General features: G+C 64.9%; 54 protein-coding genes (2 of these 54 only partly in view). 24 read left to right on the top strand and 30 right to left on the bottom strand.

Annotation, left to right across the window (positions count from 1 at the left end; genetic code table 11):
* The 9 genes in view from ACNFCI_RS01535 to ACNFCI_RS01575 are tightly spaced (at most 4 nt apart) and all read left to right on the top strand, a layout consistent with a single transcriptional unit that may run on beyond the window.
* Positions 1-401 carry the final stretch of an HAL/PAL/TAL family ammonia-lyase gene (locus ACNFCI_RS01535; protein WP_416767270.1) on the top strand. The gene continues 1,144 nt to the left of window position 1, outside the view, so the window shows 401 of its 1,545 coding nt (coding positions 1,145-1,545); its start codon lies beyond the left edge, outside the window; the stop codon is at positions 399-401.
* Complete coding sequence (locus tag ACNFCI_RS01540) at positions 394-819, top strand: acyl-CoA thioesterase (RefSeq protein ID WP_416767272.1); 426 nt, start codon at positions 394-396, stop codon at positions 817-819. The genes ACNFCI_RS01535 and ACNFCI_RS01540 overlap by 8 nt, the downstream gene beginning before the upstream one ends.
* On the top strand, positions 816-1,418 hold the full coding sequence (locus tag ACNFCI_RS01545) for an outer membrane lipoprotein carrier protein LolA (protein ID WP_416767274.1): 603 nt from the start codon (positions 816-818) through the stop codon (positions 1,416-1,418). Before ACNFCI_RS01540 ends, ACNFCI_RS01545 begins: the two co-directional genes overlap by 4 nt.
* Complete coding sequence (locus ACNFCI_RS01550) at positions 1,408-3,720, top strand: MMPL family transporter (RefSeq protein ID WP_416767356.1); 2,313 nt, start codon at positions 1,408-1,410, stop codon at positions 3,718-3,720. Before ACNFCI_RS01545 ends, ACNFCI_RS01550 begins: the two co-directional genes overlap by 11 nt.
* Before the next feature lie 4 nt (positions 3,721-3,724).
* Positions 3,725-4,210, top strand: a complete 486-nt coding sequence (locus tag ACNFCI_RS01555) for a hypothetical protein (protein ID WP_416767276.1) — start codon at positions 3,725-3,727, stop codon at positions 4,208-4,210.
* Positions 4,207-5,400 carry a beta-ketoacyl-[acyl-carrier-protein] synthase family protein gene (locus ACNFCI_RS01560; RefSeq protein ID WP_416767278.1) on the top strand — a complete coding sequence of 398 codons (1,194 nt, stop codon included), beginning with the start codon at positions 4,207-4,209 and terminating at the stop codon, positions 5,398-5,400. The genes ACNFCI_RS01555 and ACNFCI_RS01560 overlap by 4 nt, the downstream gene beginning before the upstream one ends.
* A complete protein-coding gene (locus tag ACNFCI_RS01565; RefSeq protein ID WP_324817096.1) occupies positions 5,397-5,867 on the top strand; it encodes a hotdog family protein in 471 nt (156 codons plus the stop codon). The genes ACNFCI_RS01560 and ACNFCI_RS01565 overlap by 4 nt, the downstream gene beginning before the upstream one ends.
* A complete protein-coding gene (fabG, locus tag ACNFCI_RS01570; RefSeq protein WP_416767280.1) occupies positions 5,860-6,588 on the top strand; it encodes a 3-oxoacyl-ACP reductase FabG in 729 nt (242 codons plus the stop codon). Before ACNFCI_RS01565 ends, fabG begins: the two co-directional genes overlap by 8 nt.
* Positions 6,588-7,823 carry a beta-ketoacyl-ACP synthase gene (locus tag ACNFCI_RS01575; protein WP_416767282.1) on the top strand — a complete coding sequence of 412 codons (1,236 nt, stop codon included), beginning with the start codon at positions 6,588-6,590 and terminating at the stop codon, positions 7,821-7,823. Before fabG ends, ACNFCI_RS01575 begins: the two co-directional genes overlap by 1 nt.
* Positions 7,824-7,861: 38 nt before the next feature.
* Here the strand turns inward: ACNFCI_RS01575 and ACNFCI_RS01580 are convergent, their stop codons facing one another.
* The gene (locus tag ACNFCI_RS01580) at positions 7,862-8,743 is read right to left on the bottom strand and encodes a LysR substrate-binding domain-containing protein (RefSeq protein WP_368828830.1); all 882 of its coding nucleotides are present in this window, start codon (positions 8,741-8,743) and stop codon (positions 7,862-7,864) included.
* A gap of 121 nt (positions 8,744-8,864) precedes the next feature.
* Between ACNFCI_RS01580 and ACNFCI_RS01585 the strand changes: the two genes are divergently transcribed.
* Positions 8,865-10,127, top strand: coding sequence for an MFS transporter (locus ACNFCI_RS01585; RefSeq protein ID WP_416767284.1), 1,263 nt, complete (start codon positions 8,865-8,867; stop codon positions 10,125-10,127).
* Between the two features lie 125 nt (positions 10,128-10,252).
* Here ACNFCI_RS01585 and ACNFCI_RS01590 read toward each other — a convergent pair whose 3' ends face one another.
* The 24 genes from ACNFCI_RS01590 to pilM form a co-directional block, all read right to left on the bottom strand.
* The gene (locus tag ACNFCI_RS01590; RefSeq protein WP_324817429.1) at positions 10,253-10,600 is read right to left on the bottom strand and encodes a NirD/YgiW/YdeI family stress tolerance protein; all 348 of its coding nucleotides are present in this window, start codon (positions 10,598-10,600) and stop codon (positions 10,253-10,255) included.
* Positions 10,601-10,671: 71 nt separating this feature from the next.
* The gene (gspM, locus tag ACNFCI_RS01595; RefSeq protein ID WP_416767287.1) at positions 10,672-11,142 is read right to left on the bottom strand and encodes a type II secretion system protein GspM; all 471 of its coding nucleotides are present in this window, start codon (positions 11,140-11,142) and stop codon (positions 10,672-10,674) included.
* Positions 11,139-12,248 (bottom strand): type II secretion system protein GspL, encoded by a 1,110-nt coding sequence (gene gspL / locus ACNFCI_RS01600; RefSeq protein ID WP_416767289.1) that lies wholly within the window; start codon positions 12,246-12,248, stop codon positions 11,139-11,141. Before gspL ends, gspM begins: the two co-directional genes overlap by 4 nt.
* Entirely contained in the window at positions 12,241-13,098 is an 858-nt protein-coding gene (locus ACNFCI_RS01605) for a general secretion pathway protein GspK (RefSeq protein WP_084853866.1), read from the bottom strand. Before ACNFCI_RS01605 ends, gspL begins: the two co-directional genes overlap by 8 nt.
* Entirely contained in the window at positions 13,095-13,688 is a 594-nt protein-coding gene (gspJ, locus tag ACNFCI_RS01610; protein ID WP_084853865.1) for a type II secretion system minor pseudopilin GspJ, read from the bottom strand. Before gspJ ends, ACNFCI_RS01605 begins: the two co-directional genes overlap by 4 nt.
* Positions 13,675-14,058 carry a type II secretion system minor pseudopilin GspI gene (gene gspI / locus ACNFCI_RS01615; RefSeq protein ID WP_084853863.1) on the bottom strand — a complete coding sequence of 128 codons (384 nt, stop codon included), beginning with the start codon at positions 14,056-14,058 and terminating at the stop codon, positions 13,675-13,677. The genes gspJ and gspI overlap by 14 nt, the downstream gene beginning before the upstream one ends.
* Positions 14,036-14,500 carry a type II secretion system minor pseudopilin GspH gene (gspH, locus tag ACNFCI_RS01620; RefSeq protein ID WP_324817442.1) on the bottom strand — a complete coding sequence of 155 codons (465 nt, stop codon included), beginning with the start codon at positions 14,498-14,500 and terminating at the stop codon, positions 14,036-14,038. Before gspH ends, gspI begins: the two co-directional genes overlap by 23 nt.
* Complete coding sequence (gspG, locus tag ACNFCI_RS01625; protein WP_416767292.1) at positions 14,497-14,943, bottom strand: type II secretion system major pseudopilin GspG; 447 nt, start codon at positions 14,941-14,943, stop codon at positions 14,497-14,499. Before gspG ends, gspH begins: the two co-directional genes overlap by 4 nt.
* Before the next feature lies 1 nt (position 14,944).
* Positions 14,945-16,150 carry a type II secretion system inner membrane protein GspF gene (gene gspF, locus ACNFCI_RS01630; RefSeq protein ID WP_416767294.1) on the bottom strand — a complete coding sequence of 402 codons (1,206 nt, stop codon included), beginning with the start codon at positions 16,148-16,150 and terminating at the stop codon, positions 14,945-14,947.
* Position 16,151: 1 nt separating this feature from the next.
* Positions 16,152-17,615 carry a type II secretion system ATPase GspE gene (gspE, locus tag ACNFCI_RS01635; protein ID WP_084853857.1) on the bottom strand — a complete coding sequence of 488 codons (1,464 nt, stop codon included), beginning with the start codon at positions 17,613-17,615 and terminating at the stop codon, positions 16,152-16,154.
* Positions 17,612-19,453, bottom strand: a complete 1,842-nt coding sequence (gspD, locus tag ACNFCI_RS01640; RefSeq protein WP_084853855.1) for a type II secretion system secretin GspD — start codon at positions 19,451-19,453, stop codon at positions 17,612-17,614. The genes gspE and gspD overlap by 4 nt, the downstream gene beginning before the upstream one ends.
* Entirely contained in the window at positions 19,450-19,935 is a 486-nt protein-coding gene (locus tag ACNFCI_RS01645; RefSeq protein WP_324817454.1) for a type II secretion system protein N, read from the bottom strand. The genes gspD and ACNFCI_RS01645 overlap by 4 nt, the downstream gene beginning before the upstream one ends.
* Positions 19,936-19,952: 17 nt before the next feature.
* Positions 19,953-20,465, bottom strand: coding sequence for a cytochrome b (locus ACNFCI_RS01650; protein ID WP_416767296.1), 513 nt, complete (start codon positions 20,463-20,465; stop codon positions 19,953-19,955).
* A 53-nt stretch (positions 20,466-20,518) separates the two neighbouring features.
* Entirely contained in the window at positions 20,519-21,940 is a 1,422-nt protein-coding gene (gene gbpA / locus ACNFCI_RS01655) for an N-acetylglucosamine-binding protein GbpA (protein WP_416767297.1), read from the bottom strand.
* A 348-nt stretch (positions 21,941-22,288) separates the two neighbouring features.
* Positions 22,289-23,353 carry a uroporphyrinogen decarboxylase gene (hemE, locus tag ACNFCI_RS01660; RefSeq protein WP_416767298.1) on the bottom strand — a complete coding sequence of 355 codons (1,065 nt, stop codon included), beginning with the start codon at positions 23,351-23,353 and terminating at the stop codon, positions 22,289-22,291.
* A 230-nt stretch (positions 23,354-23,583) separates the two neighbouring features.
* Positions 23,584-25,002, bottom strand: coding sequence for an FAD-dependent oxidoreductase (locus ACNFCI_RS01665; RefSeq protein ID WP_084853848.1), 1,419 nt, complete (start codon positions 25,000-25,002; stop codon positions 23,584-23,586).
* A 106-nt stretch (positions 25,003-25,108) separates the two neighbouring features.
* Positions 25,109-29,554, bottom strand: coding sequence for a glutamate synthase large subunit (gltB, locus tag ACNFCI_RS01670; RefSeq protein WP_416767300.1), 4,446 nt, complete (start codon positions 29,552-29,554; stop codon positions 25,109-25,111).
* A gap of 372 nt (positions 29,555-29,926) precedes the next feature.
* Positions 29,927-31,531, bottom strand: coding sequence for an AAA family ATPase (locus ACNFCI_RS01675; protein WP_084853845.1), 1,605 nt, complete (start codon positions 31,529-31,531; stop codon positions 29,927-29,929).
* Positions 31,532-31,546: 15 nt separating this feature from the next.
* A complete protein-coding gene (gene aroB, locus ACNFCI_RS01680) occupies positions 31,547-32,644 on the bottom strand; it encodes a 3-dehydroquinate synthase (protein ID WP_084853844.1) in 1,098 nt (365 codons plus the stop codon).
* A 97-nt stretch (positions 32,645-32,741) separates the two neighbouring features.
* Positions 32,742-33,260 carry a shikimate kinase AroK gene (aroK, locus tag ACNFCI_RS01685; RefSeq protein ID WP_084853842.1) on the bottom strand — a complete coding sequence of 173 codons (519 nt, stop codon included), beginning with the start codon at positions 33,258-33,260 and terminating at the stop codon, positions 32,742-32,744.
* A gap of 4 nt (positions 33,261-33,264) precedes the next feature.
* On the bottom strand, positions 33,265-34,551 hold the full coding sequence (locus ACNFCI_RS01690) for a type IV pilus secretin PilQ (RefSeq protein WP_084853840.1): 1,287 nt from the start codon (positions 34,549-34,551) through the stop codon (positions 33,265-33,267).
* Positions 34,457-35,473 carry a pilus assembly protein PilP gene (locus ACNFCI_RS01695; protein ID WP_368828821.1) on the bottom strand — a complete coding sequence of 339 codons (1,017 nt, stop codon included), beginning with the start codon at positions 35,471-35,473 and terminating at the stop codon, positions 34,457-34,459. The genes ACNFCI_RS01690 and ACNFCI_RS01695 overlap by 95 nt, the downstream gene beginning before the upstream one ends.
* Positions 35,470-36,009, bottom strand: a complete 540-nt coding sequence (locus ACNFCI_RS01700; RefSeq protein WP_368828820.1) for a PilN domain-containing protein — start codon at positions 36,007-36,009, stop codon at positions 35,470-35,472. Before ACNFCI_RS01700 ends, ACNFCI_RS01695 begins: the two co-directional genes overlap by 4 nt.
* The gene (pilM, locus tag ACNFCI_RS01705; RefSeq protein WP_368828819.1) at positions 36,006-36,866 is read right to left on the bottom strand and encodes a type IV pilus biogenesis protein PilM; all 861 of its coding nucleotides are present in this window, start codon (positions 36,864-36,866) and stop codon (positions 36,006-36,008) included. Before pilM ends, ACNFCI_RS01700 begins: the two co-directional genes overlap by 4 nt.
* 163 nt (positions 36,867-37,029) lie before the next feature.
* Here pilM and ACNFCI_RS01710 point away from each other — a divergent pair, with 163 nt between their 5' ends.
* Positions 37,030-39,480, top strand: coding sequence for a penicillin-binding protein 1A (locus tag ACNFCI_RS01710; protein ID WP_416767358.1), 2,451 nt, complete (start codon positions 37,030-37,032; stop codon positions 39,478-39,480).
* A gap of 199 nt (positions 39,481-39,679) precedes the next feature.
* Here the strand turns inward: ACNFCI_RS01710 and ACNFCI_RS01715 are convergent, their stop codons facing one another.
* The 3 genes from ACNFCI_RS01715 to rpmE form a co-directional block, all read right to left on the bottom strand.
* Positions 39,680-40,948 carry a malic enzyme-like NAD(P)-binding protein gene (locus tag ACNFCI_RS01715; RefSeq protein WP_084853834.1) on the bottom strand — a complete coding sequence of 423 codons (1,269 nt, stop codon included), beginning with the start codon at positions 40,946-40,948 and terminating at the stop codon, positions 39,680-39,682.
* Between the two features lie 179 nt (positions 40,949-41,127).
* Positions 41,128-41,949 carry a thermonuclease family protein gene (locus ACNFCI_RS01720; protein ID WP_368828817.1) on the bottom strand — a complete coding sequence of 274 codons (822 nt, stop codon included), beginning with the start codon at positions 41,947-41,949 and terminating at the stop codon, positions 41,128-41,130.
* A 2-nt stretch (positions 41,950-41,951) separates the two neighbouring features.
* Positions 41,952-42,167 carry a 50S ribosomal protein L31 gene (gene rpmE, locus ACNFCI_RS01725; protein ID WP_084853831.1) on the bottom strand — a complete coding sequence of 72 codons (216 nt, stop codon included), beginning with the start codon at positions 42,165-42,167 and terminating at the stop codon, positions 41,952-41,954.
* A 168-nt stretch (positions 42,168-42,335) separates the two neighbouring features.
* On the opposite strand from rpmE, the gene ACNFCI_RS01730 reads away from it, so the two are divergent.
* From ACNFCI_RS01730 to ACNFCI_RS01740, 3 genes are all read left to right on the top strand, one after another.
* Positions 42,336-44,555, top strand: a complete 2,220-nt coding sequence (locus ACNFCI_RS01730; protein WP_368828816.1) for a primosomal protein N' — start codon at positions 42,336-42,338, stop codon at positions 44,553-44,555.
* Between the two features lie 200 nt (positions 44,556-44,755).
* Positions 44,756-46,492, top strand: coding sequence for an arginine--tRNA ligase (gene argS / locus ACNFCI_RS01735; protein WP_368828815.1), 1,737 nt, complete (start codon positions 44,756-44,758; stop codon positions 46,490-46,492).
* 1 nt (position 46,493) lies between these two features.
* A complete protein-coding gene (locus ACNFCI_RS01740) occupies positions 46,494-47,192 on the top strand; it encodes an SPOR domain-containing protein (protein ID WP_368828814.1) in 699 nt (232 codons plus the stop codon).
* A gap of 45 nt (positions 47,193-47,237) precedes the next feature.
* Here ACNFCI_RS01740 and ACNFCI_RS01745 read toward each other — a convergent pair whose 3' ends face one another.
* The gene (locus ACNFCI_RS01745; RefSeq protein ID WP_084853824.1) at positions 47,238-47,657 is read right to left on the bottom strand and encodes an NINE protein; all 420 of its coding nucleotides are present in this window, start codon (positions 47,655-47,657) and stop codon (positions 47,238-47,240) included.
* 168 nt (positions 47,658-47,825) lie between these two features.
* Between ACNFCI_RS01745 and ACNFCI_RS01750 the strand changes: the two genes are divergently transcribed.
* Positions 47,826-48,458: a C40 family peptidase gene (locus tag ACNFCI_RS01750; RefSeq protein WP_368828813.1), complete on the top strand. Its 633-nt coding sequence runs from the start codon at positions 47,826-47,828 to the stop codon at positions 48,456-48,458.
* A gap of 120 nt (positions 48,459-48,578) precedes the next feature.
* On the opposite strand, the gene ACNFCI_RS01755 is transcribed toward ACNFCI_RS01750, so the two are convergent.
* Positions 48,579-49,574: a type IV pilus twitching motility protein PilT gene (locus tag ACNFCI_RS01755; protein WP_368828812.1), complete on the bottom strand. Its 996-nt coding sequence runs from the start codon at positions 49,572-49,574 to the stop codon at positions 48,579-48,581.
* Positions 49,575-49,640: 66 nt separating this feature from the next.
* Between ACNFCI_RS01755 and ACNFCI_RS01760 the strand changes: the two genes are divergently transcribed.
* The 9 genes from ACNFCI_RS01760 to ACNFCI_RS01800 all read left to right on the top strand — a co-directional run.
* Positions 49,641-50,327: a YggS family pyridoxal phosphate-dependent enzyme gene (locus ACNFCI_RS01760; RefSeq protein ID WP_368828811.1), complete on the top strand. Its 687-nt coding sequence runs from the start codon at positions 49,641-49,643 to the stop codon at positions 50,325-50,327.
* A gap of 38 nt (positions 50,328-50,365) precedes the next feature.
* The gene (proC, locus tag ACNFCI_RS01765; RefSeq protein WP_368828810.1) at positions 50,366-51,184 is read left to right on the top strand and encodes a pyrroline-5-carboxylate reductase; all 819 of its coding nucleotides are present in this window, start codon (positions 50,366-50,368) and stop codon (positions 51,182-51,184) included.
* 10 nt (positions 51,185-51,194) lie between these two features.
* Positions 51,195-51,785 (top strand): YggT family protein, encoded by a 591-nt coding sequence (locus ACNFCI_RS01770; protein WP_084853815.1) that lies wholly within the window; start codon positions 51,195-51,197, stop codon positions 51,783-51,785.
* A gap of 87 nt (positions 51,786-51,872) precedes the next feature.
* On the top strand, positions 51,873-53,012 hold the full coding sequence (gene metX, locus ACNFCI_RS01775) for a homoserine O-succinyltransferase MetX (RefSeq protein WP_368828809.1): 1,140 nt from the start codon (positions 51,873-51,875) through the stop codon (positions 53,010-53,012).
* 7 nt (positions 53,013-53,019) lie between these two features.
* Positions 53,020-53,640, top strand: a complete 621-nt coding sequence (gene metW / locus ACNFCI_RS01780; RefSeq protein ID WP_084853812.1) for a methionine biosynthesis protein MetW — start codon at positions 53,020-53,022, stop codon at positions 53,638-53,640.
* Positions 53,641-53,672: 32 nt separating this feature from the next.
* Positions 53,673-54,107 carry a DUF4426 domain-containing protein gene (locus tag ACNFCI_RS01785; RefSeq protein ID WP_084853810.1) on the top strand — a complete coding sequence of 145 codons (435 nt, stop codon included), beginning with the start codon at positions 53,673-53,675 and terminating at the stop codon, positions 54,105-54,107.
* Complete coding sequence (rdgB, locus tag ACNFCI_RS01790) at positions 54,104-54,700, top strand: RdgB/HAM1 family non-canonical purine NTP pyrophosphatase (protein ID WP_084853808.1); 597 nt, start codon at positions 54,104-54,106, stop codon at positions 54,698-54,700. Before ACNFCI_RS01785 ends, rdgB begins: the two co-directional genes overlap by 4 nt.
* Entirely contained in the window at positions 54,697-55,884 is a 1,188-nt protein-coding gene (gene hemW / locus ACNFCI_RS01795; protein WP_324813662.1) for a radical SAM family heme chaperone HemW, read from the top strand. Before rdgB ends, hemW begins: the two co-directional genes overlap by 4 nt.
* Positions 55,885-55,893: 9 nt before the next feature.
* Positions 55,894-56,208 carry the 5' portion of a DUF3392 domain-containing protein gene (locus ACNFCI_RS01800; protein ID WP_084853804.1) on the top strand. Its footprint extends 12 nt past the window's final position, so 315 of the gene's 327 nt are visible here — the first part of the coding sequence; the start codon lies at positions 55,894-55,896; its stop codon lies off the right edge, out of view.

A 56,208-nucleotide genomic window follows, 5' to 3' on the forward strand; every position in this document is an offset into this window, starting at 1 on the left:
AGCGCGCGATGCTCAACCATGGCTTCAAGGCCGTGCAGATCGGTGCCAGTGCCTGGACCGCCGAGGCCCTCAAGCTGACCCTGCCGGCCAGCGTGTTCTCGCGCTCCACCGAGTGCCACAACCAGGACAAGGTGAGCATGGGCACCATCGCCGCCCGGGATGCCTTGCGCGTGCTGGAGCTGAGCGAACAGGTGGCCGCAGCGACCCTGTTGGCCGCCAACCAGGGGGTGTGGCTGCGCGGCCGTGCGGCCGGTGCCAACCCGCTGCCGCCGGCACTGGCAAGCATGCATGCTGCCCTGCTGCAGGACTTCGCCCCCGTCATCGAGGACCGCGCCCTGGAGCGCGAACTGCGCCTGTGCCTGACGCGTATCGGCGAACGCCACTGGAGGCTGCATGCGTAAGCCTGGGGTATTCCATGTGGACACGGAGATCCTCGTGCCCTTCTTCGATGTCGACAGCATGCACATCGTCTGGCACGGCCACTACGTCAAGTATCTGGAGCTGGCCCGTTGCGCCCTGCTCGAACGCCTGGGCCACGACTACCCGCGCATGCAGGCCAGCGGCTACATGTGGCCGGTGATCGACCTGCAACTGCGCTACATCCGCGGCGCCACCTTCGGCCAGCGCCTGAAGGTACGTGCCAGCCTGGTGGAATGGGAGCATCGCCTGAAGATCAACTACCTGATCAGCGATGCACTCAGCGGCGAGCGCATGACCCGCGCCAGCACGGTGCAGGTCGCGGTGCACATCGACAGCGGCGAAATGCAGCTGGTCTCCCCCCAGGCCATGCTCGACGCCGTCGGCAAGGTGCTGGCATGAGGCGCCTGGCGGGTTACCTACTGATGGCCGTCTTGCTGCTGGCCGGCCCGCAGGCCATGGCGTTCAGCCTGGATGATCTGCAAAAACAGCTCGGTGCTTCGGCAGTGGTGAAGGGCCCCTTCGTCCAGGAGAAGCACTTGCGCGCCCTGCCCCAACCACTGCTGAGCCAGGGCCGCTTCGTCCTGGCCCGCGACCACGGGCTGCTCTGGCTGCTGCAGACACCGCTGCGCCAGGATTACCGCATCACCGCCGACGGCATAGCCCGGCGCGACGCCAGTGGTTGGCAGAAGCTACCCAGCCAGAGTGCCGGGGCGCAACAGAACCGCCTGTTCTTCGCCGTGCTGCAAGGCGACAGCAGTGGCCTGCAGCGCGACTTCGAGCTGAGCCTTACCGGCAATGCCGAACACTGGCAATTGCACCTGGTGCCTCGTTCGTTGCTGCTCAAGCAGGTGTTCACCCACATCGATATTGCCGGCGGGCGTTTCGTGGAGCGTATCGTGCTGGCCGAAACCCAGGGCGACAGCACCGTGCTGCGTATGCCTGGCAGCACCGGCGCCACGGCCTTGAGCGATTCGGAGCGCAGTGACTTTGCCGACTGAACGACTGCTGCCCAGGCTGTTCCTGGCCCTGTTGCTGGCCGTGCTCGCCCTGGCAAGTTGGCAATGGCATCGCGGCGCCCCCGTTTCCGCTGACCTGATGACCCTGGTGCCAGGGGCTGCGCAGGACGAACTGGTCGCGCGCGCCGAGCAGCGCATGCAGGCGCCGCTCAACCGCCAACTGCTGGTACTGGTCGGTCATGCCGACCGCCAGCAGGCGCTGGACCTGGCCGAGCGCCTGGCGGGCCAGTGGCAGGCCAGCGGCCTGTTCGAGCAGGTGCAATGGAACCTGCAGACCGACCTGCAGGCCATGCGCGCCCAGGTGCTGCAAGGCCGCCTGGCGATGCTCGGCGCCACCGACCGCCAACAGCTGCTGACACAGCCCGACACCTTCATCGAACAACGCGTGCAGGCGCTGTTCGACCCTTTCGCAGGCTTCAGCCTGCTGGCCAACCAGGACGACTGGCTGGGCCTGGGTGCGCGCGTCCAGGCCAGCCAACCCAAACCCGCCAATGTCGAGCTGGACACGGCCAGCGGCGCCCTGGTCGCCGAGGCAGGCGGCAGGCACTGGGTGATGCTGCGCGCCAGCACCCGCGACGACGCCTTCGACCTGCAGCTGCCGTTGCAGATCGCCGACCTGCTCACCATCGGCCGCCAACAGGCCGAACAGCAAGGCGCCCAACTGCTGGCCGCCAGCGGGCTGCTGCATGCGGCCAGCGGACAACGCCAGGCCAGCCGGGAAATCACCTGGGTCGGGGGCGGCGCCACCCTGGGCATCCTTCTGTTGTTGCTGCTGGCGTTCCGGCGCTGGCGGGTGCTGTTGGCCTTCGTGCCGGTGCTGGTAGGCATGCTGTTCGGCACGGTGATCTGCACGGCCCTGTTCGGCCGCGTGCATGTCATGACCCTGGTGCTGGGCTCGAGCCTGATCGGCGTGGCGGTGGACTACCCGCTGCACTACCTGTCCAAGAGCTGGAGCCTGCGCCCCTGGCACAGCTGGACAGCCGTGCGCCTGACCTTGCCCGGGCTGAGCCTGAGCCTGGCGACCACCTGCATCGGCTACCTGGCCTTGGCCTTCACACCCTTCCCGGCACTGACCCAGATCGCGGCGTTTTCCGCCGCTGGCCTGGTCGGCGCCTACCTGAGCGCGGTGTGCCTGCTGCCGGCCTTGTTCGGCGGCACGCAGCTGCGCCCGGCGCGCTTGCCGCTGCGTATCGCCCAGAGGCTGACCGACCTGCGCGAACGCGTGTTGGCCAAGGTACCGAGCGCCGTCCTGCTTGCCCTGCTGCTGGCGTTCTGCGCTGCAGGTTTGTGGCAGCTGCAGACACGAAACGACATCCGCCAGTGGGTCGGCGCACCGCCACAGCTGCTCGAAGAAGCCCAGGCCGTGGCGCGGATCACGGGCTACCAGCCGACCAGCCAGTTCTACCTGGTGCGCGCCAGCGATGAAACCCAATTGCTCGAGCGCCTGCAGACGCTGGCCGGCAAACTCGATGAACTGGTCGACCTGGGCAAGCTCAAGGGCTACATGACGCTCAGCCAGCGGGTGGCCAACCCGGCGCAGCAACAGCAGTTGCAGCAGGCCTTGGTGCAGTTGCCCGACCATTGGCAACCCCTGCTGGCCCTGGGGGTACCTGAAACAGCCTTGCGCGGCGAGCTGCAGCAACTGCAAGCCTTGCCCCTGCTGACGATCGACCAGGTACTCGCCGGGCCGCTGGGCGAAGCCTGGCGGCCGCTGTGGCTGGGCAGCACCGACGATGGCGTGGCCGCCGTCGTCAGCCTGCAAGGCCAGGGCGATGTCGCCCTGCTTCGCCTGCAGGCTCAGGATTTGCCGGGCGTGCAGTTGGTCGACCGCTTGGGCGAACTCAACCAGCTGTTCGCCGCCACCCAGGTCAGCGCCGCCGAACTCAAGCTGTTGTCCTGTGGGCTGATCCTGGTACTGCTGGTGCTGCCCTTCGGGCTGGGGGCGGCCTTGCGCATCGTCGCCCTGCCGCTGCTGGCGGCGCTGTGCAGCCTGGCCTGCCTCGGCTGGCTGGGGCAGCCACTGACCCTGTTCAGCCTGTTCGGCCTGCTGCTGGTGACCGCCATCGGCGTGGACTATGCCATCCTGATGCATGAGCGCATCGGCGGTACCGCAGTCAGTCTGCTGGGCACCTTGCTGGCGGCGGCCACCACTTGGTTGTCGTTCGGCCTGCTGGCGCTGTCCAGCACGCCAGCAGTGAGCAACTTCGGCCTGGCCGTAAGCCTGGGGCTGGTGTTCAGCTTCCTGCTGGCGCCTTGGGCGGCGAGCCGTGAGCAAGGGACATAGCGCCATGAAACACCTGTTGACCGTGATGATGCTGTTGCTGCTCGGTGCCTGCGCCTGGCAGCCACCCCTGCCCGAGCAACTGCCCCCGCTCGATCTGCCGCGCCAGTTCCATGTGCAGCAGGAACAAGGCGGCCAACGCCAGGACTGGTTGCTGGTGATCCAGCGTGAAGACGGCCATCTGCGCTGGTCGCTGCTGGACCTGCTGGGCGTTCCCCAGGCACGCCAGTTGCTCGAAGGCCAGCAGTGGCAAGCCGACGGCCTGCTGCCGCCGAACCCTGCCGCCCGCGAGCTGTTCGCCGCCATGCTGTTCGCCCTGACCCCAGAGACCCAACTGTCCCGGCTTTATCCCCGGGCCATCGGCCACGACCAGCAACGTCGCCTGCCAGGCCGCTGGCGCGTCACCTATCGCACTGCCGACGACTTCACCCTGGCCCTCGATCAAGGCCTGCGCTACTACATTTCCCCCTTGCCCAGCGAGAACGCACCATGACCGCCTTCCTCGACGCCCTGGGCCTGGTCTGTGCCCTCGGGCACGGCCAGGCCGACGTGGCCCGCCGGCTCTTTGCCGGCGACTGCTCCGGCATGCAGCTGCAGGACGGCTGGGTGCCCGGGCGCGGCCTGCCGGTAGGTGCCGTGACCGGGCCACTGCCCGAGCTGCCGCTGCCCGACCACCAGAGCCGCAACAACCGGCTGCTGCTGGCCGCCGCCTTGCAGATCGAACCGGCTATCCGGCAAGCCCTCGAGCGCCACGGCCCGCAACGGGTCGGCGTAGTGCTGGGCACCAGCACCTCGGGGATCGCCGAAGCCACCACCGGCATCGCCCATTACCTCCAGGCGGGCCGCTTCCCAGCCGACTACCGCTACGACCAGCAGGAACTCAGCGCGCCGGCGAACTTCCTGGCAGCCTGGCTGGGCCTGCAAGGGCCTGCCTACGTGTTGTCCACCGCTTGCACCTCCAGCGGCCGCGCGCTGCTCAGCGCACGGCGCCTGCTCGACCTGGGCCTGTGCGATGCCGTGCTGTGCGGTGGCGTGGACAGCCTCTGCAGCCTGACGCTCAATGGCTTCACCGCCCTGGAGGCCGTCAGTGAGCAGCGCTGCAACCCGCTCTCGGCCAACCGCGACGGTATCAACATCGGCGAAGGGGCTGCCCTGTTCCTGATGACCCGCCAAGCGACACCCGACGGGCACGGCATCGCCCTGCTCGGCGCCGGCGCCAGTTCCGATGCGTTCCATATCTCGGCACCGGACCCCAGCGGCAAGGGCGCCTTGCAGGCCATGCGCAAAGCACTGGACAATGCATGCCTGACGCCAGGGCAGGTCGATTACCTGAACTTGCATGGCACCGCCACCGTGCACAACGACGCCATGGAATGCCTGGCCGTGCACAGCCTGTTCGGCGGCCAGTTGCCCTGCTCGTCCAGCAAGCCCATGACCGGCCATACCCTGGGGGCTGCCGGCGCGCTGGAAGCCGCGTTCTGCTGGCTGAGCCTGAGCCGGCACAACCCGCAGGGCCTGTTGCCACCCCATTGCTGGGATGGCCAGCCCGACCCGGGCTTGCCGGGCCTGAACCTGGTCGATGGCCGCCAGCGCCTGCCAGCGCACGGGCCACGCCGGCTGATGAGCAATTCGTTCGCCTTCGGTGGCAACAATGTCAGCCTGATTCTCGGAGATGCCCCATGATCACTTGGCCCTTGGCCGAACTGCTGCCCCACGCCGGGGACATGATCCTCATCGAGCGCATCGACAGCTGCGACGACGAGCAGATCCACACCTGCACGACGGTTCGCCCCGATGGCCAGTTCAACCGGGCCGACGGCAGCCTGCCCGCCTGGCTTGGCCTGGAACTGATGGCCCAGAGCGTGGCAGCCTATGCCGGCTGCCAGGCGCGTCGCCAGGGGCGCCCTGTGGAAATGGGCTTTTTGCTCGGCACGCGCAAGTTCGAATGCAATGTCGAGGCGTTTCCCGCCGGTGCGCAGTTGCACATCCATGCCCTGCGTTCGCTCGAGGACGAAAACGGCATGGGCGTGTTCGAATGCCACCTGCGCGGCGAAGGCATAGATGCCAGCGCCCGCCTGAATGTCTACCGCCCGCCGCAAGCCGCCAGCTATCTGGCCGAGGCGGGCCCGGAGGAGTCGCAGCATGACTGACACCATCCTGGTCACCGGTTCCAGCCGAGGGATCGGGCGCGCCATCGCCCTGCGCCTGGCCCGCGCCGGCTTCGACCTGGCCCTGCATTGCCGCAGCGCGCGAGACGAGGCCGAAGCGGTCGCCGGCGAAGTCCGTGCCCTGGGCCGCCAGGCGCGGGTCCTGCAGTTCGATGTGGCCGACCGAGGCGGCTGTGCCGCGGCGCTCGAGGCCGATGTCGAAGCCCATGGTGCCTATTACGGCGTGGTGTGCAACGCCGGGCTGACCCGTGACGGCGCCTTCCCGGCGCTGACCGAGGACGACTGGGATACCGTCATGCGCACCAACCTCGACGGCTTCTACAACGTGCTGCACCCGCTGATCATGCCGATGATCCGCCGCCGTGCCCCTGGCCGGATCGTCTGCATCACCTCGGTGTCCGGCCTGATCGGCAACCGTGGCCAGGTCAACTACAGCGCTTCCAAGGCCGGCCTGATCGGTGCGGCGAAGGCGCTGGCCATCGAGCTGGGCAAGCGCCGCATCACGGTCAACTGCGTGGCGCCGGGCCTGATCGATACCGCCATGCTCGACGAACAGGTGCCGGTGGAGGAGCTGCTGAAGATGATCCCGGCGCAACGCATGGGCACGCCCGAGGAAGTGGCGGGCGCGGTGAACTTCCTGATGTCGGACGAGGCCGCCTACATCACCCGCCAGGTCCTGGCGGTCAACGGAGGGCTGTGCTGATGCGCCGTGTCGTGGTCACCGGCATGGCCGGCATCACTGCCCTGGGCAACGACTGGACGAGCATCGCTGCGCAGTTCGCCGCCAACCGCAGCGGGATCCGACGCATGGACGAATGGGACCGCTTCGAGGAGCTCAATACCCGCCTGGCCGGGCCCGTGGACGGCTTCCAGGTGCCCGCGCACTGGACCCGCAAGCAGCTGCGCAGCATGGGCCGGGTGAGCCGCCTGGCAGTGGCGGCTGCCGAACAGGCATTGCTCGACGCCGGGCTGCTCGACGACCCGAGCATCCGTGACGGCCGCATGGGGGTCGCCTGCGGCTCGTCGATCGGCAGCACCGAAGAGATCAAGGCCTTCGGCAACATGCTGCTCAATTCCAAGGCCGATGGCCTGAACGCCAACTCCTACGTACGCATGATGCCGCACACCACCGCGGCCAACATCAGCATTTTCTTCGGCCTTACCGGGCGCCTGATCCCTACCTCCAGTGCCTGCACCAGCGGCAGCCAGGGTATCGGCTATGCGTACGAGGCGATCAAGTACGGGCGCCTGCCGCTGATGCTCGCCGGCGGCGCCGAGGAACTGTGCCCCAGCGAGGCCATGGTCTTCGACGCGCTGTACGCCACCAGCCTGAAGAACGACACCCCGTCCCTGACCCCACGGCCCTACGACAGCGCACGGGATGGCCTGGTGGTGGGCGAAGGCGCCGGCATGCTGGTGCTCGAGGAGTTGCAGCACGCCCTGGCTCGGGGCGCTCGTATCCATGCCGAGATCGTCGGTTTCGGCAGCAACGCCGACGGCCAGCACATCACCCGCCCCGAACAGGCCACCATGCGCCGGGCCATGGAGTTGGCGCTGGAAGACGCCGACCTTGGGCCCGAGGCCATCGGCTACGTCAATGGCCATGGCACCGCCACCGAGCAAGGCGACATCGCCGAGACGCTGGCCACCCACGAGCTGTTCGGCCCGCGTATGCCGATCAGTTCGCAGAAGAGCTTCCTCGGCCATACCCTGGGGGCCTGCGGGGCGCTGGAGTCCTGGTTCAGCATCGAGATGATGAACCGCGACCAATACGTGCATACCCTGAACCTCGACCACATCGACCCCCGTTGCGGCGAGCTGGACTACCTGCGTGGCGGGTTCCGGGCCATGCAGCATGAGCATGTGATGAACAACAACTTCGCCTTTGGCGGGGTGAACACCTCGTTGGTGTTCCGACGCTGGCCGGTCGCAGGCTAGTACTGTTCACTTGAAGCGCAGCGGCGAACACCAGTGCTCTACCGGGTCAACAATTCGGCAAACGCCCTGGCCATGGCCGAACCTGCCGCCTGCCGCTGAACCAGCCATACCGCGGTCGTCGCGCCCTCATCCAGCAGGGTCCGGTACACCACGCCATCGATACGCATGCGCTGGAACGAGGCCGGCAGCACCGACACGCCCAACCCCGCCGACACCAGGCCGATGATGGTCATCGCCTCGCCCGCTTCCTGGGCGAAATGCGGGCTGAACCCGGCCTGGCGCGCCAGGCTCAGCAACTGCGCATGCAACCCGCTGCCGTAGCTGCGCGGAAAGAACACGAAGGGCTCATTGGCCAGGGCCTGCATGTACACACCCTGTTCGCTGCCCTGGGCCAGGGGATGGGAGGCATGGATCACCGCTACCAGCGGCTCGCTGAACAGTTCGGTGGCTACCAGCCCTTCGGGCAATGCCATCGGGCGCATCAGGCCGACCTCGATGGTTTCGTCGAACACCGCATCGGCCACGTCACGGCTGCTCATCTCGCGCAGGTTCAGGTGCACCGCGGGAAAGCGCTGGCGAAAGGCATGCAGCGCCTTGGGGATCCTCGACGTGAACGGCGCCGAAGAGGTGAAGCCGATCTTCATCTCGCCCAGCTCACCCAATTGCGCACGCCGGGCAACATCCGCGGCCTTTTCCACCTGGGCCAGGACCTGGCGCGCTTCTTCGAGGAACAGACGCCCGGCCTCGCTCAGCTCGACCCGGCGGTTGGTGCGCTCGAACAGGCGCGCGCCCAGTTCCTGCTCCAGGGCCTGGATCTGCTGACTCAATGGCGGTTGCGAAATGCCCAGCTGCTGGGCAGCACGACCGAAGTGCAGTTCTTCGGCCACAGCGATGAAATACCGCAGATGACGCAATTCCATGGCTCCTCCGAACAAGTCGCAGAACGTCTTAAACAGGTCGAACAATATATTGGATGTATTCATTAGTCAGCTATATGATTTTTTGCAACGCAACACCGGCCCAGCGCCCGAGGTACTCTCCGTGAAATCCGTCGTCGCCCCGCTTTCCCTCGACCCCGAGCCTGCCACGCCGGCCCGTCACGACGTCTGGATCGAAAAAGGCACGCCCGCCTTCATCAAGACCGTGCTGGCGCTGTTCAGCGGCGGCTTCGCCACCTTCGCCCTGTTGTATTGCGTACAGCCGATGATGCCCTTGCTGTCGCAGGAGTTCTCCATCAACGCCGCGCAGAGCAGCCTGGTGCTTTCGGTATCCACCGCCATGCTGGCCTTCGGCTTGCTGGTCACCGGGCCGATTTCCGACCGTATCGGCCGCAAGCCGGTCATGGTCTGCGCCTTGCTCTGCGCCGCGCTGGCAACCTTGGCCAGCGCGGTGATGCCGACCTGGGAGCTGGTACTGGCCACCCGGGCACTGGTGGGGCTGGCCTTGAGTGGCCTGGCCGCCGTGGCCATGACCTACCTGAGCGAAGAAATCCATCCACAGCACATCGGCCTGGCCATGGGCCTGTACATCGGTGGCAATGCCATCGGCGGCATGAGCGGGCGCCTGATCAGCGGCGTGCTGATCGACTTCGTCAGCTGGCACACCGCGATGCTGGCCATCGGCGGCCTGGCCCTGGTGGCGGCGTTGGTGTTCTGGAAGGTGCTGCCCGAATCCCGCAATTTCCGCCCCCAGCCCATGAACCCTCGCAGCCTGCTGGATGGCTTCGCCATGCATTTTCGTGATGCCGGCCTGCCCTGGCTGTTCCTCGAGGCCTTCCTGCTGATGGGCGCCTTCGTCACCTTGTTCAACTACATCGGCTATCGCCTGCTGGCAGGGCCCTACCACATGAACCAGGCCTTGGTGGGCCTGCTGTCGGTGGTGTACCTGTCGGGCATCTACAGCTCCGCCCAGGTCGGCGCGCTGGCGGACAAACTGGGCCGGCGCAAGGTGTTCTGGGCGAGCATCCTGGTGATGGCCGGCGGCCTGTTGCTGACCTTGGCCAACCCGCTCACGATGGTGATCCTGGGCATGCTGGTATTCACCTTCGGCTTCTTCGGCGCACACTCGGTAGCCAGCAGCTGGATCGGGCGCCGGGCATTGAAGGCCAAGGGGCAGGCATCGTCGCTGTACCTGTTCTGCTATTACGCAGGCTCCAGCGTGGCCGGGACGGCGGGTGGGGTGTTCTGGCACCAGGCCGGATGGAACGGCATCGGGTTGTTCATCGGCAGCCTGCTGGCGGTGGCGTTGCTGGTGGCGTTGCACCTGAGCAGGTTGCCACCGAAGTCTTCCACACCATCGATGTAGGAGCGGCCTTGTGCCGCGAAAGGGCCGCATAGCGGCCCCAGGGTTTCAGCGTTGTCGCAGATACCGTTGGGGCCGCTTTGCGGCCCTTTCGCGGCACAAGGCCGCTCCAGGGTTGCGCCGTTTCGTCAGTTGACGATCTCGACGATATCCACGTCCACTTCACGGCTCATCAGGTGCTTCTCCACCTCGCCGGTGAGCTTGACCTTGGTCTTGTCGTTGAACGGCGTCTGCGGCAGGTCTTCGTCATCGATCTCGACGGTGATGGTGCCGGTGTTGTCCTTGAACTCGTACTTGTCGTCGTTGTTGATCTTCTTGGTCACGAAGCCTTGCAGCACCACCGGCGTATCGTCGGCGGCGTCGTTGGCGGCGGCGACGGTGGTCACCGACTGGGCGCCGGGGCCGGTGTAGCCGGCCGCCAGGGCGGCAGTGCTGAACAATGGGGCGAGGATCAGGGCGAGGTAACGGGTTTTCATGGTGTCAGGTCCTGTTTCGGTTTCGATGGGAACAGCCTACCGAAGCAGGCTGAAGCGAAGCTTAATCAGCCTTACGACTCCTCCAGCTCCAGGCCGACCCTCGCCTGAAGCTGCTCGCCAACGACCTGCAGCTGCATCTCCCGCACGCGCCCCCCTTCGTGCTCCAGCGAATGCAACCACGCGAACATCAACGCAGGCGAGCCCTCGAGGCTGACCTCGACCTGCTGCGCCCTGGTCTCGAGGCCGGTGATGCGCACGCCCGCCGCCTGGGCACGCTCGCTCAGCCTGGCCGGTGTCAACGCCTGGACGGCCTCCTGCTTCCGGGCTGGCCCGGCCGATACCCGCTGCAGATGGGCGGCCAGCGCCTGCTCTCGGGCCAATGCCAGCTCAGCCTGCTGCAGACGTGCCTGGCCTGGTACCCAGGCCAGCTGCCACAACGCAACCAAGGCCAACGCCCATAGGGCGATGACGATCGCCATCCGTCGCTCGCCCGGTATCTGTCGCCATTGGCGCACCAAGGCATGTTCGCGCCATTGCATCATCGTGCGGCCCTCCAGGTCAGCGTGGCCCGCACACCCTGTTCGTCCTGGCGGGCCTGATCCATCGATACCTCCGGTACGCGTTGGCGAAGGCGCTCGAGGTCTTCGAACCCTTGCGCCAGCACCTCCACGCGCCAGCCTTCGGCGGCGCTCAGCGTCGCCTGGGTAACGGTTACGTTCCCGGTTTCGACCAACTGCTCGCCGAGCGACGCCAGCCCTTCTATGGCCGTTGTCGGTTGCGGGCGGTATTCGAGCGCTCGTATCTGGCTGGCGAGATCCGCGCTGACAGGCTGCCCGGGCGCCCAACGTTGAAAGGCCTGACGACTTTCCGCCTGCAGCTGCGCCGTACGCCGCAGCAGCCAACCTGCTCGCAGGTAATCGGCCACGCATACCATCGCGAACGCCATCACCACCCCAACCGCCAGGGCACGCCAGGGCACGCTCGCACGGCGCCGTCGATAGGCGCCCTGAAGCAGGTCGATGGCCTGCCCGCGGCCTTGCCTGAGCGTATCGAAGGCACAGGGGACCGATTGGGTTCGCAGGGCACGCCCTGTAGGCTGCGCTTCGGCCAGCCACGCCATGGCCGGCAGCTGTTGCGCCAGCACCTCGGCGACCTGGGGGGCAGCAGCCAGCCGTAGCGCCCCGGCACCGCCGATCAACCAACGCCCCTCGACCCACAACGCGCACGCGGGTTCGCCACACAGCAGGTCGGCATCGACATGCAGGGCAAGCGGTTCGATTCCCTGTGCCTGCAGCAGGGCCAGCAGGCTGTCCATGGCCGCTCGGTCAATCACAAGCCCCCGACGATGCCCCTGCTCATTCGCAGGGCCGAAGGCCAAGTGCACGCTCTCCAGCGGTGCTGCCAGCTGATCCTCGACGGCGAAGGCCAAGGTATCAGGCTTGGGCCGCCGGCCTGGCAGCGGGCCGACTTCGCAGCTGCCGACCATTTCCATCGGCACCACTACCACTGCCGCGCCGCCCAGGATCGACGCCGCTTCACCCATGCAGATGCGGTGCAGCTGGCCAGCGGCTGTTCGCACCCACACAGGCCACTGCGTATCGATCGCCCCTGTTCCTGCGGGCAGCAGGTACAACCAATTGTCACTCATCCGGCATTTGCTCCCGCGTTGCAGAAAACACACGTCGCACCACACGAACCCGGTGCGTGTTCAGATCGATTTCCAGGTCGCTGTACAGGTACATCCGCCTGCCACCGAGCTCCACCTGCACTTCGAGACGAAACCACTGGCTGCTCACCGTCAGCCCACGGCTGGTGATGCCGAGGCCATCCACCTGTGGCAGGGCCAGGAATTGGTCGACCCGGGTGTAGCCCTGCTCGGGCCGTTCAGCCACCAACTGACGCGCAACCGCCGGCGACAGCCCCTCCAGCGCAGCCAAGACCTGTGCCGGGGCGGTATTGATGTTGAGCCGGGCTTCCTTGGGCAACGCAACGACCCAGGGCCTCAGGCGGTCCATCACCTCGGCGGACACGCCCGGCAACGCGCGAAGTTGCGTTGGGTCCAGCAGCGGCTGCCCGACCAGGTTGTCCAGCTCAGGGGGCTCTATCTGCAACGACTGGCAGAGGCGCTCCCAGCGTTCGAGCAGTATCGGGTCGGGGGTCTTGCCCGCCAGCAATGCCCCCAGGTTGAAACGCGCCGACAGGTCCGAAAGCTGCGTGCGAACCCGCCCCTCACCCAGTGACAGCGATTGGACGCGGGCCCATTGCTGACCGCCGTGGGCGACCTGCACGACCTCGCCCACCTGCTGACGCAGCTGCAGCAGAACCCTGCGCTCCGCGCCCTGGGCCAACTGCAGCAGTCGCGTGGCCTCCATCTGCTGGGTAACGCCCCCCAATAGCAACTGATGGCTGCGCAGCATGCCGGCGACCAGCAGCGACAGCAGCGCCATGATCAACAGCACCGTGACCAGGGCCAGCCCCTCTTGTCGCCTGCGCTTCATTGGCTGGCCCCGGCCAAGGGAAATACACGCCGTATCTGTTGAAACCGCTTGGTGGACAGAATGATCTCCAACGCCTGCGGCGGCGCCGGCCGACGTTGGACGATCGGCCAATGTGCCTGCCACCCGACATCCGGCACATACAAGCGCCAACGCAGCTCGACGACGCCATCGAGCAAGCGCTGGGGCGCACTCTGGCCGTGCTCCAGCGTATGGCGCTGACGCCATAGCACGCCATCCTTCAACCAGTAGTTGACCAGCCGCAGTTCGCTGCGCGGCAAGGGCTGGCTGTCCTGCACACCTGCAATCCACCATGCCATGCGCTGCTGCTCCAGCATGACGCCAAAACCACGCTGTTTCAGGCTCGCAGGGAGATAGCCGTGCAACGCATCCCGCTGGATCAGGCTCATCGCCCTGCCCAAGGCGCGCAGGTCTTCGGCCTGCTCCTGGCGCTTGCCATCGGCTCGGACCAACACGTCGAGCAAGCGCGCGGTCCCAACCGCCAACAATGCAAATAGGGCGATGGCCAACAGCAGCTCGATCAAGGTGAAGCCCCGCTGACGACGCTTGCGGCCACGATCACTTCGCCCCATCGACGTCCTCCAGCCAACCGGTGGCCTGGTGCAGCACCTGGCGGTCCGCTGCCAGGCCGACCCGCACGACCACTTCGACCAAGCCCCGGTCCCCCAGGCGACGGCGCTCTTGAGCCACTGTCCAGCGTCGTTGGTCGAAAGACACTTCCATGGGGCGCTGCCCGTCGCCACGTCTCGGCTGCAGGCGCAGTTCGACCAGGTGGTTGTCGGCGATCCAGCTGGCGAACAGGCGGTCCTGCAAGCCCTGGGACTGCATCAGGACATGCCGGAAAGCCGAGCTCACCGCCACTGCCAGAACCGCGAAGATCGCCAGCGCAACCAAGACCTCCAGCAAGGTGAAGCCGCGCTCACGGCGTGAGTTTCGGATCATTGAGCCCATCGCTCGACACCCTGGCCAGGCGTCTGTCCGGCGCCATGAAATACAACGAGAAAGGGGTGTGTTCGTCGTTGCCGTACATCAGTAATTGCGGTGCGTTGCCGCGTGGGGAAGTCGATACAGGCACCCCGTCGATCTCCAGGCGCAGCTCCAGTTCGAGAGCTCGCGGCGGGCCTGCAGGCTCCCAGCCTTGCCCGGCCGCCTTGAGCAAGCGATAGCCCTGGGTGTCGACGCGAATGCCCAGTGCACGCCCCTCCAGCACCGCCTGTTGCCGCGCATGCTGCAGCATCTGCAGGAATAGACCGGCCTCCTGCCTGGCCACACGCTGTGGGTCACGCCCGAACGTCAGCCCTGCCATGGCCATGACGATGCCCAGCAACGCGATGACCACCAGCAGTTCCAACAGGGTGAAGCCCCGGGAGCGGCACCCTGTCATTCGAGCCAGTTACCGATATCGGCATCCATGCCCTCGCCACCTGGTTGGCCATCGGCGCCCAGGGAATAAAGGTCGTAACCCTGGCTCGAATGCGTACCGGGGCTCGTGTACTGGTAAGGCGAGCCCCACGGGTCGGTAGGCGTGCTCTTGAGGTAGCCCTGGGCATTCCACTGACGCGGCAACGGCGCCACGGTGGGACGTTTGACCAGGGCGTCGAGACCCTGGGCAGTGCTTGGGTAGCGGCCGTTGTCCAGCCGGTAGATTTCCAGGGCGGTGGAAATCGACTGGATGTCGGTACGGGCCGCAGTGAGCTTGGCGTGGTCCGGACGGCTCATCACGTTGGGCAGCACCAGCGCGCCCAGCACGCCAAGGATGATGACCACCACCATGATTTCGATAAGGGTGAAGCCGCGTTGTGCGCGGCGCGCGGAACGAATGGACATATCAATTGACCAGTTGGTTGAGGTTGAGGATCGGCAACAGGATGGCGAGCACGATGAACAACACGATGCCGCCCATCACCAGCAGCATCAGGGGTTCGCAAAGGCTCACCAGCAGGGATATCCGCCCCGCCAGCTGCTTGCCTTGAAGGTCGGCGGCACGTTCGAGCATCGTGTCCAGCTCACCGGCGCGCTCGCCGCTGGCGATCATGTGCAGCATCAGGGGCGGCAAGGTCTCGCTGCGCGCCAGGCAGTTGGCCAGCGTGGCGCCTTCGCCAAGCTCGCGGGCGGCTTGCAGCAAGCGCTCGCGCAGTATCAGGTTGCCGATGACCCCGGCACCGATGTGCATGGCTTCGACCAGGGCGACACCGCTGCGGCCGAGGATCGCCAAGGTGCTGATGAAACGCGCCGCTTCACTGGCGCGAACGAACTCGCCGTATGCCGGCAGGCGCAACGACACACCCTGCCATTTCCGGCGCCGGGCGGGATGACGCAAGCCCCAGTACACCGCCGCAGCCGCTGCCGCCAGGGCCGCAACGCCCACTACCCCATAGCGGTGGGTGGCGTCGCTGAGCGCAATCAGTACCTGGGTCGCCATGGGTAGTTGGGCCTGGTCCCGGGAGAACGCCTGCACGACATCCGGCACCACATAGCCCAGCAGGAAGCCCACCACCAGCAACGAGACCACCAGCAGGATCACCGGGTACACCATCGCCAGCTGGACTTTCTGGCGCAGGGCCTGCTGGTTCTCGCCATGTTCGGCCAGGCGGTCGAGTACCCCGGCCAGGTGCCCCGAGCGTTCCGCCGCAGCGACGGTGGCCCGGTAGACCATGGGAAACGCCTGTGGATAAGCCCCAAGCGCTTGCGCCAGGGCGTGGCCTTCGGCGACGCGCTCAGCCACGCCGCGCAGCACCTGCCGCACCTGGCGTTGAGTGGTTTGCGCAGCGACTGCCTGCAAGGCTTCGGTCAGCGGCACGCCCGCATGCAGCAAGGTCGCCAGTTGCCGGGTCAGAAGCGAGCGCCGGGCAAGGCTCAGGTGGTTGCGCGTCAGCAAGCCATTGAGCGGCGATTCCCGTACAGGTTCGACCTGCAGCACCAGCAGCCCCTGGTCGCGCAGGGCCTGCCGGGCCTGGCGCGCACCCGGCGCTTCCAGTGTGCCCCGCTGGCGCGCGCCCTGGGCGTCCTGGGCCTGGTAGCGAAACAACGCCATATCAGTCGTGCCCCGTCACGCGTAGCAGTTCTTCCACGCTGGTCTGCCCTTGGCGGATACGCTCGACGCCATGCTGGAACAGGCTCGGCGTGTCCTGGCGGATCAGCTCCAGCATCTGTGCCTGGGACGCGCGCGTATGGATCGCCTGCGCCAGCGGCGGCTCGACCACCACCATTTCATGCAAGGCCAGTCGGCCGCTGTAACCCTGCTGGCATTCGCCACACCCTTGGGCCTTGTAGACCACCGCTGGCCGTTCGGCGGGGTGCCCCAGCGCGCTGGCAATGGCATCGTCCACCTCGCAGGCGACCTTGCAGTGCGGGCAGAGCCTGCGCACCAGGCGCTGGGCCATGACCCCGGCCAGCGACGAGGCGAGCAGGCAGGTGTCGATGCCCATGTCCGCCAGGCGCGTGATGGCGCCCAACGCGCTGTTGGTGTGCAGGGTGGATAGCACCAGGTGCCCGGTCAGCGAGGCCTGGACGGCGATGTCGGCGGTTTCCCGGTCGCGGATCTCGCCGACCATGACCACGTCCGGGTCCTGGCGCAGGATGGCGCGCAGGCCCCGGGCGAAGGTCATGTCGACCTTGGTGTTGACCTGGGTCTGGCCGATGCCGGGCAGGTGGTATTCGATCGGGTCTTCCACCGTGAGGATGTTGCGCGATACCTGGTTGAGGTAGGACAGCGCCGTGTACAGCGTGGTGGTCTTGCCGGAGCCGGTAGGGCCGGTGACCAGGAAGATACCGTGGGGTTTTTCCAGCATGCGCAAGAAGCCCGTGCGCACCGAACCTGCCATTTGCATATGGTCGATATCCAGGCGCACCGCCTGCTTGTCCAGCAGGCGCAGTACCACCCGTTCACCATGGGCCGCCGGCAGGGTCGAGACCCGCACATCGACCTCATGACCGGCCAGGCGCAGGCTGATCCGGCCATCCTGGGGCACGCGTTTCTCGGCAATGTCCAGGCGCGCCATGACCTTGATACGGGAAACCAGCAAGGCGGAAAGCTCCCGCGGCGGCGCCAGCACTTCGCGCATCACGCCATCGATACGCATGCGCACCCGCAGCTGCTGCTCGAAGGTTTCCAGGTGGATATCCGAAGCCCTGGAGCGGACGGCCTCGCTGAGCAGGGCATTGAGCAGGCGAATGATCGGCGCATCGTCCTGTTGGTCGAGCAGGTCGCAGGTCTGCGGCAAGGCTTCGGCCAGGCGGGATAGGTCGATTTCCTGGTCCAGGCCCTGGACCACCGCCTGCGCCGCGTCCTGGCTGCCGCCATAGCAGCTGGCCAGGCGCTCGGCAAAGCAGGCGTCATCCACCTGGCGCAGCAGCCAGGCACTGCCCACCAAGCGGCAGGCCTCGGCCATGGCGGCCAGCGATGCATCCTCGCGCATCAGCAAGGCAGGTTCGTCCGCCTGCTGGTCGAGCAGGATGCCGTGGCGCCGGGCGAAGCTGAACGGCAGGCTGGCAGTCATCGACGGCCGCCTTGGTTGTCAGGCAGGCGCTGGGCTTCGAACAGCTTCTGGGCGTCCTCCGGCAGCACCGAGTCGTCCACTGCACGAACGTTTTCGTAGGCGCGTCGTCCTGCCTGGACCAGCTCGGCCTGGCTACGCAGGATGGTGGGGCGCAGGAAGACCATCAGGTTGGTCTTTTCCTGGACATCCCGGTTCCAGCGGAACAGGCCACCCACCCAGGGGATGCGGCTGAGCAACGGTACACCACGCTGCTCTTTCCGTACGCTGTCCTTGATCAGGCCACCGATCACGATGATCTCGCCATCCGCGGCGAGGATGGTGCTCTTGAGCGTGCGCTTGTTGGTGATCAGATCGTTTTCCAGCGTGCTGGGGGCGAGCTCCGAGCTTTCCTGTTCGACCTCGAGGCGCAAGGTCCGGCCTTCGTTGATGTGCGGACGTACCTTCAGGCTGATACCGATGTCCTTGCGCTCGACGGTGGTGAACGGGTTGTCCGCGCCACTGCCGGTGGTGGTATAGGAGCCGGTCTTGAACGGCACGTTCTGGCCGACGAGGATCTGCGCTTCTTGGTTGTCGAGGGTCAGCAGACTGGGGGTGGACAGCAGGTTGCTGCGGGTATTGCTGGCCAGGGCCGACACCAGCAGGCCGAAGCGATCCGAGCCGATGGCCACGGCAGCGCCCGCCGGGATGGACTTGCCCTCGCCGAGCAGATCGGCCAGCGAAGCGCCGCTGTCCGGGAAGGTGATGCCACCCTTCAGGCCGCCCTTGTCGATGCCCCATTGCAGGCCGAGGGCCTCGTTGATGTCACCGCTGACTTCGACGATGGCCGCATGGATCAACACCTGGGCCCGTGGTTGGTCCAGTTGTTCGATGATCTGCTCGACGCTGCCCAGGGTCTGGGGTTCGCCCAACAGCACCAAGGCGTTCTGGTTGGCATCGGCCTTGACCATGGCTTCACCGTTGAGCGTCTCGCCAAGGCCGTCACCGGTCGGCTTGCCGTCCAGGCGCTTGCCTACATCACCCAATACTTCAGCCAACTGCTCGGCATTGCTGTGCTGCAAGCGGACCACACGCCAGTTCTGCGAGGCGGTAGGCGCAGGGACATCCAGCGAGCGGCTCAACTGCGCCAGGCGCTGACGCGACTTGGCGGGCCCGAGGATGAGCAGGCGGTTGCCTGGCAGGTCGGCCAGCACCCGCACGCCGCTCTCCGGACCACCGGCGGCTCCTTCCACCACGGCCAGCACGTCGCTGGCCTGGGCCTTGTGTAGGGTCACCAGTTCATAGTCATGCCGCTGGCCGCTGTCGAGCTGCAGCACCAGGTCTTCCAGGCGGTCCAGGTTGGCAGCCGAGTCGGTGACCACCAAGGCATTGGCCGAACTGGAAGGGCCGATATAGCCATTGCTGGAAACCAACGGGCGCAGCAGCCCTGCCAGGTCCGATGCGGTACTGCCGGACAAGGGCAGCACGCGTGTCGTGAATGCTGCCGGGATGGCCTCGACCTGCTGGTTGGCCCAGGCCTTGGCTTCGCTGGCCGGCAGCACCAACAGCCGGTCACCGTCGTTCACTGCGGCGAAGCCCTGGGCGTTGAGCACCGAATAGAACAGCCGGCGTATACCTTCACGATCGAGCGCCTCGCTGGACAGGACAGTGATCCGCCCCTGTACGCGCGGGTCCAGGATGATCGTCTGGTCGAGTATCGCCCCCACTTCGCGTACCACATCGCGCACGTCGGCATCGCTCATCGCCAGCTGCCAGGTAGGCTCGTCGGCCAGCGCCAGGGAACAGGTCAGGGTAAGGCAGGCGCCGAGAGAGGCGGCGCGCAGGTATCGCTTGAAAGTCATTGCACCTCCCGCAACAGGCGGGGTGAAGAAGGGGAAACCGAAGCAGCACCCTTGGCGCTGCCGGTCGCTTGGAATACAGGAGAACTGCTGGTCGACAGCGACACGGCTTCTTCGCGGCCACCGACCCAGAGCACGATGGAGCGCACGTCGATACGCCGCAGCACACCGCCGCCCGGCAGGCGGTCGCCGACCCGATAGATGGCATCGCCGTTGGCGCTTTTGACCAGCGCGCGGGCATCGCCTTGGCTGGAAACGAACGTGGCCTTGAGGGTGATGTCCGACCGGCTCGACTGGGGCTGGCCGGGTGCCTGGAAGCCGAACGCCAGGGCCAGGGTGGCCACAGGCAATGGCTTTTGCGCAGCCGACGCAGGGGCCACGGGCACGGCCGGGGCGGCAGCGTCTGCCACCACCGGGTTGGCCGCATCACGCCATATCAGCAGGGCCCCTGTGGCCAGCACCATCGCAGCCCAGGGCAGGTGCACGGAAAGCTTCATCGGATTCAGGGCAGCATCCGCCGAAGTACTCGCCGCCCGGACAGCTCATGCAGCACCACCGCGGCGATATGCATCGCCACGCCCAGCGCCAACAGCAGGCAGGATGCAATGTGGATGTTGAACCAGACACCGTGCCAGAACGGGTCGCTCAGCACCGGCGCGATGGCGAACCAGCCGAAGACATCGATGTCGCGGTCCATCATCAGCACACCGGACAACAGGACGGTGGCGATGGTCCAGTACAGGGCTTCATGCACGACATGGACGATGCGGCGATTGCGCGGGTCGTCATGCAGGCTCTTGGGCGCGGGCTTGACCAAACGCACCAGCCAACGCAGCAAGAAGACCGGGATGAACAGCGTGGTCAGGGCGACATTGAAGAACGCAACGGCATGGAATGTGGTGGTGGCGACATCCATGTGCGCGACATAGAAGCCACTGATCAGCACCCAGATGATGACCAGGGCAGAGATCCAGTGCAGGAGGATCCGCTGCCAGCAATACTTTTGCACTTGCATAAAAATACCGATAGGAAACCGAGTACCCGTTAACGGGTACCCGGTTCAATCCGTTAGAGCTTGTTCCAAGCGTCGGACCAGTTGCTTCCGAAACCGGGCTCGTAATGGATAGCGCTAGGGTTGCTGCACCAGCCGCTGTAAGGGAATGGCTTGCACTCGAAGACTTCTCCGGTCTTGCGCTGCAGCACTTTGGTGCCAGCTACGTAGCTGCTGATGGACTGCGGGTATTCGAAGTCGTATTCCACGTTGCCTGCGGCCTTCAGCTCAACAGTGCGCTCTTCCTGCAGCAACACGCGCTCGCCCTTGTCCACACCTACGACCTTGAGAGTATGCGCACCTTCGACGCTCTCGACATTCAACACGAACTTGGCAGTGCCGTTGACCGCTTGTTGAGCAAAGCCGACTTGCTTGTTGTTGGCATCGAACAGCTGGGCCTTGACCTTCAGCGCCTTGTTGCTCATTACGCTGAAGTCCATCGTGGTCTTGCCGTCTTTAAGCGTGTATTCAGGCTTGACGTCATGCAGGTGCATGGTGGCTGGGTCGCCCGCAGCGGCCTCGATGTCAACGATATAGTTGGTCAGACCACTCTCCACTTTGGCGAAGATGGTATTGGAACCTGGCACAGGCTCGATATTGCCCTCGGCGTCCAGCTTGCCGGCACGCACCAGCGTCTGGGTTTCGTTGATCCGCTTAGCGAGCTTGAAGGCCCAGTTGGCGCCAATCGCTTCTTCAGCATTATCGATTGTGATGGTCACCCTGAATGCCTGGTTCTCGCCGTTGGCGTCAAATGCACGGGCAATGACTTTGTCTCCAACTTCGAGATCGCGGTTTGGCGAGATTTCTGCCAGGCGAGGCCATTCCGGGGCAGGACCGCCATCGAGTTGGATATCGACATCAGCAACGCTATGGAAGGTTTTGTCTGTATCCCCAACGTCCCACATAGCCAGAATGACATGCTGCCCCGACCGGTCTGCAGGCAAGGTGCAACTATGCGTTGGGTTGGTGCCTGTCCCTGGGTTAGGTATCTGATTATGTCCCTCAACTCTGCAGAACGGAGTCGAGTCGAACGAGGCCCGCGTCAATTTCTGGTTAGGATTCCAATCTGCCTTGGTAATGAAGTACTCCCAGTTCTTCACAGGATGTGGAGCTTCGTAGTGCCAAGCAAACTGAACATTGCGGTCGACAATCGGCGTCAGGTGCCAACGGTTGGCGGACTGTTCGTCAAGCGCTGCGAAATCGAGGCGAACGCCACCACTTGCAATTACCCCATCGGCAGGACCTGCGCCAGGGAAGCTCCCGACAACCTCACCGACAGACCAAGGTTCGTATTGGACTTGTCCACAATCGACGTTCTGATTTTGATACTTCGCATGGCAGAGCGCAGCGCGAGAAGGTGGGTCAGCAAGATGTCCATGCGCATTTACCACCTGCGCATGCAGGCCCGCACCAAGGACCGCGACCCAAAGGCCGCTCAAGGCAAACCCTTTACACATTACACTTCTGGTAGTCACAAGAAAACTCCGAAGAAATTATTAGACTCTAATAGCCAGTAAGCACCCAGTAAGACCGGCGCACGTGACGATCGCAATCTAACTACGTCATCGGAGCTCTTTATGTAGGAAAGTTCTACATACCTCGCAAGATTAGTAGGTAATAACCACACCAATTAATCAGAGTAATTTTTATTAACAAAAAATAATTTTGTTCACCCACGCACCAAATAAGTGCGGCAATAGTGAACTCGCGAGGTCAATATAAGGTATTGAAGCGGTAGTTCTTTAATAGGTGGGTTCCCCTATTGCAGGAGAACCCTTCCCTTCGGCTCAGCCGTGATACCGCGCCGACAATTCATGCACTGCATTGATGAACACACCAGCATGCTCCGGGTCCACTTCCGGGGTAATGCCGTGCCCCAGGTTGAACACATGGCCGCTGCCATGCCCGTAGCTTTCGAGAATCCGCGCCACTTCCTGGCGAATGGCCTCGGGCTTGGCGTACAGCACGGTCGGGTCCATGTTGCCTTGCAGCGCGACCTTGTCGCCCACACGGCGACGGGCATCGCCGATTTCGCAGGTCCAGTCCAGGCCCAGGGCATCGGCGCCGGCTTCGGCGATGCTTTCCAGCCAGATGCCGCCGTTCTTGGTGAACAGGATCACCGGCACCTTGCGCCCATCGTGTTCGCGAATCAGGCCGCTGACGATCTTGCGCATGTAGGCCAGGGAGAATTCCTGGTAGGCCGCCGCCGACAGGTTGCCGCCCCAGGTATCGAAGATCTGCACCGCCTGGGCACCGGCCTGGATCTGGCCATTGAGGTAGCGGGTGACCGACTGGGCCAGCTTGTCCAGCAGCAGGTGCATCGCCTGGGGGTTGTCGTAGAGCATGGCCTTGGTCTTGCGGAAGTCCTTGGAGGAACCGCCTTCGACCATGTAAGTGGCCAGGGTCCAGGGGCTGCCGGAGAAGCCGATCAGCGGCACGCGGCCGTTGAGCTCGCGGCGGATGGTGCTGACGGCGTCCATCACATAGCCCAGGTCCTTCTGCGGGTCGGGAACCGGCAGCACCTCGATGTCGGCCAGGGTGCTGACGACCTTCTTGAAACGCGGGCCTTCGCCGGTTTCGAAGTACAGGCCCTGGCCCATGGCGTCGGGGATGGTGAGGATGTCCGAGAAGAGAATCGCCGCATCCAGCGGGTAGCGGTCCAGCGGCTGCAGGGTGACCTCGCAGGCGAACTGCGGGTTCATGCACAAGCTCATGAAATCACCGGCCTTGGCACGGCTGGCGCGGTATTCCGGAAGGTAGCGGCCAGCCTGGCGCATCATCCAGACCGGGGTGACGTCTACGGGTTGCTTGAGCAGTGCACGCAGGAAACGATCGTTCTTCAGGGCAGTCATGTCGGCATCCAGCAAAAAAGTGCGGGCATTTTCTCAGACGTACAGAGAAAAGGCACGGCTGTTTGTCTATTGGATGCCGTGGATCAATGGTTTTTGTATACAAAATGCATAGAGGGGGCTGCTTTGCAGCCCTTTCACGGCGCAAGGCCGCTCCTACAGGGGGATCGCGCATATCCTGTAGGAGCGGCCTTGCGCCGCGAAAGGGCCGCACAGCGGCCCCCAACAATGGATCAGACTTCCAGGTAGTCCAAGATACCTTCAGCGGCCGTACGACCTTCGAAGATGGCAGTAACCACCAGATCCGAACCGCGCACCATGTCACCACCGGCGAACACTTTCGGGTTGCTGGTCTGGTGCTTGAACTTGCCCTTCTCCGGCGCCACCACGCGGCCTTGGCTGTCCAGCTGGATACCATGCTGCTCGAACCACGGCGCCGGGCTCGGGCGGAAGCCGAAGGCGATCACCACGGCATCGGCCGGCAGGATCTCCTCGGAGCCCGGGATCGGCTCGGGGCTGCGGCGGCCACGGGCGTCCGGCTCGCCGAGACGGGTCTCGACCACCTTCACACCTTCGACCTTGTCCTCGCCGACGATGGCGATGGGCTGACGGTTGTAGAGGAACTTCACGCCCTCTTCCTTGGCGTTCTTCACCTCGCGGCGCGAACCCGGCATGTTGGCTTCGTCACGACGGTAGGCACAGGTCACCGACTTGGCGCCCTGGCGGATCGACGTGCGGTTGCAGTCCATCGCGGTGTCGCCACCACCAAGCACCACGACCTTCTTGCCCTGCATGTCGACGAAGTCTTCCGGCGACTTCTCGAAGCCCAGGTTGCGGTTGACGTTGGCGATCAGGAAGTCCAGGGCGTCATGCACACCTGGCAGGTCTTCGCCGGGGAAGCCGCCCTTCATGTAGGTGTAGGTGCCCATGCCCATGAACACCGCGTCGTAATCGGCGAGCAGCTGCTCCATGGTGATGTCCTTGCCCACCTCGGTGTTCAGGCGGAACTCGATGCCCATGCCGGTGAAGACGTCGCGGCGATTGCTGAGCACGGTCTTTTCCAGCTTGAACTCGGGGATGCCGAAGGTCAGCAGGCCGCCGATCTCTGGGTTGCGGTCGAACACCACCGGGGTCACGCCGGCACGCACCAGCACGTCGGCACACCCCAGGCCCGCTGGGCCCGCGCCGATGATCGCGACGCGCTTGCCGGTCGGCTTGACCTTGGACATGTCCGGGCGCCAGCCCATGGCGAAGGCGGTATCGGTGATGTACTTCTCCACCGAGCCGATGGTCACTGCGCCAAAACCGTCGTTCAGCGTGCAGGCACCTTCGCAGAGGCGGTCCTGCGGGCACACGCGGCCGCACACTTCCGGCAGGGTGTTGGTCTGGTGCGAAAGTTCTGCCGCCGCGAGGATGTTGCCTTCGGACACCAGCTTCAGCCAGTTGGGGATGAAGTTGTGCACCGGGCACTTCCACTCGCAATACGGGTTGCCGCAGCCCAGGCAGCGGTGTGCCTGCTCCACGGACTGTTGCGGCTTGAAGGGTTCGTAGATTTCCACGAACTCCTTCTTGCGCTGGCGCAGGAGCTTCTTCTTGGGGTCCTTGCGCCCTACTTCGATGAACTGGAAGTCGTTGTTCAGACGTTCAGCCATTTTTCAAAACCTCTATACCGCAGTTGCTGGCCTGGGCCGCAAGCTGCAAGACGATCACTTGAGCCGGGCAAGCCCCGCGCACGGGGCTTGCCACTTGCAGCTGTTGTTACTGCGGGTTGGCACGGGTGCTGGACAGCAGTTGCTTGAGGTTGGCCGCCTTCGGCTTGACCAGCCAGAAGCGCCGCACGTAGTCGTCCAGGTTCTCCGAGAGCTCGCGCCCCCACTCGCTGCCGGTTTCTTCCACGTATTCGGCAAGGATCCGCGCCAGGTGGCTGCGGTAGGCCTCCATCGCCTCGCCACTGATCCGCTGGATTTCCACCAGCTCGTGGTTGAGTTTGTCGACGAAGGTGTTGTCCATGTCGAGCACGTAGGCGAAACCGCCCGTCATGCCAGAACCGAAGTTGTAACCGGTCTTGCCCAGGACGCAGACAAAGCCGCCGGTCATGTATTCACAGCAGTGATCGCCGGTACCCTCGACCACAGCGTGGGCGCCGGAGTTACGCACAGCGAAGCGCTCGCCCGCGGTGCCGGCAGCGAACAGCTTGCCGCCGGTGGCGCCATACAGGCAGGTATTGCCGATGATGGCGCTGTGCTGGGTTTCGAACGGGCTGCCGGCAGGCGGCACGATGGTCAGCTTGCCCCCGGTCATGCCCTTGCCGACGTAGTCGTTGGCGTCGCCTTCCAGGTGCAGGTTCAGGCCACCGGCGTTCCATACCCCGAAGCTCTGGCCTGCGGTGCCCTTGAAGCGGAAGGTGATCGGCGCGCCGGCCATGCCCTGGTTGCCATGCAGGCGGGCGATCTCGCCGGAGACACGCGCACCGATGGAGCGATCGCAGTTGCAGATATCCAGGCTGAACTCGCCACCGGCCAGGTCGCGAACGGCCGGCAGGGCCATCTCGACCATCTTCTCGGCCAGCTCGCCCTTGTCGAACGGAGGGTTCTTGTCGACTTCACAGAACTGGGGCTTGTCGGCCGGGATATGCGAGCTGCCCAGCAGCGGCGACAGGTCCAGGAACTGCTGGCGCTCGGTGTCGCCAGGCAGCACTTCCAGCAGGTCGGTGCGGCCGATCAGCTCGCCCAGGCTGCGCACGCCCAGCTTGGCCAACCACTCGCGGGTCTCGATGGCGACGAAGGTGAAGAAGTTCACCACCATGTCGACGGTACCGATGTAGTGATCCTTGCGCAGCTTGTCGTTCTGCGTGGCCACGCCCGTGGCGCAGTTGTTCAGGTGGCAGATGCGCAGGTACTTGCAACCCAGGGCGATCATCGGCGCGGTGCCGAAGCCGAAGCTTTCGGCGCCGAGGATCGCGGCCTTGATCACATCCAGGCCGGTTTTCAGGCCGCCGTCGGTCTGCACCCGCACCTTGCCGCGCAGGTCGTTGCCGCGCAGGGTCTGGTGGGTTTCGGCCAGGCCCAGTTCCCATGGGGCGCCGGCATACTTGATGGAGGTCAGCGGCGAAGCGCCGGTGCCACCATCATAGCCGGAGATGGTGATCAGGTCGGCATAGGCCTTGGCCACGCCGGCGGCGATGGTGCCCACCCCCGCCTCGGCCACGAGCTTGACCGATACCAGGGCCTGCGGGTTGACCTGCTTGAGGTCATAGATCAGCTGGGCCAGGTCTTCGATCGAGTAGATGTCATGGTGCGGCGGTGGCGAGATCAAGGTCACGCCCGGCACGGCATAGCGCAGGCGGGCGATCAGGCCGTTGACCTTGCCGCCGGGCAGCTGACCGCCCTCACCGGGCTTGGCGCCCTGGGCCACCTTGATCTGCAGCACTTCAGCATTGACCAGGTATTCGGGGGTGACGCCGAAACGGCCGGTAGCCACCTGCTTGATCTTCGAGCTCTTGATGGTGCCGTAGCGCGCCGGGTCTTCGCCGCCCTCACCGGAGTTGGAGCGCGCGCCCAGGCGGTTCATGGCCTCGGCCAGGGCTTCGTGGGCTTCCGGCGACAGGGCACCGAGGGAGATGCCTGCGGAGTCGAAACGCTTGAGGATCTCTTCCAGCGGCTCGACCTGCTCCAACGGCAGCGCCTGGTCAGCGACCTTCACTTTCAGCAGGTCGCGGATCATCGACACCGGACGCTGGTCGACCAGCGTGGTGTATTCCTTGAACTTGGCGTAGTCGCCCTGCTGCACGGCAGCCTGCAGGGTATTGACCACATCCGGGTTGTAGGCGTGGTATTCGCCACCGTGGACGAACTTGAGCAGGCCGCCCTGCTGGATCGGCTTGCGCGCACTCCAGGCTTCGGCGGCCAGCAGCTTCTGGTCGCTCTCCAGGTCGACGAAACGTGCGCCCTTGATCCGGCTGGACACACCCTTGAAGCTCAGGCCGACCACTTCCTCGGCCAGGCCCACGGCTTCGAACAGCTGGGCGCCACGGTACGAAGCGATGGTCGAGATACCCATCTTCGACAGGATCTTCAGAAGGCCTTTGGAGATGCCCTTGCGGTAGTACTTGAAGACTTCGTCCAGGTCGCCGAGCACCTCGCCGGTGCGGATAAGGTCGGCCAGGACTTCGTAGGCCAGGTACGGGTACACGGCGGACGCACCGAAGCCGATCAGCACCGCGAAATGATGCGGGTCACGGGCGGTGGCGGTTTCCACCAGGATGTTGCTGTCGCACCGCAGGCCCTGTTCGGTCAGACGGTGGTGCACTGCGCCGACGGCCAGGGAAGCGTGCACAGGCAGCTTGCCCGGGGCGATATAGCGGTCGCTCAGCACCAGCTGGGTCTTGCCGCTGCGCACGGCCTCTTCGGCCTGGTCGGCGATATTGCGGATGGCCGCTTCCAGGCCGACGCTTTCCTCGTAGTTGAGGTCGATCAGCTGGCGGTCGAAGCCCTCGCGCTCGAGGTTCATCAACGAGCGCCACTTGGCCGGGGAGATCACCGGCGAGCTGAGGATCACCCGGGAGGCATGCTCCGGGGACTCCTGGAAGATATTGCGCTCTGCACCCAGGCAGATCTCCAGGGACATAACGATCGCTTCGCGCAGCGGGTCGATCGGCGGGTTGGTCACCTGGGCGAACTGCTGGCGGAAGAAGTCGTACGGCGAACGCACGCGCTGGGACAATACGGCCATCGGCGTGTCGTCGCCCATCGAGCCCACGGCTTCCTGGCCTTGTTCACCGAGCGGACGCAGCACCTGGTCACGCTCCTCGAAGGTGACCTGGAACATCTTCATGTACTGCTTGAGCTGGTCGGCATCGTAGCTGGCCACGCCCTGGTCGTCGGTCAGGGTCGCCTGGATGCGCAGGGCGTGCTGGCGCAGCCAGCGCTTGTATGGGTGGCGCGACTTGAGGCGGTTGTCGATAGCATCGGTGTCGAGGATCTGGCCGGTCTCGGTGTCCACGGCGAAGATCTGGCCCGGGCCGACGCGGCCCTTGGCCAGGACGTCCTCGGGCTTGTAGTCCCACACACCGATTTCCGACGCCAGGGTGATGTAGCCGTTCTTGGTGGTGACCCAGCGCGCCGGGCGCAGGCCGTTACGGTCGAGCAGGCAGACCGCGTGGCGGCCTTCGGTCATGACGATACCGGCCGGGCCGTCCCACGGCTCCATGTGCATGGAGTTGTATTCGTAGAAGGCGCGCAGATCGGCGTCCATGGTCTCGACGTTCTGCCAGGCCGGCGGCACCAGCATGCGCACGCCGCGGAACAGGTCGATGCCACCGGTGACCATCAGTTCGAGCATGTTGTCCATGCTCGAGGAGTCCGAACCGACGCGGTTGACCAGCGGGCCGAGCTCTTCGAGATCGGGGATCAGGTCGTTGGCGAACTTGGTGCGACGGGCCACGGCCCAGTTGCGGTTGCCGGTGATGGTGTTGATCTCGCCGTTGTGGGCGAGGAAGCGGAAGGGCTGGGCCAGCGGCCACTTCGGCAGGGTGTTGGTGGAGAAGCGCTGGTGGAAGACGCAGATGGCGGTCTTCAGGCGTTCATCGCCCAGGTCCGGGAAGAAGGCGGCGAGGTCCGCCGGCATCATCAGGCCTTTGTAGATGATGGTCTTGTGCGAGAAGCTGCAGATGTAGTGGTCAGCGTCGTGGGCGTTGGCCACGGACGAGCGACGACGCGCGCTGAACAGCTTGATCGCGAACTCCTGGTCGCTCAGGCCTTCACCGCCGATGAACACCTGCTCGATCTGCGGCAGGCGCTCCAGGGCCAGGCGGCCGAGTACGCGGGTGTCGATAGGCACCTTGCGCCAGCCGATCAGCTTCAGGCCGGCATTGACGATTTCGCGGTCCATGTTGGCGCGGGCCGCTTCGGCCTTCACCGGGTCCTGGTTGAAGAACACCATGCCGACGGCATACTGCTTGGGCAGCTCGACGGCGAAGTGTTCCTGGGCCACGGCACGCAGGAACTGATCGGGCTTCTGCATCAGCAGGCCGCAACCGTCGCCGGTCTTGCCGTCGGCGTTGATACCGCCGCGGTGGGTCATACAGGTCAGTGCCTGCATGGCGGTTTGCAGAAGATGGTGGCTCGCCTCGCCCGTCATATGGGCGATCAGGCCGAAACCACAGTTGTCCTTGAATTCTTCGGGATGGTACAGACCTGTTTTCATAGACACTTTCTCACCAGGTTCGCCTCTCAACGAAGGCAAATCTCTTTTTAGTACAACCACTTACCATCCACGCCGATCAAACGCCAGCTTTTTGCGGTGGGCAATGGGAAACCATTGTTGCACAGGGACAGCAACGCCCACAAATTTTCATGACGCATCATTGAAAACTTATGTCGCATTTTTGAATGTTTTTGCGCCATGAGCCGTGGTAGCGGCTTGGCTCGAGTCTGAAGCGTTTCAGCCAGGACTGCAAGAGTGGGCTTGTGGCCGGCAGTCTGGGACAGAAAAGCCTGCCGCGCTCAGGCGCAGCAGGCTCTGCAAGTCGGGAATCGCTTTGCAACTGGGCGGCGGGATGTTGCCGCCCGGAAGGTATCAGCGGGCCGCCGCCAGCTCTTGTTGGACGCTGCCGACGGTACGAGGCCAAGGTTTACCAGCCTGGACCTTGGCTGGCAAGTTCTTGATTGCCGCAACCGCTGCATCGCGATTGGCGAAATTACCGTAGGTGACCACGTACAGCGGCTTGCCCTGCAGGGTTTTCTTGAAGTAGCGATAGTCGCCACCCTGGGCCTTGACGAAGGCTTGGGCCGACGCCTCGGAGCTGGTCCCCAGGATCTGCACCACGTAGTTGCCGGCTTTCTGGCCGGTGTACCAGCTGCTGTTGCCCGAACCGCCCGCGGCAGGTTTGGCCGCAGGCTTGGCCGTGGCCACCTGGGTCGGTGCCGGAGCAGGCTTGGCAGGTGCAACCGGCTTGGCCGGCTGGGTGGCAACAGGCTTGGGCGCCGGCGCAACCGGCTGCGCGGGCGCCGTGGCGATGGTCTGGGGCGCAGCATTGGTCACAGGCTGCGCTGGAGCCGGTGCAGGGCCAGCAGGCACGCCCTGCGGCGGCGCGGTCGTGGTCACGGTCGGTGGCGTCGCGGGTTGCAGCGCGGTGTCGCCAGCCGGGCTGCCTTCCTCGCCGTCACCCATCCCGGCCGCCTGGGCCAGCGGCTCACGCATCACCGGCTGCGATTGACCAACCAGCGGCAGCGGCATGGGCTGCGATGAGCCGGAGAACTCGATGGCCGGCTGGCCTTCGCCCAGAGGCAGCTGGGCCTGGGCGGCCGGCGCCTCGGCGGGTTTGTCGCTCTTCTTGGGCATCAGCACCGCCGCGGCAACCGCGACCACGACGACAGCGGACAGCGCTAGCACATGTTTCTTAGGCATATTGAACCCCATGGATGGTCGCTTGGCCGTACTGCGGCTGGCGATCATGGCTTCGATCAAGGTATCGCGGGCAACCTGGTTGATCGTTCCAGGCCAGCCGTCCGAGTTTTCATGGATGTCGACGATCTGTTCGCGGGTGAACACCTCGATGCCTCGGCCCGCGCCATCCAGGCGCTGCTCCAGGTACTCGCGGGTCTCCTCCTCACTGTACGGGGCAAGCTCGATGACATGGAACCGCTCGCCACCGGCATCGAGCCCTTCCAGGCCAGCGATCAACGACGGCTCGCCGAACAGGAATACGTGCGGACGCCCTTCAGGAACGCCGGCCGCCAACTCCAGCAACGCTTGGAGTGCCGACTCGTCCAGTTGTTCCGCATCGTCCACCAGCAAATAGACTTCCTGGCCGGTCAGTGCCAATTGCACCACCTGAGCAAGAATGGCCTGGACCTCGGCATGGGCCACGTCGAGCGCCTGGGCCACCTGGCCGAGCACGCTGGCCGCATCGCCCGCGCCGCGAGCAGACACCACTACGCTCTGCACCGACTGCTTGTTGGTGCTGGCCACCAGGGCCTGGCGCAGCAGGGTCTTGCCGCTGCCCATGGGGCCGGTGACCACCAGCATCAGCTGGCTGTAGCGTGCCAGGTGATGGAGCTGGCCCAGCACCGGCTTGCGCTGGGCGGGGAAGAACTTGAAGCCGGGCACCCGAGGTGCGAACGGGTCATGGCTCAACTGGTAGTGGTCGAGAAACGCCTCATCGGCATGCAAACTGGTCATCGCGCTGTCACAACCTCAAAGCTGGGCCACGATCGCGCGGTAGTCCGCCGCCAGCGTGGCTTGAAGAATCTCTTTCGGATAGTCGTCGGTCACCACGGCCTCGCCCATCTGGCGCAGCAGCACCAGGCGCAAGCGACCGTCGAGCACCTTCTTGTCGACCGCCATGTGCTCCATGAAATGCGCTGGGGTCATTTCCTCGGGCGGCACCACCGGCAGGCCTGCAGCCTGCAGCAGGCGAATGCCACGGTCCCGCGCGGGCTGGTCGATCCAGCCCAGGCGCATGGACATCTCCAGGGCCATCACGGTACCAGCGGCCACCGCCTCTCCATGCAGCCAGATGCCATAGCCCATGTGGGTCTCGATGGCATGGCCGAAGGTGTGGCCGAGGTTCAGGGTCGCCCGCACGCCGGACTCGCGCTCGTCGGCACCGACCACGGCCGCCTTGGCGGCGCAGGAGCGGCGGATGGCCTCGGTCAGGGCGGCAGGCTCCAGCGCGCGCAAGGCCCCCATGTGTTCTTCGAGCCAGGTCAGGAATGGCTCGTCGCAGATCAGGCCGTACTTGATCACTTCCGCCAGGCCCGCCGACAGCTCGCGCTCGGGCAGGGTCTTGAGGCTAGTGGTGTCGATCAGGACCGCATTGGGCTGGTAGAACGCGCCGACCATGTTCTTGCCCAGCGGGTGGTTGATGCCGGTCTTGCCGCCTACCGACGAGTCCACCTGGGACAACAGGGTGGTCGGCACCTGGATGAAGTCGACGCCGCGCTGGTAGCAGGCGGCGGCGAAACCAGCCATGTCGCCGATCACGCCACCGCCCAGGGCTACCACGGTGGTGCGGCGGTCGTGGCGCGCAGTGAGCAGGGCATCGAAGATCAGTTGCAGGGTTTGCCAGTTCTTGTGGGCCTCGCCATCGGGCAGCACCACCGGCAGCACCGAATAGGCACCGAGGGTTCGGCTCAGGCGCTCGAGATACAGGGGCGCGACGGTTTCGTTGGAAACGATGGCGACCTGCCGCCCGGCAATGTGCGGTGCCAGCAGTTCGGGCTGGTCCAGCAGGCCTTCGCCAATGTAGATCGGGTAGCTGCGTTCGCCCAGGTCGACCTTTAGTGTCTGCATGTATCCCCACAATGTACTAGGGCGCGGCATCGTCCAGGCGACACCGCGCGGTAACGTTCAACCCGCCTCGGCGTTGGTCGCCGAGCATAGTCCCGGCTTACCGGGGCGGCAACTTCTCCAGGCGCTCGAGAATGTCGAGCACCACCATGCGCGGCGGCCGTTCGTCGGTTTCCACCACCAGGTCGGCAATCTCTCGGTACAGCGGGTCCCGGGTTTCCAACAGGGCGCGCAGGGTCGCCTCGGGGTTGGCCGTGCGCAATAAAGGGCGGTTGCGGTCGCGGGCGGTACGCCCGACCTGCTGCTCCACCGAGGCGTGCAGGTAGATCACCCGCCCGCCGTCGTGCAGGGCCTTGCGGTTGGCCTCGCGCATCACTGCACCGCCACCGGTTGCCAGGACCACGCCATCGAGGGCGCAAAGCTCGGCGATCATGGCCTGCTCACGGTCACGAAAACCCGGCTCGCCTTCCTTGTCGAAGATCCACGGGATATTGGCGCCGGTTCGCAGCTCGATTTCCTTGTCGGAATCCTTGAACAGCAGGCGCAGCTCTTTGGCCAAAAGGCGTCCGATGGTGCTTTTACCAGCGCCCATGGGCCCCACAAGTATCAAATTTCGCACAGAATCAACGACTCACAGCAATCGCCTGGTCACTCATGATACGCGGAGTCAGGAAGACCAGCAGCTCGGATTTTTTCTCTTGTAATGCATCGCGTCGAAACAGCCGCCCAACATACGGCAGATCGCCTAAAAATGGCACCTTGTCGACCACTTTGTTTTGCGTGGTCGAGTAGACGCCACCGATGACGATGGTCTGGCCATCGGCCACCCGGACCTTGGCGTTGACCTCGTTCTTGCGGATCGGCGGTACGTTGTTCAGTGCATTGACGTAGTCAGGCTCGTCCTTGGTCACCCTCACCGCCATGATCACCTTGCCGTCCGGCGTGATCTGCGGCGTGACCTCCAATGAAAGCGATGCTTCGCGAAACGAGATGGAGGTGGCGCCGCTCTTGCTGGTTTCCTGGTAGGGGACCTCCGTACCCTTGAGGATCCGCGCCGTTTCCTTGTCCGCCGTGACCACCTTCGGCTGGGAGATGATCTCGCCGTTACCGCTCTTCTCCATGGCACTGAGTTCCAGGTCCAGCAACGTGCCCCCACGTAGCAGGCCCAGCCCGACACCCGAACTGGCCCGCTCCACGCCCAGATCGACGAACAGATCCTTGCCCAGGCGAGCCTCCTCGCCCTGCAGCGGCGCGCCCCATTTCACCCCCAGGCTCTTTTCATAGTCGACATTGGCCTCGACGATACGCGCCTCGATCAGCACCTGGCGCACCGGCACGTCCAACTGCGCCACCAACTGTCGCAGTTCGGCCAGCCGATCGGCAGGCTGGTAGACCACCAACGTGTTGGTGCGGGCGTCCACGCTCAGGCTGCCGCGCCCGGTGAGGATGCCATCGTCGGCCAGCGCAGCCAGCAACAGCTCGGCCAGGTCCGCAGCCTTGGCGTGGTGAATCGGCAGCAATGCCCGACGCATGGGCTGCTGTTGCGCCTCCAGCGCCTGCCCCAAGCGTGCTTCGCGAAATTGCTCGGCCAACTCGGCTGCCGGTGCCACCAGCAGTACATTGCCCTCCTCACGTCGGGCCAAGCCCTTGCTGCGCAGCACAAGGTCAAGGGCCTGCTCCCAGGGAACCCCCTCCAGGCGCAGGGTCAGGTTGCCTTGCACGGTGTCGCTGGCCACCAGGTTGACACCGGCAAAGTCGGCGAGCACCTGCAGCGCCGCACGTACCTCTATGTCCTGGAAGTTCAGCGAGAGCGGCTCATCCCGACTGCCCAGCGCCATGCTGGCCTGGCCCGTCAGGAGTATCGCCAGCATCCATTTCCCCAGCCCGTTCACGCTCATCCATGACCTCATTACCCACCTGCTTCCTTAGCCTCAGGTATGCCGTCCGCTCGTGCCAGGCACCTGCGACGAACACACGCTCACGCACTTCGACCTGTTGGTCGCTCACCGCCACGACAATGCCCTGGTCCCGGCCCAGCCTGTCACCCTCGCCCACCCGGTAAAGGCGACCCGCAGCCTGGAGCAACGCCTGGTTTCGCCCATTGCGCGACAGGCTCCCCACCATTTCCACCTGTGCAAGCGCAACCCCGGCCAAGCCTCGAGGTGGCTTTTGCATCGACCACGGCGCGAACAGATCCACGCTGGCAGGCTGGGCAACAGACCGCGCCGGCTCATGGGCCAACGAAGCCGGCGCTGCCAGGGCCTCTGCGGGATGGTACGACTCGACCTGCAAGCTCAGACGCCGCACACCCGGCCGACCTTGCACACCGGTCAATTCCAGACGCGTAGGCCGCAACAGGCGAACTTGATCCAGCCACGCCTGCAGCCAAGATCGCAAGGCCGGATAGGTGCCAATGACCTGGATCTCGAGCGGCACCACCCGGTACCCCAGCCCGGCGCCCTCAGGCAACACATCGAGCTGCTCGAACACCAATCCCAAGGCGTGCCCCGAGCTGGCCAACCCGTCCAACAGGTCACTCATGTCCTCCCCTGCCGAAAGTCGCCAGCGCGCGTCGAGCAACTGACGCTGCAGGTCGGCCAGCGCCTCGGTGGCCGGCTGCAGCTGACGAGCGGCCTGGGCCTTGCGCTCGTGCACCAGGCGCAAGTCATCGGCTGAGGTCTCGCCGTGCTGCAAGGCCCGATGGCTTTCCCGCAGGAAAAGGAGCCACCCGAGGAGAAATACCGCCAGCATGAGCAGCCCAGGGGCAACCACCATGACGACCCGTGAACGACCAACCCACTCCGACCACTGCGCCGCGCCCAGCCCTTTCATGACCAGGTTGCCGATAGGCGCGCGACCAACAGGAACTCGTCTCCGGCAGGCAGGTTGCGAAGCCGTTTCAACTCCAAGCCTTGCAATACCGAGGCCTGCGTCAAGTCACGCATGAACTGGGCAAGCACCGCTGGAGAGGCGGTCAGCCCCAACAGCCGAACCTCGTCATCCTTGAGTTGCAGCTCGCTCAGGTGCAATCCGTCAGGTATTACCCGTTCGAGCTCCAGCAGCATTGTCACGAACGCACCCTGGCCGGACCTCAAGCGCGCCAGCGCACGGGTTTGCCCTTCGATGCTCAGGCGCTGCTCACGTAGCGCCTCGATACGCGCCAGGGCCTGCTCTACCGGCTGCAAGGCTGCTTGCCTGGCGGTGGCCGCCAAGGCTTGTTGCTGCAGGCGCTGGCGTGCCAGGTGGTCCAACAGCATCACGCCACCGAGCGCGAACAGCAGACAGACGACCAGCGCCGTCTTGAACCGCCGCACAGCAGCCAGGCGGCGATGCTCGCGCCAGGGCAACAGGTTCAGGCGCACCCTCATCGGGCATCCCCCATCGCCAGGCCCAACGCCAGCACCAGGCTTGGTTCGCACCGGGTAAACGGCTGGAATACCGTGCAGGGCATGCCCAACTGCTCGGACAAGGCATCGACCCAACCTTCGTCGGCGGCGACCAGAAGAGGCTTGCACAGGGCCAACGACAAGGCACTGCGTAACCACTGCGCGACACGCTCGGCAGCCAGTGAACGATCCTCCGAGGCGAGCAGCCGCAGCGTCGTCCGCTGGGGCAGACCAGGCTCCGGCCAGCCATGCAGCACCGCACAGTCCGGCTCGATCCGAAGCAATGCCGGCGAACCGTCGCCTGCTGGCAGGGTCCGCGCCAGGGCAATGCTGTCGACCTCCACTGCCACGGGCTGCAGCCCGGCGCTGCCGAGCACCTCTTCCAATGGTGCGAGAGACTGCTGGCGGCACGCCCCCACCAGCACGCGGGCTTCACCGGCCTGGCCAGCCGCAGGCTCCAGTTCCTGGAAATCCAGCGCCAGGTCCTGCAAGGGGAAGGGAAACAGGCGCTCGGCCTCCACCAGCAGTTGTGCCTCCATCTCGGCTTCGGACAAACCCGCAGGCAACCTACAGACCTTGCAGATCACCTCCGAGGCCGGCAGGGCGACTGCCGCCTGGCGTTGCCGGCTACCGCTGCGATGCCAGGCGCGCCGCAGCGCACCGGCCACCACATCGGGGCGGGTAGCCCACCCGCCCTCCGGCGATTCGAAAGGTTCCAGCGCCCAGGCCCCGACCGAACGACGCCCGTGACGCCCTTGCAATTGAAGGATTCGAACGGAATCGGAGGCAATTTCCACCCCCAGCAGTGAACCGGCATCCCTGCCGAAGCGTCCAAGCATGGCGTTTTCCTGACAGTTCGTCGCAATACCGCGCCACCGGAGCCGACCGCCCAGGCCGGCCGGTCACCCCGGCAAAGCGAAAAATGCTTATAATGCCCAGCGTTTTTTCCTGTCCGCCGGACCGCGTGCAATCCACTCCCAACCTGGACACCCAAAAGCCTTGATACGTCTGCTGAAGTTCTTCTGGTGGTCTTTCGTCGCAGTCATCTGCGCGCTCGTACTCGGTGTGAGCGGTGCGTTTCTGTATCTTAGCCCCAGCCTCCCCTCGGTCGAGTCCCTCAGAAGCATCCAGTTGCAGATCCCCTTGAGGGTATACAGCAGCGACGGCAAGCTGATTGCCGAGTTTGGCGAAATGCGCCGCTCGCCGATCCGCTTCGCGGACATCCCCCCACAATTCATCCAGGCACTTCTGTCAGCCGAGGACGACAACTTCCTCAACCACTACGGGGTCGATCCGAGCAGCCTGATGCGTGCCGCGACCCAGCTGGTGAAGTCCGGCCACATCCAGACTGGCGGCAGCACCATCACCATGCAGGTGGCGAAGAACTACTTCCTCACCAGCGAACGCAGCTTCTCGCGCAAGACCAACGAGATCCTCCTGGCCCTGCAGATCGAACGCGAGCTGACCAAGGACGAGATCCTCGAGCTGTACGTCAACAAGATCTACCTGGGCAACCGCGCCTACGGCATCGAGGCTGCGGCACAGGTGTACTACGGCAAGTCGATCCGTGACGTCAGCCTGGCGCAGATGGCCATGATCGCCGGCCTGCCCAAGGCCCCTTCGCGCTTCAACCCGCTGGCCAACCCGGCGCGCGCCAAGGAGCGTCGCGACTGGATCCTGGGGCGCATGTACAAGCTCGGCAAGATCGACCAGGCTAGCTACGAAGCCGCCCTGGCCGAGCCGCTCAATGCCAGCTATCACGTACCGACGCCGGAAGTGAACGCGCCCTACATCGCCGAGATGGCCCGCGCCGAAATGGTCGGCCGCTATGGCAGCGAGGCCTACACCGAAGGTTTCCGCGTCACCACCACGGTGCCGAGCGACATGCAGGAAATGGCCAACAAGGCCGTGCTCAACGGCTTGTCCGCCTATGATGAACGCCACGGCTACCGAGGCCCGGAGGCGCGCTTCCCGGGCAAGACCCTCGAAGCCTGGCAGCAGGAGCTGGGTAAGCAGCGCATCCTGGGCGGCCTGGAACCGGCCATCGTCACCCAGGTGCAGGCTGACGGCCTGCAGGTGCTGACCCGCGGTGGCCAGCAGGAACATGTCGCCTGGGACACCATGAAGTGGGCCCGCCCGTTCATCAACAGCAATGCCCAGGGCCGCTCCCCGCAGTCGCCGAAGGACGTAGCCCAGGTCGGCGACCTGATCCGCATCCAGCGCCTGGAAGACGGCAAGCTCAAGTTCAGCCAGGTCCCCGGCGCGCAGAGCGCCCTGGTCACCCTCGACCCGTACAGCGGCGCCATCCGCGCCCTGGTCGGCGGCTTCTCGTTCGAACAGAGCAACTACAACCGCGCGATGCAGGCCAAGCGCCAGCCGGGCTCGAGCTTCAAGCCATTCGTCTACAGTGCCGCACTCGACAGCGGCTATACGGCGGCCAGCCTGGTCAACGACGCACCGATCGTGTTCGTCGATGAGTACCTGGACAAGGTCTGGCGCCCGAAGAACGACACCAACACCTTCCTCGGCCCGATCCGCATGCGCGAGGCGCTGTACAAGTCGCGCAACCTGGTCTCGATCCGTCTGCTGCAATCGATGGGTGTAGGCAAGACCATCGACTACATCACCAAGTTCGGCTTCAACAAGCAGGACCTGCCGCCGAACCTGTCCCTGGCCCTGGGTACCGCGACTCTCACCCCGATGGAGATCGCCACTGGCTGGAGCACCTTCGCCAACGGCGGCTACAAGATCAGCCCGTACCTGATCGAGCGCATCGAGAGCCGTAACGGCGAGACCCTGTTCACCGCCAACCCGGCCCGGGTCCCACAAGGCGACCAGGACCAGGCCGGCATCGCCGCACCGGAACAACCGATCAGCACCGCCGCCCTGCCCGGCGAAGCGCCCGTGGTCGCCGGCCAGGCTACGCCACAGCTACAGATACCAGCGGTAGCCGAACGCATCATCGATGGGCGTACCACCTACATCCTCACCAGCATGCTCCAGGACGTGATCAAGCGCGGTACCGGCCGCCGTGCCTTGGCCCTGGGTCGCAGCGACCTGGCAGGCAAGACCGGCACCACCAACGAATCCAAGGACGCCTGGTTCACCGGCTACAACGCCGACTATGTCACCACCGTATGGGTCGGCTTCGACCAGCCGGAAACCCTGGGCCGACGCGAGTATGGCGGCACCGCGGCGCTGCCGATCTGGATGAGCTTCATGGGCGCGGCACTCAAGGACAAACCCGAGCACGCGCCCGCCGAGCCGGAGGGCATCCTCAGCCTGCGGGTCGACCCGGTCAGCGGCCGCGCGGCCACACCGAGCACGCCGAACGCCTATTTCGAGCTGTTCAAGGCCGAGGATTCGCCGCCTTCGGTGGACGAGCTGGGCAATGGCGCTATCCCCGGCAGCCCGCTGCCGGCGGACGAAACCGCGCCGATGGATCTGTTCTAGCAGGCGCGACGTCCACTTTCAGGAGATTGCCCCTGCGGGAGCGACTCTCTTGAGTTGCCTGCTCCGGCCCTATCGCTGGCAAGCCAGCTCCCACAGGTACGGCGGTGTCTCTGAAAACAGCGCAGGGCAGGTAGGAGCCCCAAACGAAAAAGCCCCGACTCTCACGAGCCGGGGCTTTTTCATGGCGCTACGGCCTGGATCAGCCGTTGAACACGTCGTTCACGCTCTGCAGCGGGTAGTGCTTCGGATACGGCAGGGTAGCTACGCCGGACTCGATGGCAGCCTTGGCCACGGCGTCGGAGACGACGGTGATCAGGCGTGGGTCCATCGGCTTCGGAATGATGTACTCACGACCGAATTCCAGGGCCTGTACGCCGTAGGCGTCGCACACTTCCTTCGGCACCGGCAGCTTGGCCAGGTCCTTCAGGGCGATGGCGGCAGCGATCTTCATTTCTTCGTTGATGCGCTTGGCGCGAACGTCCAGGGCACCACGGAAGATGAACGGGAAGCCCAGTACGTTGTTGACCTGGTTCGGGTAGTCGGAACGACCAGTGGCCATGATCACGTCGTTGCGGGTGGCGTGGGCCAGTTCCGGGGCGATTTCCGGGTCCGGGTTCGAGCAGGCGAACACGATCGGGTTGGCCGCCATGGACTTCAGACCTTCGGCGCTCAGCAGATTCGGGCCGGACAGACCGACGAACACGTCGGCACCTTCCAGGGCGTCAGCCAGGGTGCGCTTGTCGGTGGCGTGGGCGAACTGCGCCTTGTATTGGTTCAGGTCGTCGCGGCCGGCGTGGATGACGCCAGTACGGTCGATCATGAAGATGTTCTCGACCTTGGCACCCATGCTGACCAGCAGCTTCATGCAGGAGATGGCGGCAGCGCCGGCACCCAGGCAGACGATCTTGGCGTCTTCGAGCTTCTTGCCGGCGATTTCCAGGGCGTTGATCATGCCGGCCGCGGTGACGATCGCGGTACCGTGCTGGTCATCGTGGAAGACCGGGATGTCGCACTGCTCGATCAGGGTGCGCTCGATCTCGAAGCACTCTGGCGCCTTGATGTCTTCCAGGTTGATGCCACCGAAGGTGATGGAGATGCGCTTGACGGTGTCGATGAAGGCCTGCGGGCTTTCCGAGTCGACTTCGATGTCGAATACGTCGATACCGGCGAAACGCTTGAACAGAACACCCTTGCCTTCCATGACCGGCTTGGAGGCCAGCGGGCCCAGGTCGCCGAGGCCGAGGATGGCGGTACCATCGGAAATCACCGCGACCAGGTTGCCCTTGCCGGTGTACTTGTAGGCCAGCTCTGGGTCACGGCCAATCTCGCGCACCGGCTCGGCGACGCCCGGGCTGTAGGCCAGGGCCAGGTCACGAGCGGTTGCGGTTGGCTTGGTGAGTTCGACGCTCAGTTTCCCCGGGCGAGGCTGAGCGTGATATTCGAGAGCGGCGGTTTTCAGGTCTGACATGGTGGGCATTCCGCTTGTTTACTGTTCTGACGGACCGCCGAGGATACGCAAAGAGCCGGGGGGCTACAAGACTGCCCGGTCACTTGTGTCAAGGCCTTTAGCCTACGACTTTACGCTATAACCCACGGGGCATACGCCATCAAGTGTGTACAATCTAATAGCGAAATGTCTACAACTATTTAACCTGAAACACGCTCCAACATGCTCGGATCGGTCAATGGCAACAACCAACGCCGCTGCCCCGGCTTCAGGCCGCCCTTGCGGGAACGATCCAGCACCCAGCCACGCGCCTCGACCTGGCGTCCCTTGAGGTTATCGAAGAACCTTGCCGGGAAGTTGCGTTGCAGACGAGCGGGAACCTGCAGCACCACTTGCTCGCCAAGATCGAGCCAGACGCCGCCACGATTGCGCTCGATGCCCTGGACTTTGCCGCTGATGATGGCGAACCCAGACTGTCGCACATCGCCGTCACGCAGCACCGGCGATTGCCGCCAGAGCCCGGTTCGGGCTGCCCTGGCCGCTTGCTCGGCTTGCTGCTGGCAGGAAGCGAGGGTGACGTTGGGCGCCACCGCGACCCGATAGCCCAACCCCTCGCTGAGCAATACCGCCTCGAGATTGTCGCCATTGCGACCGTAGATATGCGCCAAGGTGCGCCCGTACTTGTCTTTCGACTCCACGCCCGGCACCAGGCCGACGCGCCCGTCGCTGGCATTCACCAAAGCTTGCAGGCGGCGCTTGGCAGCCTCGGCATAGGGTTCGCTGGAGCGCCCCTTGCGGCCGATTTCCGGTGCGTTGAGCCCGATCATGCGAACGCTGCGCCCATCGCTCAGGCGCAAGGTGTCGCCATCGACCACCTGGCGCACCGCCACTTGCTGCGGTTTGTCGGGGAGGGGGCAGTAGGCCAGAGCGGGGAGGTGCCAGATCGCGCCCACAAAAAAAGCGCCCACAAGGGGCGCCTTTTTCTGCAGCAGCGCGAAACCCGATGGGTTCGCCATACGCATGATTACTTCTTGGTACCGAACATACCGAAGCGATCGGCGAACTTCTGTACGCGACCACCGGTGTCCAGGACCTTCTGCTTGCCAGTGTAGAACGGGTGGCACTGGGAGCAGACGTCGATCGACAGAGGCTTGGCCAGGGTCGAACGGGTCTCGAACTTGTTGCCGCAGCTGCAGGTGACTGCAACTACTTCGTAATTCGGGTGAATTTCTGGTTTCATCGTCACTTCCTCGAGCTGCGTGCCGCCACCCAACACCAATTGTTGAATACCGCACGTAATTAGGCGGCGAATAATACCAGAGCATCACGCCAACGCAAGGTGTCGCGATCACCGACTGTCGTCTGCTAGTCTCGGCGGATTCCGAAATGCCCTCCAGAGACCTTCCGCGTGTCCGACGTCATCCTGCGCCTTGCCCTGCCCTCGCCCCTGCGTCGCCTGTTCGACTACCGGGCCCCGGCCAGCATGGCCCGCCAGGCGCTGGTGCCAGGCATGCGCATCCGCGTGCCGTTCGGGCGCCGGGAGATGATCGGCGTGCTGGTGGAAGTCTGCGACAAGAGCGAAGTCCCGGCAGACAAGCTCAAGCCTGCCAGCGCCCTGCTCGACCCGGTCTCGCCCCTGCCCGCCGCGCTGTTCAAGCTGTGCCTGTGGACCTCGCAGTATTACCAGCACAGCCTGGGCGACACCCTGAACTGGGCCCTGCCGACCCTGCTGCGCCAGGGCGAGCCGGCCGAGATGCGTCAGGAGCGCTTCTGGCACGTGGCGCCCGGCGCCCGCCTGGAAGACCCGCGCATCGCCCGTGCACCACGCCAGCGCGAAGCCCTCAAGACGTTGTCGCAACACCCCCACGGTGTCGCCCACAGCCTGTTGGCCAAGCTGGGCCTGAACAAAGACAGCCTGGATCTGTTGCTGGCCAAGGAACTGGTCCAGGTGGAAATACGCCGCCACCTGCCCCAGGCTCGTCACGAACACTGGTTGGCACAGCCGGAACTGCCTCTTAACGAGGAGCAGCTGGCTGCCTTCGATGCCGTGCGCTCGGGCTTCGGCGCCTTCCACGCCTTCCTCCTGGCCGGCGTGACGGGCAGCGGCAAGACCGAGGTCTACCTGCAGCTGATCCGTGAAACCCTGGAAGCGGGCAAGCAAGCATTGATCCTGATCCCCGAGATCAACCTGGGTCCACAGACCCTGGCGCGTTTCGAGCAGCGTTTCAATGCCCGCATCGCCCTGCTGCACTCGGCGGTAGGCGACCGTGAGCGCCTCGATGCCTGGCTGGCGGCCCGCGATGGCGAGGCCGACATCATCATCGGCACGCGCTCGGCGCTGTTCACGCCCATGAAGAATCCGGGCCTGATCATCATCGATGAGGAGCACGACGGTTCCTATAAGCAGCAAGAAGGCCTGCGCTACCACGCCCGGGACCTGGCCGTGGTTCGTGCCCACCAGGAAAACATCCCGATCCTGCTCGGCTCCGCCACGCCCTCGCTGGAGAGCCTGCACAACGCCCACAGCGGGCGCTACGGCCTGCTGCGCATGAACCAGCGCGCCGGCGGCGCACGTGCCCCTCGCTTCCTGCGCCTGGATGTGCGCAGCCTGCCCCTGGACAGCGGCATCAGCGGCCCGCTGCAGCAAGCCATCCGCCAGACTCTGGAAGCCGGCCAGCAAGTGCTGGTATTCCTCAACCGCCGCGGCTTCGCCCCGACGCTGCTGTGCCATGACTGCGGCTGGCTGAGCGAATGCCCACGCTGCGATGCGCGGATGACTGTACACCAACGCTCCGGCGTGCTGCGCTGCCACCATTGCGGCCACGACGAGCGCTTGCCGCACCAGTGCCCGCAGTGTGCCCATGTCGACCTGCGCCCGGTGGGCGCGGGCACTGAGCGGGCCGAGGAGCGCCTGAAAACGCTGTTCCCCGACTACCCTGTCCTGCGCGTCGACCGCGACAGCACCTCGCGCAAGGACGCCATGCACAACCTGTTCACCACCATCCAGCGCGGCCAGCCCAGCATCCTGGTCGGGACGCAGATGCTGGCCAAGGGACACCACTTCCCCCGGGTGACGCTGGTGGCCATCCTCGACGCCGATGGCGGCCTGTTCTCCGGCGATTTCCGCGCCAGCGAGCGCATGGCCCAGCTGATTGTCCAGGTGGCCGGCCGCGCCGGGCGGGCCGAGGAGCCAGGCAAGGTGATCATCCAGACCCACCTGGCCGAGCACCCCTTGCTGGTGCAGCTGACCGAGCAGGGCTACTTCGCCTTCGCCGAACAGGCCCTGAGCGAACGTCGGGCTGCAGGCCTGCCCCCTTTCGCCCATTTGGCCTTGCTGCGCGCCGAGGCGCACAAGCCGGGCCAGGCGGAGGGCTTTCTCGACGAGGCCTGCGCCGCGGCCGAACGCCTGCTGGCCGAGCAGAACCTGCACGGTATCGAGCTGCTCGGCCCGGTACCGGCGCCCATGGAGCGCCGAGCCGGGCGCTTCCGCGCGCAATTATTGCTCCAGGCCAATGCCCGGGCGCCTTTGCATCGACTGATCAGCGCCTGGTTGCTAGTGTTGGAGCACATGCCGTCAGGGCGCCAGGTACGCTGGTCGCTGGACGTGGACCCGGTCGACCTGTACTGAACCGATCGCCCTATCGCCGGCAAGCCGGCTCCCACCTGCCCTGCACTGTTTCAGAGACAACGCCGTACCTGTAGTCGGCGATAGGGCCGGACCATGCAGCACCAAAGGTTGGCAACACGCCCCCAGGAACGGATAATGCCCAGTTTTTCCACCTGCGCATCGAAGCGCCCCACCGCGCTTGCGGTCGAAAAGAGAACGCCATGAAAGACACCATTCGCCAGCTGATCCAGCAAGCCCTCACCCAACTCGTCTCCGACGGCGTGCTGCCTGAAGGGCTGACGCCGGCGATCCAGGTGGAAAATGCCCGGGACAAGACCCACGGCGATTTCGCCAGCAACATCGCCATGATGCTGGCCAAGCCCGCCGGCATGAAGCCACGCGACCTGGCCGAAAAACTCATCGATGCCCTGCCGGCCAGCGACGACATCACCAAGGTCGAGATCGCAGGCCCAGGCTTCCTTAACTTCTTCCAGAACACCCTGGCGCTGGCCAACCGCCTGGACGCCGCCCTGGCCGACGATCACTTGGGCGTGCGCAAGGTCGGCCCGAGCGAGAAGGTGGTGATCGACCTGTCGGCACCGAACCTGGCCAAAGAAATGCACGTCGGCCATCTGCGCTCGACCATCATCGGCGACAGCGTCGCCCGGGTCCTGGAGTTCCTCGGCGACCAGGTGATCCGCCAGAACCACGTGGGCGACTGGGGCACCCAGTTCGGCATGCTGTTGGCCTACCTGGAAGAGAACCCGATCACCAGCGACGAACTGTCGGACCTGGAGAACTTCTACCGCGCAGCCAAGAAGCGCTTCGACGAGTCCGAAGCGTTCGCCACCCGCGCCCGTGGCCTGGTGGTCAAGCTGCAGGCCGGCGACCCCGAGTGCATGGCCCTGTGGACCCGCTTCAAGGACATCTCCCTGTCCCACTGCCAGAAGACCTACGAGCTGCTCAATGTCAAACTGACCATGGCCGATGTGATGGGCGAAAGCGCCTACAACGCCGACCTGGCCAATGTCGTGGCCGACCTCAAGGCCAAGGGCCTGCTGGTCGAGGACCAGGGCGCCCAGTGCGTATTCCTCGACGAATTCAAGAATGCCGAAGGCGAGCCGCTGCCGGTGATCGTGCAGAAGGCCGACGGTGGCTACCTCTATGCCACCACCGACCTTGCCGCCGTACGCTACCGCAGCAATGTGCTCAAGGCCGATCGTGCCCTGTACTTCGTCGACCAGCGCCAGGCCCTGCATTTCAACCAGGTATTCGAAGTCGCCCGCCGCGCAGGTTTCGTCGGCCACCCGATGCAGATGGAGCACATGGGCTTCGGCACCATGAACGGCGCCGACGGCCGCCCGTTCAAGACCCGCGACGGCGGCACCGTGAAGCTGATCGACCTGCTCACAGAGGCCAAGGAACGCGCCTATACCCTGGTCAAGGACAAGAACCCGAGCCTGTCCGAGGACGAACTGCGCCGCATCGGTGAAGTGGTCGGCATCGGCGCAGTGAAGTACGCAGACCTGTCCAAGCACCGCACCAGCGACTACAGCTTCAACTTCGAGCTGATGCTCAATTTCGACGGCAACACCGCGCCGTACCTGCTGTACGCCTACACCCGCGTGGCCAGTGTGTTCCGCAAGCTGGGCAAGGGCTTTGACGAAGTCGAGGGCAAGATCACCCTGCAGGCTGCCCACGAGCAGGACCTGGCCGCGCGCCTGGCGCAGTTCGGCGAAGTGCTCAACAACGTGGCCGAGAAGGGCACCCCACACGTGCTGTGCAGCTACCTGTACGACATCGCCGGCCTGTTCTCCAGCTTCTACGAAAACTGCCCGATCCTCGCCGCCGAGACCGCCGAGCAGCAACAGAGCCGTCTGCGCCTGGCCGCCCTGACCGGTCGGACCCTCAAGCAGGGCCTGGAACTGCTCGGCCTGGAAACCCTGGAGCGCATGTAAGTTGGCTGCCAAGAAAAAACCCGCACCCAAGCGTGGCGCCAGCCGTAACCAGGCACCGGCCAAACAGCCGATCCCGGGCTGGATCTGGCTGGCGGTCGGCCTGACCGTCGGCGCCTTCATCGTCTTCCTGATGAAGCTCGAGCCTGGCGGCGACGACATCAAGCGCACCAAGCCCGAGCAGCAGAAGCCGGCGAAGGTCGCCGAAGCCGGTAAAGGCAACGCACCTGCGCAGCAGCAGCCGGTCAAGCCCAAGTACGACTTCTATACGCTGCTGCCGGAGTCGGAGGTCATCGTGCCGCCCGAAGCCGTGCCGGAAAAAACTCCACCGGTGCCGGCGCAACCGGTCAAGCCGGTCACGCCGGCGGAAGCGGCGAAGATCGACACCGCCCGCGCCCAGGCCGCCCTGATGGGGCAGACACCTCCGCCTGCGCCCCCGGTGATCAAGCCGGCAGCGACCACGCAGTTCTTCCTCCAGGCCGGCTCGTTCCGCAAGCAGGCCGATGCCGACAAGGTCCGGGCACAGATCATCCTGCTCGGCCAGTCGGTCAAGGTGGAGTCGGGGACGGTGAAGGACGAGACCTGGTACCGCGTACTGGTCGGCCCGTTCAGCAACCGTGAACAGCTGACCGGGGCACAGAAGCAACTGGCCGGGGCAGGCTTTGGCAACCTGCTGTTGCAGCAACGACAGACCCGCCAGTAAACAAAAGAAGGCCTTGCCGCCCCACGCGACAAGGCCTTTTTTCTGTCAGCGGCGTTCGGCGTTGACCTGGGAAATCTGGCTGTTGAGGGTCCAGAAGTCATACAGCACGCCCACCAGGAACAGGCCACCGGTGAGCAGGTAGATCAAGGCGCTGATCCACTTGCCCTGGTAAAGGCGATGCGCACCGAAGATCCCCAGGAAGGTCAGGAGGATCCATGCCAGGTTGTAGTCCACCCGCCCTGGCTGGAAGCGCATGTCCGCCTCACGGTCCATCGATGGAATCAGGAACAGGTCGATCAGCCAGCCAATGCCGAACAGGCCCAAGGTGAAGAACCAGAGGGTGCCTGTGATCGGCTTGCCGTAGTAGAAGCGGTGCGAGCCGGTGAAGCCGAATATCCACAAGAGATAACCCAGGACCTTGCTGTGGGTGTCGTGCAACGGCGCCCCCTGTTGATAACCATTCATGCTTGTCCTCCTTGGGTTAGTGAAAAATTTTCTAAGGAAGTTTGTGACTTTTTCCTTGGAAGCCGACGTATGGTACCCGCGCAATCGACCAACGGAACGAAAAACCCACCGTAGGTGTTATAGAGTTGCGCGCCATACAGCCAACACATACCTAAAAGAGTTTCAACTATGCCGCCTTTGTTCAAGACATGGCTGACCCTCTGCCTTCTGTTACCCCTGGCCGCCCACGCCACCAACCGTGAGCAACGTCTTCCCAACGGGTTTACCGGCTACACCACCAACGCCAGTAGCACCGTAAAGCGCACGCCGATCAAGCAGACCAGCTTGCGCGCTCGCCCGAGCAACGCCGCCAAGATCTCCAGCCAACTGCCTGTGGCCATGATGTCGGCCAAGCAGAGCAGCAATGTGCTCAGCCGTGCCGTCAATGTACTCGGTACGCCCTACCGGTGGGGCGGCAGCAGCCCGAGCAAGGGCTTCGACTGCAGCGGGCTGGTCAAGTACGCCTTCACCGATGTCGCCGACGTCGACCTGCCGCGTACCTCCAATGCCATGGCCCGCGGGCATGGCGTCAAGGTGGCCAAGAGCGACCTCAAGCCAGGCGACCTGATCTTCTTCAACATCAAGAGCCGCCGGGTCAATCACGTGGCCATCTACCTGGGCAACGACCGCTTCATCCATGCGCCGCGTACTGGCAAGCGGGTGAGCATCGATACCCTGAGCAAGCCGTACTGGCAACGGCATTACGTGGTGGCCAAGCGGGTGTTGCCCAAAGAACAGACGCTGGCCCTGGCCAAGCGCTGAACTTAAATCGCCTGCTGTTCAGGTAGGCCTTGAGACGGGTGCTTGCCGTAAGATCGAGCGCCGCCCGCGCGGCGCATCGCGAGCTGCGCTCGCTCCTACGGGCACCGAAGCGCTTTAAGATCACCCTTCCTCAATAATCTGGCCCCGCAACGCCTGCAACGCCATCTCCATCGTCTTCATCCCCACCGCCGCCCCGGTCTGCATCACGGACTGCAACTGCGCCATCCGCCCCTCGCGGATCAGGTTGCGCACCGCAGGCGTCGCCACCAGCACTTCCCGTGCAGCCACCCGGCCACCGCCCACACGCTTGACCAGCACCTGCGCCACCACCAGGCGCAACGACTCCGCCAGCATCGCCCGTACCAGCGCCTTTTCTTCTGCGGCAAACACCTCCACCAACCGGTCGATGCTGTTCACCGCCGACCGGGTATGCACCGTCGCTAGCACCAAGTGGCCGGTTTCCGCCGCGCGCAAGGCCAGGCGAATGCTCTCCAGGTCACGCAATTCACCGATCACGATCACATCCGGGTCCTGACGCAAGGCGCTGCGCAGGCCCTGGGCGAAATCCCGGCAGTCGCGGCCAATCTCACGCTGGCTGACCAGGCTGCGCTGGCTGCTGTGGATAAGTTCAACAGGGTCTTCGAGCGTGATGATGTGCAAGGCGTGCGTGTGGTTGAGCTGGTCGACCAGGGCCGCCACGGTGGACGACTTGCCGCTGCCGGTCGGCCCGCCGACCAGCACCAGGCCGTCGCGCCACTGCGCAACAGGCTGAAACACTTCCTCCAGGCCCAGCTCATCCACGGTCGGCACGCGGCTGGGTAGCAAGCGCAGGCTCGCCCCGGGCCCATTGCGTTGGCGGTACAGGTTCAAGCGGATACGCACAGGGCCCGGCAGCGTCACGGCCAGGTCCAGCTCATCGCCACTCGCCCATTGGCGCCGCTGTGCTTGGTCCAGCAGCGGCGCCAATGCATCCTCGAGGGCGCAGGCCGCCAGGGGCGGTAGGTCCAGGCGCTGCAGCTGGCCATCCAGGCGCAGCATGGGAATTTCGCCCGCGGCCAGGTGCAGGTCAGACGCCCCCACAGCCTTGGCCCGGGCCAGCAGGTCGGTCACATCCATGAGACTCCCCAAAGGCCATCAAGCAGGTAGAATGCCGCAGACCACAGAGCCGTCGGCATCGATTCCATGTCCACCATAGCAGACAACCTTTCCGCCCTCGCCGCTCGCATCGACAGCGCAGCACAGGCCGCCGGACGCGATCCGGCCAGCGTCCAGCTGCTGGCGGTGAGCAAGACCAAACCGGCCAGCGCCATCCGCGAAATCCACGCTGCAGGTGTGCGCGATGTCGGCGAGAACTACCTCCAGGAGGCCCTGGCCAAGCAGGTCGCGCTCGATGACCTGCCCTTGATCTGGCACTTCATCGGCCCCATCCAGTCGAACAAGACCAAAGCCATTGCCGAGCATTTCGACTGGGTACATTCCGTGGACCGCCTGAAGATCGCCCAACGCCTGTCCGAACAACGCCCCGAGGGCCTGGCGCCGCTGAACATCTGCCTGCAGGTGAATGTCAGCGGCGAGGACAGCAAGTCCGGCTGCGCCCCCGCCGAGCTGCCCGCGCTGGCCCGGGCCGTGGCAGCCCTGCCCCGGCTCCGCCTGCGTGGCCTGATGGCGATTCCCGAGCCCACCGATGACCGCGCCGCCCAGGAGGCCGCCTTCGCCAGCCTGCGCCAGTTGCAGGAAGGCCTTGGCCTGGGCCTGGACACCTTGTCCATGGGCATGAGCCACGATCTCGAGGCCGCCATCGCCCAGGGAGCGACTTGGGTACGTATCGGCACCGCCCTGTTCGGGGCGCGCGATTACGGCGCCGCCTGAATCCATGCTTTACTCACTCTTTCCCTCAAGGACCTGACATGAGCAAGACACGAATTGCCTTTATCGGCGCCGGCAACATGGCCGCCAGCCTGATCGGCGGCCTGCGTGCCCAGGGCCTGGATGCCGCGCAGATCCGCGCCAGCGACCCGGGCGCCGAGACCCGGGCGCGGATCAGCGCCGAGCATGGCATCGAAGCCTTCGAAGACAACGCCCAGGCCATTACCGGCGCAGACGTGATCGTCCTGTCGGTCAAGCCACAGGTCATGAAGGCCGTGTGCCAAGCCCTGCAGCCATACCTCGCCCCAGGCCAGCTGATCGTTTCCATCGCTGCCGGCATCACCTGCGCCAGCCTCCAGGCCTGGCTCGGCGCTCGCCCGGTGGTGCGCTGCATGCCCAATACCCCGGCCCTGCTGCGCCAGGGCGCCAGCGGCCTGTACGCCACCGTCGAAGTCTCGGCCGAGCAGCGCCAGCAGGCCGAGCAATTGCTGTCTGCCGTGGGCACCGTGCTGTGGCTGGAGCAGGAGCAGCAGCTCGATGCCGTCACCGCCGTTTCCGGCAGCGGCCCGGCCTACTTCTTCCTGCTGATCGAGGCCATGACCGCCGCCGGCGAGAAGCTCGGCCTGCCGCGCGAAACCGCCTCCCAGCTGACCTTGAAGACCGCCCTGGGCGCCGCGCACATGGCCGCAGCCAGCGACGTCGACGCCGCCGAACTGCGCCGCCGCGTGACCTCGCCGGCCGGCACCACGGAGGCTGCGATCAAGTCGTTCCAAGGCAATGGCTTCGAGGCCATCGTCGAGCAGGCCCTGGAGGCCGCAGCAAAACGTTCCGCCGAACTGGCCGAGCAACTGGGCAAATAAGGAGCTGTCGATGAATGCATTGTCCGGCGCCGCGATCTTCGTGGTGCAAACCCTGGTCAGCCTGTACCTGGTGATCGTCCTGCTGCGCTTCGTGCTGCAACTGGTCAAGGCCGACTTCTACAACCCGCTGAGCCAGTTCGCGGTACGCGCCACCCAACCGCTGCTCAAGCCGCTTCGTCGCATCATCCCCAGCGTCGGTGGCCTGGACACTTCGTCCCTGGTGCTGTCGGTAGTGATCCAGGCGCTGCTGATGGCCTTCGTGCTGATGGTCAGCTACGGCACCTTCGGCGATGTCCTGCACCTGCTGATGTGGGCGATCATCGGTGTCACCTCGCTGTTCCTGAAGATCTTCTGGGTAGCGATGATCGTCATGGTGATCGTGTCCTGGGTGGCGCCCAACAGCCACAACCCGGCGGCCGAACTGGCCTACCAGATCAGCGAACCGGTGCTGGCGCCGTTCCGCCGCCTGGTTCCCAACCTCGGCGGCATGGACATCTCGCCGATCTTTGCGTTCCTGGCGATCCAGGTGATCCAGTCGTTCGTCATGCCCCCGCTGGCCGCCTACGCCGGCATGCCACAAGAGCTGTGGCGGATGATCTGACCGACTTGCCCCCAGCGGCAAGCCTTCGCTTGCCGCTGGGGGTGGCCCTCTTTAGACTTACGCCTCCGTCAAGCGTGAGCAGGGTCGATGTCCACTGTCCTTCCCGAAGATTCCGTTGGTCTGGTAACACCGCAAACCGCCCGGTTCGATGAACCGCTGGCCCTGGCCTGCGGCCGCTCCCTGGCCAGCTACGAGCTGGTCTACGAAACCTATGGCACCCTCAACAGCACCGCCAGCAATGCCGTGCTGATCTGCCATGCGTTGTCCGGTCACCATCATGCCGCGGGCTACCATGCCCCTACCGACCGCAAGCCGGGCTGGTGGGACAGCTGCATAGGCCCTGGCAAGCCGATCGACACCAACCGTTTCTTCGTGGTCAGCCTGAACAACCTGGGCGGCTGCAACGGCAGCACCGGCCCGAGCAGCATCAACCCGGCCACCGGCAAGCCCTACGGCGCGGAATTCCCGGTCCTGACCGTGGAAGACTGGGTACACAGCCAGGCGCGCCTGTCCGACCGCCTGGGCATCGGCCAGTGGGCCGCCGTGGTCGGCGGCAGCCTGGGCGGCATGCAGGCACTGCAGTGGACCATCAGCTACCCGGACCGCGTTCGCCATTGCGTGGACATTGCCTCGGCCCCCAAGCTCTCGGCACAGAACATCGCCTTCAACGAAGTGGCGCGCCAGGCCATCCTCACCGACCCGGAGTTCCACGGCGGCTCGTTCCAAGACCAAGGCGTGGTTCCCAAGCGCGGCCTGATGCTTGCGCGCATGGTCGGCCATATCACCTACCTGTCCGACGACTCCATGGGCGAGAAATTCGGCCGCGAGCTCAAGAGCGACAAGCTCAACTACGACTTCCACAGTGTCGAATTCCAGGTCGAGAGCTACCTGCGCTACCAGGGCGAGGAATTCTCCGGGCGCTTCGACGCCAATACCTACCTGCTGATGACCAAGGCCCTGGACTACTTCGACCCGGCCGCCAGCCACGGCGGCGACCTGGCCGCTACCCTGGCAAACGTCTCGGCGGACTACTGCATCATGTCATTCACCACCGACTGGCGCTTCTCGCCGGCGCGTTCGCGGGAGATCGTCGACGCCCTGATGGCAGCACGCAAGAACGTCTGCTACCTGGAGATCGACTCACCCTACGGGCACGATGCCTTCCTGATCCCCACGCCTCGCTACATGCAGGGTTTCGCGAACTACATGAACCGCATCGCCATCTGAGGACAGCATGAGAGCCGACCTGGAAATCATCCACGACTGGATCCCCGCCGGCAGCCGGGTACTCGACCTGGGCTGCGGCAGCGGCGAGCTGCTGGCCTCGTTGCGCGAGCGCAAGCAGGTCACCGGCTATGGCCTGGAGATCGACGCCGACAATATCGCCGCTTGCGTGGCCAAGGGCGTCAACGTCATCGAGCAGGACCTGGACAAGGGCTTGGGCAACTTCGCCAGCAACAGCTTCGACGTGGTGGTCATGACCCAGGCCCTGCAAGCCGTGGAGTACCCGGACCGCATCCTCGACGAGATGCTGCGTGTGGGGCGCCAATGCATCATCACCTTCCCCAACTTCGGCCACTGGCGTTGCCGATGGTATCTGGCGACCAAAGGTCGCATGCCGGTCTCGGACTTCATGCCCTACACCTGGTACAACACTCCGAACATCCACTTCTGCACCTTCGCCGACTTCGAAGAGCTGTGCCACGAGCGCAACGCCAAGGTCATCGACCGTCTGGCGGTCGATCATCTGCACCGTAATGGGTGGGCGGGCCGGCTATGGCCTAATCTTCTAGGGGAGATCGGCATTTATCGCGTCAGTAGCCGCGGCCTGCCAGAACATCAGGTCGCGGTCTGAACCTCGCGTCCAACCCATTGGAGGATTGCACCATGCGTCGCCTAGCCCTATTCCTGATCAGCCTGTGCCTGGCCCTGCCGGTACTGGCCGCAGACCCCGCCAGGCCGGAGCGCAAGGAAGTCTTCGGCGACGTCACGGTGCATTACAGCGCCTTCACCTCGAGCATGCTGCAGCCGGACGTGGCCGCCGCCACGGGCCTGACCCGCAGCAAGAACCAGGGCGTGCTCAACATTGCCGTGCTCAAGGCCGGCAAGCCAGGCATGGCGGTGGTCAGCGGCACGGTGAAGGACCTGACCGGGCGTAGCAGCCCGCTGTCGTTCAAGCAGATCAGCGACCAGGGCGCGGTGTACTACATCGCCCAGTTCAAGATCGAACAGCCGGAAACCCTGACCTTCGACGTCAACGTCGAAACCGGCGGTGTCAGCCATAAACTCAGCTTCAACCAGGAAGTGTTCCCAGGCGAATGATGAATTTCCAGCAACTCGTATTGGCCAGCCACAACGCCGGCAAACTCAAGGAACTGCAGGCCATGCTCGGCGAGTCCGTGCACCTGCGCTCGATCGGCGAATTCAGCCAGGTGGAGCCTGAGGAGACCGGCCTGTCGTTCGTCGAGAACGCCATCCTCAAGGCCCGCAATGCCGCACGCATCTCCGGCCTGCCCGCCCTGGCGGACGACTCGGGCCTTGCGGTGGACTGCCTCGGCGGCGCTCCGGGCATCTACTCGGCGCGCTACGCCGATGGCAAAGGCGATGCGGCGAACAACGCCAAGCTGCTCGAAGCCTTGAAGGACGTTCCGGTCGAGGAGCGCGGCGCGCAATTCGTCTGTGTCCTGGCCCTGGTGCGTCATGCCGAGGACCCATTGCCCATCCTCTGCGAAGGCCTGTGGCACGGCAGCATCCTGTTCGAAGCCAGCGGCGAGCACGGCTTCGGCTACGACCCGCTGTTCTGGGTGCCGGAGCGCAAGTGCTCCAGCGCCGACCTCAGCCCCCTGGAAAAGAACCAGCTCAGCCACCGCGCCCGCGCCATGGCCCTGCTGCGTCAACGTCTGGGCCTGAAATGACCGAAACGCTGTCCACCCAGCCGCGCCATCCTGGTGCGGCGGGTTTCGCCACGCTGCCACCCTTGGCCCTGTATATCCACATTCCGTGGTGCGTGCGCAAATGCCCCTATTGCGACTTCAATTCCCATGCCGCCGGCCCTGAGCTGCCGGAAGAGGCGTACGTCGATGCCCTGCTGACCGACCTGGACCAAGAGATGGGCGCCGTGCAGGACCGCGTGCTCAGTTCGATCTTCTTCGGCGGCGGCACGCCGAGCCTGTTCAGCGCCAATGCCTTGGGGCGGTTGCTGCGCGGCGTGGAGCAGCGCATCCCGTTCGCCACGGACATCGAGATCACCTTGGAGGCCAACCCCGGGACCTTCGAGCAGGAGAAGTTCAAGGCCTACCGGCAAACGGGCATCAACCGCCTGTCCATCGGCGTGCAGAGCTTCCAGCCAGCCAAGCTCCAGGCCCTGGGGCGCATCCACAACGGCGACGAGGCGGTCCGCGCTGCCGGCATGGCAAGGGCAGCCGGCTTCGACAATTTCAACATGGACCTGATGCACGGCCTGCCCGACCAGTCGCTGGAGGATGCCCTGGCAGATCTGCGCCAAGCCATCGACCTGGGGCCGACCCATTTGTCCTGGTACCAACTGACCGTCGAGCCGAACACCGTATTCTGGAACCAGCCACCAGAGTTGCCCGAAGACGACATCCTGTGGGACATCCAGGAAGCCGGGCAGGCCTTGATGGCCGCGAACGGCTTCCAGCAGTACGAAGTTTCGGCCTATGCCCAGGCGGGCCGCGCCGCCAGGCACAACCTCAATTACTGGCGCTTTGGCGACTTCATCGGTATCGGTGCCGGCGCCCACGGCAAACTGACCTTCGCCGATGGGCGCATCCTGCGCACCTGGAAGACCCGCCTGCCCAAGGACTACCTGAACCTGGCCAAGCCATTCAAGGCCGGGGAAAAACGGCTACCGGTGGACGAACTACCCTTCGAATTCCTGATGAATGCCCTGCGCCTGACCCAAGGGGTGGAAGCCGAGCTGTTCAGCCAACGCACCGGGCTTGCGCTTTCGCAGTTGGCAGAAGCCAGGCGCGAGGCAGAACGAAAGGGCCTTTTGCAGGTCGAACCGGATCGGCTGGTGGCTACGCCCCGGGGCCAGTTGTTCCTCAATGACCTGTTGCAGTACTTCTTGACCTAAGGATGACCCATGGATCTGGTACTCGATCTGCTCGCGACCGTTTCTCGTTGGAGCCGCAGCAACCTGTCTGAAATCTCCCTGGCCTTGGTAGGCTGCTTGCTGGTGCTGTTCGGCACCGACATCAAAGGCTGGGTGGAAGGACGCCTGGGTGGCCTGGCCGGCGCCCTGCGCGTGCCCTTCATGGCGCTGCTGGTGATGATCGGCAGCGGCGCCGCGTTGATCTACGCAACGCCCTGGGTAGTGAAGGGGCTGGCCCAGTTCAACAACTACGCCCTGGCGCCGGTGCTGCTGGTGGTGCTGATCCTGATCGGCGTGGTGGCAGAC

Source organism: Pseudomonas sp. NY15356 (assembly GCF_048068175.1).
In the GTDB taxonomy this organism is placed as follows: domain Bacteria; phylum Pseudomonadota; class Gammaproteobacteria; order Pseudomonadales; family Pseudomonadaceae; genus Aquipseudomonas; species Aquipseudomonas putida_K.

What these genes read in the sequence shown, in the direction of transcription:
- fabG (WP_416767280.1), top strand. Translation starts at nt 5,860, where the DNA reads ATGACTGACACCATCCTGGTCACCGGTTCCAGCCGAGGGATCGGGCGC.
- ACNFCI_RS01750 (WP_368828813.1), top strand. Translation starts at nt 47,826, where the DNA reads ATGCCGCCTTTGTTCAAGACATGGCTGACCCTCTGCCTTCTGTTACCC.
- ACNFCI_RS01565 (WP_324817096.1), top strand. Translation starts at nt 5,397, where the DNA reads ATGATCACTTGGCCCTTGGCCGAACTGCTGCCCCACGCCGGGGACATG.
- ACNFCI_RS01755 (WP_368828812.1), bottom strand. Translation starts at nt 49,574, where the DNA reads ATGGATGTGACCGACCTGCTGGCCCGGGCCAAGGCTGTGGGGGCGTCT.
- rdgB (WP_084853808.1), top strand. Translation starts at nt 54,104, where the DNA reads ATGATGAATTTCCAGCAACTCGTATTGGCCAGCCACAACGCCGGCAAA.
- ACNFCI_RS01720 (WP_368828817.1), bottom strand. Translation starts at nt 41,949, where the DNA reads ATGCGTATGGCGAACCCATCGGGTTTCGCGCTGCTGCAGAAAAAGGCG.
- gspI (WP_084853863.1), bottom strand. Translation starts at nt 14,058, where the DNA reads ATGATCCGAAACTCACGCCGTGAGCGCGGCTTCACCTTGCTGGAGGTC.
- ACNFCI_RS01540 (WP_416767272.1), top strand. Translation starts at nt 394, where the DNA reads ATGCGTAAGCCTGGGGTATTCCATGTGGACACGGAGATCCTCGTGCCC.
- gspG (WP_416767292.1), bottom strand. Translation starts at nt 14,943, where the DNA reads ATGTCCATTCGTTCCGCGCGCCGCGCACAACGCGGCTTCACCCTTATC.
- hemW (WP_324813662.1), top strand. Translation starts at nt 54,697, where the DNA reads ATGACCGAAACGCTGTCCACCCAGCCGCGCCATCCTGGTGCGGCGGGT.
- ACNFCI_RS01760 (WP_368828811.1), top strand. Translation starts at nt 49,641, where the DNA reads ATGTCCACCATAGCAGACAACCTTTCCGCCCTCGCCGCTCGCATCGAC.
- ACNFCI_RS01545 (WP_416767274.1), top strand. Translation starts at nt 816, where the DNA reads ATGAGGCGCCTGGCGGGTTACCTACTGATGGCCGTCTTGCTGCTGGCC.
- rpmE (WP_084853831.1), bottom strand. Translation starts at nt 42,167, where the DNA reads ATGAAACCAGAAATTCACCCGAATTACGAAGTAGTTGCAGTCACCTGC.
- ACNFCI_RS01560 (WP_416767278.1), top strand. Translation starts at nt 4,207, where the DNA reads ATGACCGCCTTCCTCGACGCCCTGGGCCTGGTCTGTGCCCTCGGGCAC.
- ACNFCI_RS01605 (WP_084853866.1), bottom strand. Translation starts at nt 13,098, where the DNA reads ATGAAGCGCAGGCGACAAGAGGGGCTGGCCCTGGTCACGGTGCTGTTG.
- ACNFCI_RS01695 (WP_368828821.1), bottom strand. Translation starts at nt 35,473, where the DNA reads ATGAAAGGGCTGGGCGCGGCGCAGTGGTCGGAGTGGGTTGGTCGTTCA.
- gltB (WP_416767300.1), bottom strand. Translation starts at nt 29,554, where the DNA reads ATGAAAACAGGTCTGTACCATCCCGAAGAATTCAAGGACAACTGTGGT.
- ACNFCI_RS01700 (WP_368828820.1), bottom strand. Translation starts at nt 36,009, where the DNA reads ATGAGGGTGCGCCTGAACCTGTTGCCCTGGCGCGAGCATCGCCGCCTG.
- ACNFCI_RS01715 (WP_084853834.1), bottom strand. Translation starts at nt 40,948, where the DNA reads ATGTCAGACCTGAAAACCGCCGCTCTCGAATATCACGCTCAGCCTCGC.
- ACNFCI_RS01590 (WP_324817429.1), bottom strand. Translation starts at nt 10,600, where the DNA reads ATGAAAACCCGTTACCTCGCCCTGATCCTCGCCCCATTGTTCAGCACT.
- gspD (WP_084853855.1), bottom strand. Translation starts at nt 19,453, where the DNA reads ATGACTTTCAAGCGATACCTGCGCGCCGCCTCTCTCGGCGCCTGCCTT.
- gspE (WP_084853857.1), bottom strand. Translation starts at nt 17,615, where the DNA reads ATGACTGCCAGCCTGCCGTTCAGCTTCGCCCGGCGCCACGGCATCCTG.
- ACNFCI_RS01575 (WP_416767282.1), top strand. Translation starts at nt 6,588, where the DNA reads ATGCGCCGTGTCGTGGTCACCGGCATGGCCGGCATCACTGCCCTGGGC.
- ACNFCI_RS01650 (WP_416767296.1), bottom strand. Translation starts at nt 20,465, where the DNA reads ATGCAAGTGCAAAAGTATTGCTGGCAGCGGATCCTCCTGCACTGGATC.
- gspF (WP_416767294.1), bottom strand. Translation starts at nt 16,150, where the DNA reads ATGGCGTTGTTTCGCTACCAGGCCCAGGACGCCCAGGGCGCGCGCCAG.
- pilM (WP_368828819.1), bottom strand. Translation starts at nt 36,866, where the DNA reads ATGCTTGGACGCTTCGGCAGGGATGCCGGTTCACTGCTGGGGGTGGAA.
- ACNFCI_RS01665 (WP_084853848.1), bottom strand. Translation starts at nt 25,002, where the DNA reads ATGGCTGAACGTCTGAACAACGACTTCCAGTTCATCGAAGTAGGGCGC.
- ACNFCI_RS01785 (WP_084853810.1), top strand. Translation starts at nt 53,673, where the DNA reads ATGCGTCGCCTAGCCCTATTCCTGATCAGCCTGTGCCTGGCCCTGCCG.
- gspH (WP_324817442.1), bottom strand. Translation starts at nt 14,500, where the DNA reads ATGACAGGGTGCCGCTCCCGGGGCTTCACCCTGTTGGAACTGCTGGTG.
- metW (WP_084853812.1), top strand. Translation starts at nt 53,020, where the DNA reads ATGAGAGCCGACCTGGAAATCATCCACGACTGGATCCCCGCCGGCAGC.
- ACNFCI_RS01745 (WP_084853824.1), bottom strand. Translation starts at nt 47,657, where the DNA reads ATGAATGGTTATCAACAGGGGGCGCCGTTGCACGACACCCACAGCAAG.
- ACNFCI_RS01770 (WP_084853815.1), top strand. Translation starts at nt 51,195, where the DNA reads ATGAATGCATTGTCCGGCGCCGCGATCTTCGTGGTGCAAACCCTGGTC.
- ACNFCI_RS01555 (WP_416767276.1), top strand. Translation starts at nt 3,725, where the DNA reads ATGAAACACCTGTTGACCGTGATGATGCTGTTGCTGCTCGGTGCCTGC.
- proC (WP_368828810.1), top strand. Translation starts at nt 50,366, where the DNA reads ATGAGCAAGACACGAATTGCCTTTATCGGCGCCGGCAACATGGCCGCC.
- gspJ (WP_084853865.1), bottom strand. Translation starts at nt 13,688, where the DNA reads ATGGGGCGAAGTGATCGTGGCCGCAAGCGTCGTCAGCGGGGCTTCACC.
- hemE (WP_416767298.1), bottom strand. Translation starts at nt 23,353, where the DNA reads ATGACTGCCCTGAAGAACGATCGTTTCCTGCGTGCACTGCTCAAGCAA.
- gspL (WP_416767289.1), bottom strand. Translation starts at nt 12,248, where the DNA reads ATGAGTGACAATTGGTTGTACCTGCTGCCCGCAGGAACAGGGGCGATC.
- gspM (WP_416767287.1), bottom strand. Translation starts at nt 11,142, where the DNA reads ATGATGCAATGGCGCGAACATGCCTTGGTGCGCCAATGGCGACAGATA.
- aroB (WP_084853844.1), bottom strand. Translation starts at nt 32,644, where the DNA reads ATGCAGACACTAAAGGTCGACCTGGGCGAACGCAGCTACCCGATCTAC.
- argS (WP_368828815.1), top strand. Translation starts at nt 44,756, where the DNA reads ATGAAAGACACCATTCGCCAGCTGATCCAGCAAGCCCTCACCCAACTC.
- ACNFCI_RS01580 (WP_368828830.1), bottom strand. Translation starts at nt 8,743, where the DNA reads ATGGAATTGCGTCATCTGCGGTATTTCATCGCTGTGGCCGAAGAACTG.
- ACNFCI_RS01675 (WP_084853845.1), bottom strand. Translation starts at nt 31,531, where the DNA reads ATGACCAGTTTGCATGCCGATGAGGCGTTTCTCGACCACTACCAGTTG.
- metX (WP_368828809.1), top strand. Translation starts at nt 51,873, where the DNA reads ATGTCCACTGTCCTTCCCGAAGATTCCGTTGGTCTGGTAACACCGCAA.
- ACNFCI_RS01690 (WP_084853840.1), bottom strand. Translation starts at nt 34,551, where the DNA reads ATGAGGTCATGGATGAGCGTGAACGGGCTGGGGAAATGGATGCTGGCG.